Raw genomic sequence first — 57,671 nt, forward strand, 5'->3', positions numbered from 1 at the left:
AGCAGCGAAAACGCACAGTATTGCCGAAAAATAGCCGACGGGGGACCCCCGCCGACCTACGTTATCCCATCCCGCTAAGCCCGTTTCCGCATCGGCATCTGATACGACAAGCCTGCGGCAAAGCGGTCGAGTCGTTCGCTGGCATCGGTGATCGCCCAAAGGGGCGCGCTGTGCAACTGCCGATCGTAATTTGTTGCGATTTCGGCGAAAAGCGCGAAACCTGCGCTGTCCAATCTCCACTCGCCGGTCTCACGGCCGATATCGAAAACCGTCGACACCGCGCCCTCTGCCGCGCCGAGTTGCTCGCCGGTCACCGAGCCGAAGCCAGACTCAGCCAGAAATCCCGCCAGGAGCATGACTTGCGTGAGTGTTTGCGCGTCGCTCGTGCTGCCGGCGCCGCGGCGCAAGGCGTCGAGTGCCAGATGTACGCGCAGAGCGAGGTCGTCGGCGATCTGCCGGGCGATCGGCAGCAGCATCGCCTTGGCATGCCGTGCACGCGCCACGCCGGCGTTACGGGAAAATGGGATAGCTTGTGCCATGAAGGTCCAATGTTTATGCCTGTGCAGATGCAATAACGGCGCGGGCGGCAAAAGGTTGAGGCCCCGTCGCGCCAATCGCACGCTAACCGGCCGTCAGGCCCGGCAGCCGGCCGTTTTGCGGGGACAAGCGGTTGCCTGGCAAGCAGCCGATCGCAGATATGACGTGATGGTGTCGCCTTCGGGCACGTCGCTGTCGAGGTGCACCGCGCTACCGTGGCACACCTCACGCGCCTAAGCTTTCATTCCGCTCGCCTGCTGACTTTCGTTTTCCCGCTATCCTGTCGCAATGTTTCGTTGACCAACCCTCGGAACCATCGATGTCCCGCGTCATTGTGATACCGGGCGTGCCAGAACTGTTGCACGGTCAGATCGGGCAGTTCGATCGGTAGCTCAAACACGTCGACATCGGCAAGCCGGGCGAACAGATCCGCGAGCTCGTCCGGTACGGCCGCGACAAAGTCTGACGTCGCCACGAGACTCGGTACCGCCAGCAGGTACGGCACATCCACGCCGATTTTCAAGCGCGCGCCGTGGCGCCTCAATTCTTTCTCGAGCAGTTGATTGGTCAGTGCTAACGTGCCGGCGACCACATGCTTTCTCTCCATGAATTGCTCGAGCGTCATGCGCACTTTCTTGCGCGTCTTGCCGCCTCGGACGATGCCGACCAGCGACCGGCGAAATAGCGGTTGCTGACGAAGATTCTCTCCGAGCTTGCCGAGATAGCCGATTGCCAGATCCACGGCGCCGTCCTGAAGCGCGCTTGCGAGTTCGAGGGACGGTACCTGAATCGGCTTCAGTGAAGCCAGCGGTGCACGTTCGCGCAGCGCTGCCAGCAGCCTCGGCAGCAGCACGATCACACCCATGTCGCTCAGGCAAACCGAGAACGTGCGGGTGGACGTGCTGGCATCGAATGATTTCGCACTCCAGATTTCCTGTTGCACGACGTTCAGCACGTGCGCAACACCTTCGATCAGACGTTCGCCAACTGGTGTCGGCGCCATCACAGAACCGGCGCGGACGAACAGATCGTCCTGAAACAGCGTGCGTAGTTTCCCGAGCGCATGACTCACCGCCGGTTGTGTGAGACCTAACCGGTCTGCGGCTCGTGACACGCTTCGCTCATCGGCCAGCGCTTGAATGACATACAGGAAGTTAAGGTCGGGTGGCGTCATCTATGCACCAGATTCATAATTAATATGAAAGTCATTGTATAGATTTATACAGCGTCGACGTTTACTGTCCCACCACGGACACAAAAGGATAGGAGACGGAAGTGGTGGACTGCGACGTAATCATCGTGGGCGGCGGCCCAGTTGGGCTGTTTTTAGCTGCTGAGCTTGGGCAGCGTGGCATTAGCGTCGAAGTATTCGACTGCAAGCCTGGCACCAGTACACATCCCGCCGCGAACGCCAATAGCGCACGGACAATGGAACATTTCCGCCGTATCGGCATTTCCTCCACCGTTCGTTCGCTGGGTTTGCCGCGCGACTACGCGCCGGATGTCGCTTACTTCACGTCGATCGTGGGTCATGAGCTGGCTCGCCTTTCGCAGCCCGCATCGCGTGATGCCGTGGAGTGGGCCAAAGCACACTCGTTTACGTGGGCGACGGCTGAGCCGCCGCACCGCTGCTCACAACTCTATGTCGAGCCTGTTCTGCTGAATGTGGCGCGTAGCAATACCACCTGCCGTGTGCATTTCAGTGCCACCGTCGTTGAGTTTTCGCAAAACGACGAGGCGGTCGAGGTGACTATCGAAATGGATGCAACCGCTGCACGTCCAGCACAAACGCGGACCGTTACCGCGCGCTATCTGATCGGCTGTGACGGCCCGCGCAGTTTCGTGCGCAAATCATTGGGCGTGCGGTACGAAGGTGTCGCCGGCGAAAAGCGGGAATTCATGGGTGGGCAGATGTCCGCCGTATACTTTTACGCTCCGGATATCTATCGCGTTAGCCCGCACGCTCCTGCCTGGCAGTACTGGACATTCAGCCAGAAGCAACGTGCGCTGATCATCGCAGTCGACGGTAAAGGTCATTTCATCATGAACGTGCAGATGCGCGACGATGAAGTGCCCGACGACGAAAGTGTTAGACGGCGTATCGCTGAAGCGATCGGTGCCGACATCCCTTTTGAGTTGAAAAGCAGTTCGACGTGGACCGCGGGTTTCACGCTGGTCGCGGAACAGTTCTCCGTTGGCCGGGTGTTCCTCGCCGGCGATGCGGCCCATCTCTTCACGCCCACAGGCGGCCTTGGTTACAACACGGGGATTGAAGACGCGGCGAATCTCGCCTGGAAACTCGAGGCAATGATCAAGGGCATCGCGGGCGAAGCGCTCGCCATTAGCTACGAAGCCGAACGCCGTCCCGCCGCACTGAGAAACACCGCGTTCGCACGCGGATTCGCCGACAGCATTGGCCATTTACAGGTGCCTGCTGAGACTCATGTGAACGGTGCAAGCGGTGAAGCAGCGCGCGCTGCAGTGGGCGATTACCTCGCGTTTCATGCCACGGCCGAATTCGTGATTCCAGGTGTTCACCTGGGCACGCGCTACGAGTCGTCACCGCTTGTCGAGGCGGAACCAGGTCCTCAATCGCCTGATACCGCGAACCTTTACGTGCCATCCGCGCGGCCCGGTCATCGTGCACCGCATGCGTGGCTCGCCGATGGCGCCTCTCTGTACGATCGTTTCGGGGCCGGTTTCACATTGCTCTGCACGGGTAGCGCCGGCGCCAGTGCCGAAGGGCAATGCGAGGGTCCCCTTCATCGCGCAAAAGTAACGCTTCCGGATCTCACTGTCGTTCATATCGATGATGTGCACATCGCGGAACTCTATAAGGCTGCTTTCGTCCTGATACGACCAGACCAGCATGTTGCATGGCGCGGTGACGTGTTGAATACCAGCTTTGAGAGCGCTGCATTGAGGGCGGTGGGACGCGCGCCGGAAGGCATTGCTTCATCGACAGATGTCGCTTATCCGTCTGCGGCATAGCGAACTCAAACCAGCGTCAAAAAACAAGCGACGCAAAGATATTCGAAATAAAAAGATATACCGCATAAATCAGAAATAGTTTCGCACCAAAGCGAACCCAATATTTGGAGACAAAAATGCATGCGCAAGCAATTACGCCTCATAACCTGGTGGACGACAGAAAGACGTCACCGCTACAAATTCTCACGCTGATCCTGTGTTTTTTCGTTGTCGCGGCCGACGGTTTCGATGTCGCCTCGGTGGGTTATGTAGCGCCCTTGCTAAAGAAAGCATGGTCACTGAGTCCAGCTCAGCTGGGCCCGATTTTCGGCGCAGGGCTATTTGGCCTGACGATCGGTAGTTTCCTGTTCGGGCCGCTTGCCGATCGCATCGGACGCAAGCGCGTCATTACGATCTCGCTGGTGCTGTTCGGCATCGGCAGCTTCGGGTGCGCTTATGCACCGTCGCCGATATGGCTGATTGTGCTGCGTTTCGCTACGGGCGCGGGTTTGGGCGGCGCTATGCCGAATGCGATCACATTGTCGTCCGAGTTCAGTCCGGCGCGCAGCCGCGCATTACTGGTCACGCTGATGTTCTGCGGCTTCACGCTTGGGCTGGCCTTCGGGGGTGCAGTCGCGGCATTACTGATTCCGAGCTTCGGCTGGCCGGGCGTATTCATTTTCGGTGGCCTGTTTCCGTTGCTGCTCACGCCAGTTGTCTGGCTCTGGATGCCTGAATCACTTCGCTTCATGGCAGGCAAGCCGCGTTATGAGCGGGAAGCGCGTCAGGTTCTCAGGCGGTTGACGGGAGACCCAGATACGCCTTTCGAGCAGGTGATACCCGAAGACGCCAAGACCGGTGCGGCCCGCGAAACGGCGATCGGGACGCTGTTCAGCCGTCGTTATCGCAGCGGCACCTTGCTGTTGTGGCTGGCGTTTTTCTGCACGCTCTGGGTCTACTACCAGGTCAGCAGCTGGCTGCCGACTGTCATCACCAGCGCAGGTATCGATGCTGCGCACGCCGCGCGTGTCGGCGCCATGTTGCCGTTGGGCGGCACCATCGGCGCGCTGATCAATGCACGCCTGATGGACCGCGTGAATCCGTTCTTCGTGCTGGCCGGCTCCTACGCCGTGGCTGCTGTTTCGATCGGGTTGATTGGCTTCTCGATCAACGAACCCACGTGGGTCTATGCGACCGTCTTCATGGCAGGGCTCGGGCTGTCTGGGGCACAGACCGGCGCCAATGTGCTCGTCGCCGGCTTCTATACGACTGCCGCACGCGCCACCGGCGTGAGCTGGGCGCTCGGGGTCGGCCGTATCGGCTCGATCATCGGCTCGATGACAGGCGGTGTTCTGCTGGCTGCATTTCATTCTGTCGAGGCTGCGTTCGTCGCGTTTGCCGCGCCCGTGGTCATTGCGGGTGTCGCGATGCTTGCTAACGGCTGGTTCTATCGTGGTACAGACACCGCACAGGCCTGACATTCCGGTAACTGCGCGTTGTGGTCCGGACTTTATCAAATGGACCTCGGACGGGCTGGGTAACTTTGCCTGCAACATGGAACCATGACGATAGCTGACGTCATGTAAAGCTCAATTCAGCCATAAAAAATCAACGATCAGGTTCGGAGACATGAAATACAAAACGATTGCCGCAGCCGCCGCGCTCGCCATCAGCGGTTCCGTTCATGCCCAGAGCAGCGTCACGCTTTACGGGATTATCGACACCGGGATCGAGCTGGTGACGCATGCCGATGCCGCTGGCGACAAGGTCATCCGCATGCCGGGCATTACCGGCTCGATGCCGTCACGCTGGGGGCTCCGTGGCAGGGAGGACCTGGGTGGTGGACTCGCCGCGATCTTCACATTGGAAGATGGCTTCAACACGAGGGCCGGCGACGTCAACCAGGGTGGTCGACTATTCGGCCGGCAGGCGTGGGTCGGATTGACCAACCAGTACGGCGCACTTACTTTTGGTCGCCAGTACACGATGACCTTCTGGGCCATCGCCGATTCCGACGCGCTTGGACCGGATATTTACGGTGGTGTCGGATCGATTGATGCGTATATCCCGAACGCGCGCAGTGATAACACGGTCGCATACAAGGGCACATTCGGTGGGCTCACGGTTGGTGCGACCTATTCGTTTGGCCGCGACTCGGCCGGTACCGGCAACTCACCCGGTCAGGGCACCTGCGCAGGATCGATTCCCGGAAATTCTCAGGCTTGCCGACAATGGTCAGCACTGCTTCGCTATGACGCGAGTTTTTTCGGCGTTGCGGCATCGTATGACGAACAGCGCGGTGGTCCGGGCGCTGCTGCGAATATCTTCAACGGTATCGCACCGATCGCGCTGACCAACAGCGGCGATAAGGATGTGCGCACGCAATTGAACGGCTACATCAAAGCGGGACAGTTGAAAGTGGGCGGCGGCTGGCTGGGACGTCGTGTTGAAACGGTCGCCCCCGCGTTGCCCGACGTGCATACGGATATCTTTTATCTGACCGCTACGTACTACGTGACGCCTGCTGTGGTGCTGGACGGTGGCGTGTACCGGACCGTCGATACAAAGCAGGACACGCGCGGTACCTTGACCGCACTGCGCGGCACCTATCTGCTGTCGAAGCGGACCAGCGTCTATCTGCAAAGCGGGTATCTGTTCAATAGCGCGAAGGCGCGCTATACGCTGAGTCAGGGTGGCCCCGGCACCACGCCGGCCGCCGGTATTGGACAACTCGGCGTCATGGCGGGGATCAAGCACTCATTCTAAAGAGCAGTTAGCGGACGCTCGTGATTCGCCAATACAACGGAGACAACACTCAATGCCTCGCACAACAACACTGCGCCGCGGCGCTGCAATATCGTTCATCGCCATCGTATTGGGCGGTTGCGGTAGCAACGATGTGACGCCCGAACAGTCGGCCGCGCCGTTAAACAACAACGTGACGATCGCCTCAGGCAGTCTCGTGGGCAATCCCGCGGACGCGTCGGGTATCGTCAGCTTCAGGGGGATTCCCTACGCGGCCGCGCCAGTGGGTAATCTACGCTGGAAGGAACCGCAAGCGGTGCAGCCATGGAGCGGCGTGCGGAATGCGACCACGTTCGGCGCGAAATGCTGGGCCGCGGCGGCCATGGGCGGTCCGATCGCGACGGCGAACGTCAGCGAGGACTGCCTTTACCTGAACGTCTGGAGCGGTGCGAAAACGCGCGGCGCCAAATTGCCGGTGATGGTGTGGATTCACGGTGGTGGTTTTCAGTTCGGCACGGCGTCGGACGACTCGCTGGACGGCACCGCACTGGCGAAGAAAGGTGTGGTGCTGGTGACGCTGAATTATCGACTCGGCGTTTTCGGTCACCTGTCGAGACCGGATCTCGACGCCGAGTCGAATGGTCACAAGTCAGGGATGTACGGTATCGAGGATCAGATCGCGGCGCTCACGTGGGTGAAGAACAACATCGCTGCGTTCGGCGGTGACCCGGCTAACGTGACCGTGTTCGGCGAATCGGCGGGCTCTCATTCGGTGGGCTTGCTGATGGCGTCGCCACTTGCTACCGGTCTGTTCCAGAAAGCTATCGGGGAGAGTGGCGCATTCTGGGAAAGTGAACACGGTGAAATGAAGTCCTACGCCAACGCTCAGACGATGGGCATCGCGTTGGGCACTCAGTTCAACGCCGACACGCTCGACAAGCTGAGAGCCGTCCCCGCGCTGGCTCTGGAGAATGCGACCAACTGGACCTTTGCGACCGATCCCGGGTTGACTAACTATTCGCCGATCGTCGACGGTTATGTGTTGCCTGAAAATCCCTACGTCCGCTTCATGAATGGACGCCAGAACGACGTACCGTTGCTCGCCGGCTGGAATGCCGACGAAGGCCTGGCGTTTTTCAATCGCGCGTTGCCGAACACCAGTGTTCAGGCTTACACCGATGCTGCGTCGGCTGAATTCGGCGTCGCGAATCTGGCGAGCTTCCTTCAACTCTATCCGGCTTCGTCGGTTGCCGAGGCGGTGCAGTCGGCTCAAGTGCTGATTGGCGATCAGGTCATCAAGTACCAGACGTGGGGTTGGGTCACGCAGCAGCAGAAGACCGGCCATTCGCCGGTGTTCGTCTACCACTTTGAACAGACCTCGGCGTACAACCCAATCGCCACGCACTCGACGGACGTGGCCTATGTATTCGGCAATTTTCCCGCTAAAGGGGCGGTCACGGCGAGCAGTCAGGATATGTCAGTATCCAACGCGATGCAGTCGTACTGGACAAACTTCGCCCGTACGGGGAATCCGAACGGAGCCGGCCTGCCGCAATGGCCGCAGTATGCGGGAGCGGGCAGCCAGACTATGCGACTAGGTGCGGTTATCCAGGCTGGACCCGAAGAGGGCACGGCGCGCTTCCAGTTTCTGGATCGTTTCCGGGTCAACGGTCTGATTTCGGTGAGTCAGCAAAATTAGTCAGCAGAGTGTGCGGTGGCTTGCGGCCGCCGCGTCTTGCTGAATCCGGCTCACTCTTCCTCCGTCTCATCAGCCGGCGCCACACTACGCGCCCTGACGCGCCGGCGAATCTCCGAATCGAGAATCAGCCGGCCGCGCAGCTTGCCCTTCATCCGCTTCACATAGCGTGGTGCTTCGGTCATGTGGACCACCATTAACTCGCGCACCTTTTCCACGTCACGTTCGCGCGCCGCTTTCGTGATCGCTTTGTGAATCTTTACGTTGGCGAGGCCGAAGCGTTCGTGTTCGACTTGCGGTGTGTCGTTACGAAACTCGATCAATTGCCGGATCATTTCGTTGATCAGTTCGCAACTGAAGCGCAGAAACGGATTCGGATTTGCCGCCGCGAGGATGTCGTGAAAATTCACGTCTTCCTGACGTTGTCGCACGATGTCTTGTCTTCCATGTGACGAAGCCGGTCGATCACAGCACGCAATGCTTGCGTCGAGTGCCTCGAAATCCTGCTCCGTCAGATGTGGCACCGCACCTGCCGCCAACTCCGGCTCCAGCAATTTACGCACGGTGTAAATGTCGTCGATCGAGACATCCTTGAAGAACAAGTAGTTCTGCAAGAGCTGTAACGTGCGGTCGAGTGGCACTTCGACCACCATGCCGCCGCCGCTTGGACCGGTGGTCACCTTGATGAGACCTTGTACCTCGAGCGACTTCAGCGCCTCGCGAATCGTGCTTTTGCTCACCGAAAAGAGCTGCTGCAGTTCCACCTCGCGCGGCAGGCGGTCACCCGGCTTCAGGTCCTTCTCCGTAATGAGCCGCTTGATCTCCTCGGCGACCAGATCGCCGCGCTTTTGCTGCTTGATCTCAATCGCGGCGCCAGCCCTGGCGCGGTCCATGGCCATTTTCGTTACTCCCTGTTTGTCCTGCATGCTCTTTCAACGGGCCCGTCGTGGCACGGGAAACCGTGCCGTCGCAGCCAGGAATTTTGCCTTATTGACACTCGAATTTATTGTACCTACGATCGAGTCCAACCTATTTATCATGATAAATAGAATAAAGTCGGCGTGATGGAAAACTTTTCGATGGCCAGCAAGCTTTCGCAGTCGTTCGCGCAGTCTTTCAGTTTCGCAGTCGGTCAGTGCGTGTCTCTTTCTTAAGGAGCGTCATTTTGAATCGCCGAAATATGTTGAAGCTGGCCGCATTGTCGGCCGTTCCGGGGGCGTTGGGCTCGTTGGTTGCGCGTAGTGCTTTTGCGCAGGCCGGGGCTCTGCAGTTCGCCTGTCCGGTGCCGATGTCGGGCCCGTTCGCCGCGAACGGCAAGTACGCCGACCTCGGCATGAAGCTCGCGATCGAACAGTACGGTAAGGTACTCGGCCAACCGCTTGCTTATACCGTGCTCGATACGGAAGGCAAGCCGGCGACAGCCGTGCGTCGCGTGCAGGAAATCGCGCAGCAGAAGAATGCGCGTTTCTTTGCCGGTGGCATTTTGTCCTCCGAAGCTTTGGCGATGGGCAAGGAAGTGCAGAAGGCCGGCGGAATCTTTATCACCACGGCAGGCGCAGATGAAATTACCGGGAAGGACTGCAACGACGCGACTTTCCGCTGGTCCGTGCCGACCTACGGTGCGATCGAACAGACCGTGCGCCCGCTGATTCAGATGATGCCGAAAGCAAAGCGCTGGTACACCATCACGCCGCAGTACGTATTCGGCGATGGTTTGCTATCGGCGGCCAAGGCGATTTTCAAGGAGAAGGGTATTGAGCATGTGGGCAATAGCTACCACTCACTCAACGAGAAGGAATTCAGCGGTTATCTGACGAATGCCGTTGCTGCGAAGCCTGACGTACTGCTGATTCTCAACTTCGGGTCGCAATCGTCCGATACGTTACGCCAGGCCGTGAGCTTCGGTATGAAGAACAATTGCACGATTATGATTGCGTGGGCTTCCGGCCTGGAGCAGTTCGAATCGCTCGGGGCAGACCTGTGCGAAGGCGTCTATTTCGGCGCACAGTATTGGCATGACATCGACTCGCCGCTCAATCACGATCTCGTCAAACGCAGCAATGCCACGTTCAAGGCCAATCCCAATTACAGCCTCGCGGGTTCTTACATCTGCACAAAGATCTTGCTCGACGGCATTGTGAAAGCGGGCACGGTCGATCCAAAGAAAGTGATCGCGACGCTCGAAGGTATGAAGTATGACGGCTTGACCGGTCCGGAGGAAGTCCGCAAGGGCGACCATCAGGTGCTGAAGAACTACTATCTGTTGAAGGGCAAGGCGAAGAACAAGATGAAAAACGCCGACGACTACGCTGATATCGTGAGTTCCGGCCAGTCGTTCCTGCCGCTCGATAAGACCGGCTGCAAGATGACCTGATGCGTCCGTGCCGCAGTGCCGCACGCACTACGCGCCCATTAGCGAAACCCCATCGCCACACCCTTTAGACGGATGCCATGAACGTTTATCTCCTGCAGATCGTCAACGGCATCGGAGTGGGGATGCTGTATTTCCTGCTCGCGGTCGGGTTGTCGATTGTGTTCGGCTTGCTGCGCTTCGTGAATTTCGCGCACGGCGCGTTCTATCTGCTCGGCGCGTATTTCTGCTATCAAGCAATGCAGTGGTCGATGAATTTCTGGACCACACTCGTCGTCGTGCCGATTGTCGTCGGTGCGCTTGCGTGGGTTGTCGAGAAACTGATCCTGCGGCACGTCTACGCACAACAGCATGAGTTTCATATTCTCGTGACGGTCGGCCTTGCTCTCGTCGTGCAGGAATGCGCGATTCTGATCTGGGGCCCGCTCGGAGACAATGTACCGGTTCCCGACATGCTGAACGGCGTGGTGATCTGGGGCAGCTTCGTGTATCCGAAGTACCGCCTGTTCGTGATCGGATTCACGGCCGTATTGGCTGCGCTGTTGTGGTGGGTGCTGGAAGGCACGCGGCTCGGTAGCGCGGTGCGCGCTGGCAGCGAATCGACGGAGATGGTGTCGCTGCTTGGCATCAACGTGACGCGCGTCTTCAGTCTGGTGTTTGCGCTGGGCGCCGCCACTGCCGCGTTGGCGGGTGTGCTCGCCGCACCGATTCGCGGCGTCGATCCGTTCATGGGTATCGAGGCGCTCAGCGTCGCGTTCGTTGTGGTGGTGGTTGGCGGGATGGGCAATTTTCTGGGGGCGCTCGTCGGCGGATTGCTGGTTGGAATCGTGCAGAGCGTGATGAGTACGCTGTGGCCGGAGGGCGCGCGGTTGATGATCTATGTCGCGATGGCCGCGGTGCTGTTATTACGCCCGAATGGTCTGCTCGGGAGAGCGGCATGATCGATACCTCGAAACCTGGTGTGCAAGCCGCCTCTTCCCGGCCGGCTCAACGTAGCTTGAAACACGCGTTGCATCGCTATCGCTTCCTGTTGTTTGCGCTGCTGGTCGTGTGCGTGCTGCCTCTCACGCTGCGCTCCGGATCGCTTGCTACGGAAGTGCTGGTGTTCGCGCTCGCCGCACTCGGTTGCAATCTGCTGCTCGGCCACACGGGCTTGCTCTCGTTCGGCCAGGGCATTTTCTTCGGGCTCGGCAGCTATTGCGCGGGCCTTGTCCTCACTAGAACGGCGATGCCGATACCCGTGGCACTCTTTGCCGCGATCGTGGCCGGCGGAGTTGCCGCTGCACTGGTCGGCTGGTTTTCGATCCGTCAGCGCGGCACGTACTTCGTGATGTTGACGCTCGCATTCGGGCAACTCTTCTACTTCCTCGCTTACACCACGCCCGATCTGACCGGTGGCGACAACGGCTTGCTCGACATCCCACGCCCGGCACGGGGGTTGTTCGGCAAAGCACTCGTGCCGTTGACCTCGCCGTGGCAGTACTACGGGTTCGTGGCCGTGCTGTTCCTCGTGGTGTTCTGGTTGCTAATGCGTGTCTCGCATTCGGTATTCGGCCGCACGCTGCTGGCGATCCGCGACAACGAGGCGCGCGCGGCCGCGGTGGGCTACGACGTCAAACGTTTCAAGCTCATGGCGTTCGTGATCTCCGGCGCGGTGACGGGCCTCGCTGGCGCGTTGCATGCACTGATGACCGGTATCGCGCCGCTGTCCAACATTGATTACCACACGAGCGAGATGATTCTCGTGATGACCGTGATCGGCGGGACCGGCAATCTGTTCGCGTCGGTGCTAGGCGCGGCGTTCTATGTGCTGTTCGCCGATTGGCTGTCCACGCTGTGGCCGCGCTGGCTGTTGCTGCTCGGCATCGTGCTGATCGCCGTTAGCCTTTTCATGCAGCGCGGGCTATGGGGTTTGGGCGAACGAATCTGGCAAGCACTGCGGCGCAAAGCATCCACCGATGCTGACAACGATACCGGTGACCGCGCAGCCAGGGAGCGCGTATGAGCGAAGCGATTCTGCAAGCGAGCGGTGTGGTGAAGCGGTATGGAAAATTCACGGCGCTCTCCGAAGTCAATCTGCGCGTCATGCCACGTACCGTGCATTCGGTGATCGGTCCAAATGGCGCGGGCAAAACGACGCTGTTTCACGTGTTGACAGGCACGTTGCCCATTACCGAAGGGAAGATCATCTTCGACGGCCATGACGTGACGCGCGAACCCGACCATAAACGCGTGCGCCGCGGTGTCGCGCGTTCGTTTCAGGTGACGAGCCTGTTCGCCAATCTAAGCGTGCGCGAGAATCTGCGGCTCGCCGCGCAAGGTGTCGACGCGGTGCGTGCGTTGAACGCGTGGACGCCGCCGCATGGCGCGCTCACCCATGCGGATACTGTCGACGGTGTGCTTGAACGCCTAGCATTGCAGCGCTTTAGCGAGGTGCCTGCGGGCGCGCTGTCGCATGGTCAGCAGCGGCGGCTTGAGGTCGGCATGGCGCTCGCTGCGCGGCCCAAGGCGATCTTTCTGGATGAACCGACTTCCGGCATGGGCATCGACGACCTCGAGGACATGAAGCAACTGATCCGTGGCCTGCGCGACGATTACACCGTCGTGCTGATCGAACACAACATGGGCATTGTGATGGACATCTCGGACACGATCACCGTCATGCAGCAAGGGCGCGTGCTGGTGGAAGGACGCCCGGACGATATTCGCGGCGACGAGCGTGTACGCAGCGCCTATCTCGGCAACATGATCACCGGAGGCCGCGCATGATTCTCGACGTGCAGCAGATTCACGGCTTCTACGGTAAGAGTCACATCCTGCAAGGTGTGTCCCTGCAAATCAACGATGGCGAGACGGTCACGTTGTTAGGCCGTAACGGCGCCGGTAAGTCGACCACGCTCAAGGCCATTGCCGGTGTGATCGCACCACTGCAAGGTACGGTGACGTTTAACGGCAATGCAATTGCCGGCATGCCGTCGCACAAGATCGCTTCGCGCGGCGTGTGCTTCGTGCCCGAACATCGCGGCGTCTTTCGTCTGCTGACTGTCGAAGAAAATCTGCGGCTCGGCGCGCGCAAGGATTCGCCCTGGCAACTCGACGATATCTACCGAATCTTCCCGCGCCTGAAAGAGCGGCGTACGAACGGTGGCGCGCAACTCTCCGGCGGCGAACAGCAGATGCTCGCGATCGGTCGCGCGTTGATGAATCATCCGCGACTGTTGATGCTCGACGAACCGGTTGAAGGTCTCGCACCGGTGATCGTCGAAGAGATCGTCGCACAACTCAAGTTGATTCGTGAAGCGGGCGTCGCGATTCTGCTGGTCGAGCAGAACCTGGAAGTCTGCACGCAACTTGCGGATCGCCACTACATCATCGAACAGGGCGTGATCGTCTACGAAGGCAGCAACGCTTCGTTCGCCGCCGACGATTCGATCAAGGACCGTTATCTCGGCGTCGGCGTCGTCTGACGCGTACGCAGTCTTCACTAAGAGGAAGCATCGATGCAAGTTCATGAATCAACAACCGCCGGGACGCTCGCTGATCTGCGTATCGACGGCGGGCGGCTCTGGGACAGTCTCATGCAACTCGCGCAAATCGGCGCGACGGATAAAGGCGGTGTGTGCCGGCTCGCGTTGACCGAACTGGACCGTAAGGCGCGCGACCTATTTAAAGCGTGGGCGAAGGAGATTGGCTGCAGCGTGCGAATTGACGCGATCGGCAATATCTTCGCGCGTCGCGCGGGTTTGCGTGACGACCTGCCGCCGGTGATGACCGGCAGCCACATCGATACGCAGCCCACGGGCGGTAAATTCGACGGCAATTACGGAGTGCTGGCCGGTCTCGAAGTATTGCGCACACTGGCCGGTGCCAATATACGGACGCTCGCACCGCTGGAAGTCGCGGTATGGACCAATGAAGAAGGCTCGCGTTTCGTGCCGGTGATGATGGGCTCAGGCGTGTTCGCGGGTGCGTTCACGTTGGAGCACGCGCTCGAACAACGCGATCGCGAGGGCATTTCGGTGCGCGACGCACTCGCGTCAATCGGTTATACGGGCGAAAACGGCAAGCCCCATGCAGTCGGCGCGTACTTTGAAGCGCATATCGAACAGGGGCCCGTGCTGGAGGCGCATGACGTGACGATTGGCGTTGTACAGGGCGCGTTAGGCCAACGCTGGTACGACGTGACGGTGCACGGCATGGAGGCGCACGCGGGCCCCACGCCGATGGAACTGCGCCGCGACGCGTTGCTCGTCGCGGCGGATCTGATTCATGCGGTGAATCGCATTGCCCTCGATCACGCGCCGCATGGACGCGGGACGGTCGGCTGGCTCGACGTGCATCCGAATTCGCGCAACGTGATTCCTGGCCGCGTCACCCTCACGGTCGATCTGCGGGCAGCCGACGATGCCTCGCTCTCTGAGATGGATGCCGCGCTACGCGCTGTTTGCGCGGCCGCGGGTAAGCAGGCAGGCATCACCGTCGACGTCGAACAAGTGGTGTATTTCCCACCCCAACCGTTCGCGGCGGATCTGGTCGCCGCAGTTCAGCGCGGTGCGGACACGCTCGGTTTTTCGTCGATGGATGTCATCAGCGGCGCCGGCCACGACGCCGTCTACCTCGCGCGCGTGGCGCCGGCCGCCATGATCTTTGTGCCGTGCAAGGACGGCATTAGCCATAACGAAATCGAAGATGCGCGTGCGGATCACCTGGAAGCCGGCTGCAACGTTCTGTTGCAGGCCATGCTGAACGCCGCACAAACGGCAGGGAGCACGCAGGTATGAAGATCCTGATTGCAAGGATGAATCACGAGACCAACACGTTCTCGCCGGTGGCCACGCCGCTGGCAGCGTTCGGCCGCAACGGCCCGAGCTACGGCGAAGACGCGTTCAACGAAAACAAGGGCATGCAGACGGCAATGGCCGCGTTCATCGACGCAGCCGAGCGCGAGCATGCCGGGATCGTGACGCCCATTTCCGCATCGGCGAATCCGAGCGGCCGGGTCGAGGCCGCCGCTTATGACGCGATCTGCGACGCGATCGTTGCGGCCGCAACAGGTTGCGATGCCGTGATGCTCGACCTGCACGGCGCGATGGTCGCCGAGAATTCGAACGACGGTGAGGGCGATCTGCTCGAACGCGTACGCGCCGCATTGCCTGATGCACCTATTGCGGTTGCACTCGATTTGCATGGCAACGTCACGCAAAAGATGATCGATAACGCCGACGTGATCGTCAGTTTCAAAACTTATCCGCATGTCGATATGTACGAGACTGGCGCACATGCAGCGCGTCTGATGTTCGACCTGGTCCACGGCAAGGCGACGCCGGTGATCGCGTGGCGCCAACCGCCGTTGCTCACCCATACGCTGCGCAGCGCGACGGCCGAAGGCGCGATGAAACGTGCCGTGGACGCCGCGCGTGCAGCAGAGGCCGATGGCATGCTCGCGGCGTCGGTGTTGTCCGGTTTCTCGCTAGCCGATATCGAGGCGCCGTGTATCAGCATCGTCGTGGTGGCGAACGGCGAGCGTGAGCAGGCGGAAGCGGTGGCGGAACGCATCGCGCGGCAGATATGGAACGAGCGCGAGGATTTCGTTTATCGCAGCGCGCCGCTGGCGGAGTCGGTGGCACAAGCCGCAGCGCTTGCGCAGGGCGCGGACAAACCAGTGCTATTGCTCGATCACGGCGACAACTGCATGTCGGGCGGCACGTGCGACACGATGGATCTGCTGGATGAAGCGCTCAGGCAGAAGCTCGAAGGGATCGTCAGTGGGCCGCTGTGCGATCCGCAAGCCGTCGCGGCACTGATGGCGGCGGGCGTCGGCAGCACGGTGACGGTGACGATCGGCAACAAGGTCTCAGGCAGCGCGGTGACCCCGCAGCCACCGGTTGCCGTGACTGGTGTGGTGCGTGCGCTGACCGATGGCGAATACATCATCAGCGGCCCGACCTACACAGGTCAGCGTGCGTTCATGGGGCGCGCTGCGGTACTCGACACCGGCACGGTCAAGCTCGTGATAACCGAGCGCACGCACGAACCATGGGACCTCGGCGTATTCGAGAGCGTCGGCATCGATCCGCGCCGTGCGCGTTTCCTGTTGCTCAAATCACGCATGTACTGCCGCCCGGTCTTTGTGCCGATCGCCGCAGCGTTGGTGGAGTGCGATAGCCGCGGCGTGACGAGTTCGGATTACGGGCTGTTCAAGTTCAAACACGTGAGGCGGCCGGTTTTTCCGCTGGATACGCAGACCGAGTGGGCGTCGACGAACTGAAGCGAGTTGCCTGAGGAACCGCACGGCGAACTGCGCGACGAAACCAATGAACCCCCGCTCGTAAACATACTTGCCGTGTGGGACTTGTGCGCCGCTCCCGGAGTCTCTATAATTCGCGCCTCTAAAGGCTCGTAGCTCAGTTGGTTAGAGCACCACCTTGACATGGTGGGGGTCGTTGGTTCGAATCCAATCGAGCCTACCAACGCATAGTGACGCAGACGAAAGCGGTTCAGCTTTCGTCTGCTGTCATGTTCTTGCTTCCTAGGCGCACATTGTCATCGTGCGACCGTCCCGCCAGTCTCTCCCCTCCGTATTGCTTGTATTTCGCCACAGCTTGACTCGTTCGCGATTTATTCGCGCGCTCGCTGCATGTCGATGCATTTTCACTAGCGCATGGCGGTCACGCATGCCGGGGCATTTGCGTAAGTACCGCCGCCGCTTCACGTCGCATTCTTCCAATGCTTGGTACAGTTGAGCCTTCAGGTTCCGCAACTGCATAAACTGCCGTGAGCTCGCGACATAGCGCCGGCAGCTTAATAGGATGCTGACACAATGAAGAAGCTCATCAACGACGTCTCCGCAGTCGTCCCCGACATGCTCGACGGACTCGCGGCGCTCAATCCCAATCTTTTGTTGTTGCAAGGCAGCACGATCGTCGTGCGCGCCGACGCCGAGGCTGTTGCCGCACGCGGAGAAGTCGCGTTGATCTCGGGGGGCGGCTCGGGCCACGAACCGGCTCATGGCGGCTACGTAGGTCATGGCATGCTGAGTGCAGCGGTAGCGGGCGAGGTGTTCACGTCGCCCTCCACGGACGCCGTGCTCGACGCGATCCACGCAGTAGCCGGCGCCGCGGGTGTTCTGCTGATCGTAAAGAACTACACGGGCGACCGCTTCAACTTCGGCCTCTCCGCCGAGATCGCACGCGCGGAGGGTATCCCCACAGAAATGGTGATGGTCGCCGACGACGTCGCCTTGACGGCGAGCGGTGACCACGTAGGTCGTCGCGGGCTCGCAGGGACTGTGCTGGTTCACAAGATTGCCGGCGCGGCCGCCGCAGCGGGACGTCCATTAGCCGAGGTTGCACAGATTGCGCGCGACGTGGCCGCCTCGCTCGGCACAATGGGCGTCGCGCTCACGCCGTGCACGGTGCCGGCCGCGGGCAAGCCGGGCTTCGAGCTGGCCGATGGCGAAATCGAATGGGGCCTCGGCATTCATGGCGAACCCGGTGTGGAGCGCGGCGCGCTGGAACCCGCCGACGCAATCGTCGAAAGACTGCTGGCGAAGATCGTCGACGACTTGTCGTTGCAACCTGGCGCGCGGGTGGCTTTGCTGGTGAACAATCTCGGTGGCACGCCTGCGAGCGAATTGAGCATCGTGGCCGGGTCCGCGCTTCGTTATCTGGGGGCACACGGCATCCATGTCGAACGTGCGTGGGCCGGTATATTCCTGAGCGCGCTCGAGATGTCGGGCGTCTCGTTGACATTGCTGCGCGTGGACGACGAGCGGCTCGGCTGGCTCGACGCCGCCGCGCACACCAGCGCATGGCCTGCGCTGAGCGGGCGCGTCGCGCAGGTTTCTGTGCGGCCCGCACCTGCTACGCCCGATCGTACAAACGGCGCGACACTCACGCGGGAGGCGACTCTGCGCCACGTGATCGAAGGCGTTTGCGCGTGCCTGCTCGAAGCCGAACCCACCTTGACCGACATGGATCAACGCGTCGGCGATGGCGACCTCGGCATCAGTCTGTCACGCGGGGCGCGCGGCATTCTCCATGAACTCGATACCTATCCTGCGGAAACAACACCGGGCGCCGTGTTGCGCAGTATGTCCGCAACAGTCCGGCGCGTGGTCGGCGGCACGTCGGGCCCGCTTTACGCAGTGATGTTGTTGCGTGCGGCGGTCGCGCTCGAACAACAGGGTGGATCGTCGGCGAGGGTGTGGTCGGCGGCGTTTAGTGATGGCGTCGCTGGATTGATGGATTTAGGCGGTGCGCATCCGGGCGATCGCACGATGGTCGACGCGCTGAAACCCGCCGCCGATGCATTGCACGCTGCGCTCGCCAAGTCAGAAGACGGGCTCGATGCGGTATTGAAAGCAGCGGTCGATGCTGCAACCGAAGGCGCGGCGCAAACAGCATTGATGCATCCGCGGCGCGGACGGTCGAGTTATGTTGGCGATCGCGCGCTCGGTTATGCGGACCCGGGTGCGCATGCCGTGGCGTTGTGGCTCGCTGCGATTCGCGCGGCGCTGGCTGATTGAGCGGCTAAATCGCTAACCGAGCACCGAGCACCGAGCACCGACAACCACGGCCGCAAAAACATGCAAAAGCCCGTACGACTAACGCCGGGCCCACGCGCATACGCCTAACTCAAAGACAGCACTCGCCATCGAAATACGCCTTGCGCCAGCGCGTGATCGTCACGCGCTCGAACAAGTCGACCAGAGAAAACGGATCGGCGGCAATAAACTTTTCAGCTTCCTCGCGCGTTTCCAGATCGACGACATACACGCCGCCGCCCGCGCCGCTACCGTCGTCGTTCAGCTTTGCGCCGCAGGCGAGCAGCAGCGCCTTGTTCTTTTCCAGAAACGCCAGGTGCGTCTCGCGCTCGCGCGTGCGGACGTCGGCGTGACCGGGCTTGTCGAAAGTTTCGATGATATAGGGCATGCGTGTTCCCTTCAGTTCGGCGCGATAGCGGACGGATGTTGCGCGAGCGGCGTAACGTTGACAACCATATACGGAAACAGCGGCAGCGAACTGAGCAGCGTATGCAGCTCGTCGTTCGACTCGACGTCGAACACGCTGTAATTCGCGTACTGTCCGGCCACGCGCCAAAGATGACGCCACGTGCCCTCATGTTGCAGCTTCTGCGAGAACGCCTTCTCTTCGGCCTTCAGGCGATCGGTGAGTGCCTTATCGGCGTCGGCAGGAATCTGAACCTGCATATGAACGAGATACAGCATTCGAACTTCTCCATCGAATGAATAGACCGCCTTGCGGCGGCCGCATGTTTGCTCAACCCCAGGCGAGAATCGCCACGGTGTACACGATGCCGATCCAGAACATCATGATGACTGTATAGCCCATGATGTCCTTCAGTTTCAGCTTCGACAGCGCGAGCGCTGGCAGAATCCAGAACGGCTGGACCAGATCGTTCCATGCATTGCCGAGCATCACGGCGGTCGCGGTATGTGCTACCGATGCACCAATCGACTTGGCCGCCTCGATCATGAACGGCCCTTGAATCACCCAGTGACCGCCGCCCGAAGGTGCGAAGAAATTGATGAAAAACGAACTGATCAAACCCCAGAATGGCAACGTCGCAGGCGTCGCGATCTTGACGAAAAAATGCGAGAACGTGTTGACCAGGCCCGAAGACGCCATGATCGCCATGATGCCCGCATAGAACGGATACTGCAGGATGATGCCGCCGATCGTGCGAATGCCTTCGTTCAGCTTTTCGACATAGCGAATCGGCGTGCCCAGCAGGATGATGCCCAGAAACAGAATGATGAAGTTGATCAGGTTCAGGTCCATGGAACCGCCGCCGTGGAAGTACAGCACCACGTAGACCACGCCGATGGCGCCGATCAGGTAGCTCAGCAGGCGGCTGTTGTTCAGGCGATTCGCAATCGTGTTGCTTTCGTCGACATCCACTGCCGGTGCCATTGCTTTGGGCGCGTCGTTCAACGCGCGGTCGATCTCCGTAACTGGCTGGCCTGGTTTGGGATGCAGCCAGGCATTCAGCAGCGGCAGTGTGATGATGACGACGAGGCTCGTGATCAGCATCGCAGGCGAGAAAATCGTTTCCGACAGCGGAATCACACCCATCTGCGCTTCCATCGGGTGACCCTTGGTGGAGATCAGCACCGGAATACTCGCCGACAAACCGAGACCGTACATCGTAAAGCCGCTATAGGCCGACGCGATGATCAGCGGGTAATGCACGCCTTTGATGCTCATCGCCAGCTTGCGCGCAACGATCCCACCGATCACCAGACCGAAGCCCCAGTTCAGGTAGCTGCCGATACCGCCAACGAGCGTCGCGACGATCACCGCCATGCGCGGATCGTGCACCCGAGCGACGAGTCGATCGAGGAAACGCTCGGTGAGCGGTGCGGTGGCGAGCACATAGCCCATTGCGAGAATCACAGCCATTTGCGTCGTAAACGCGAGCAGCGCCCAGAAGCCCTTGCCCCAACTCAGCGTGAGCGCGCTCACCGCCTGGCCTTGAACCAGCACGGCGAGAATCATCGTGAGCAGGGTGAGGCCGATGGCGAAGACGAACGGATCGGGCAGATACTTGCGCATCAGCTCCGTGAAGAAAGCGGTAATTTTCTGCATGTGACTGTCTCTAGCTTTGGTCGAATAGTATTTATCGGGTCATGCGGCGGATACTGCGAATACGGCAGATACAGTGGATGAGTCCGGCTGTGGCTTATGAATCGTTTTGAGCGGAGTCCTTGCGATAGCGGGCCAGCCTCATCAATGCGCGGTCACGCCACGCAACGCGTTGTTCCCACTGTTCGAGCGGCAACGCGCTGCGTCGCGCGGCTTCCACGCCGGCGACGAGTTCCGGCGTCCACGGATCGTTCTGGCCGCGCTCCGCGCCCATGCGCGCATACGACGGTCCCATCTTCTGCGCATGCGAAGCGATGCCGCCGCGCGTATTCAGATCGGCGGTTTCGAACGGCCCGATCACCGACCAGCGCAACCCCAGCCCTTCGCGTACGACGGTATCGACGTCGTCCACTGACGCAACGCCGTCGCGCACGAGGCAATACGCTTCGCGCAATAACGCGCCTTGCAGCCGGTTGAAGATGAAACCTTCCACTTCTTTCGCGACGCGCACCGGCTTGAGGCCGGCCTCGGTGAAGAGGCCGATTGCACGGATAACGGCGTCGTCATTGGTAAAGGGCGCGGGCACGATTTCAACGACGGGAATCAGATACGGCGGATTGCCCGGATGAGCGACGAGGCACCGGCCACGACCCGGCAGTGTTTCATCGACAAAGCGTGAAGTCGCCAGAAACGACGACGCGCTCGCCAGAATCGCTTGCGGCGGCGCAGCGCGATCGAGTTCGATGAACAACTCACGTTTAATTTCTTCACGCTCCGGTGCGCATTCCTGCACGAGATCGGCGTCAGCCGCTGCTTCTTCTAAAGTCGCGACGATTTCAACGCGTGCTGCTACATCGTGGGTGGATTCGTCGAGCAGACCGAAGCGCGTCACCTCGATAAGCCGTTGCATGACTTCGGCCGGCGCAAGTTCACGCCGCTCGGCCGCTGGATCGAATAGACGCACTTGCCAGCCGGCCCGCGCGAATACCACGGCGAAGGCAATGCCGATACTCCCACCACCGATGATTCCCACACGCCGCGTAGCCTGTGCGTCCATGCTCAGACTCCCGCGACGCCGACAGTCATGCCGCCGCACACGTACAACACCTGGCCCGTGACGAACCCGCTGCGTGCATCGAGCAGATAGGACGCGGCATGCGCGACGTCTTCTGGCGTTCCCACACGCTTGACCGGCACGCTGTCGATGATCGCGCGCGTGCGCGGTGCATCCGGCGGATTCGCGCGATCGAACAGTTCAGTGCGGATCGGGCCCGGACCGATCGCATTGGCGGTGACGCCGAACGCGCCGAGTTCGAGCGCCCACACACGCGTCATGCCGATCAATGCGGCTTTGGTTGCCGAATAGGCGGTGCGCAATTCCTTGCCGAGCGCCGCCCGCGACGACATATTCACGATGCGGCCGAAACCCTCTGCCTTCATGCCCGGCAACAACGCCTGCATGCATTGCAGCGAACAGCGCACGTTGAGCGCCCATGCGCGTTCGAGTTCTTCGAGCGATTGCTGTTCCGCATTCGCCGGCATCACGACGCCGACGTTATTCACGAGACGTGTGATCGGACCGTCTTGGAGTGCGCGTTCGAGCGCCGCCGCTGTTGCCTGCGGGTCCGACAGATCGGCGATCAGTCCATCGCCGACGCGATCGATCACGACCACGTCGTAACCGTCCGCCTTGCAACGTTCAGCGCATGCCGCGCCGATGCCGGCTGCGCCGCCGGTAATCAAAACTCGTTCTTTGGCCATGTTTCGGATTCAGGGTAATAAAAGAGGAAAGGCTCAGACGGTGGCAATCGGCGTAACTGGCGAACCCATCGCGCCCGGCAACCTGAGCGGCGGCGCCGTCAGCATGAAATGCGAGCGGCCGTTGGCGCGCAGCCACACGGCGAGATCGCGCAAGTACCAGAGTTCTCCGAGCGGCAAACCAAGCTTGAAGAGGCAATGGTGATGCAGTGGCATCAACGGATGCTCGCCAGGCCTGGCCGGTGCGCGTGCTGGATAGCGTTCCACTGCGTAGTTATCCGCAGCGAGCGCGGCGATGCCGGAATCGGTGATCCATTGCAGCAGGCGTTCGTCGCGGCCGTCGAGTGCGCAGCAGTGGCTGTTGAGCACGCTTTCGTCAGGCAGGCGATTCATCTCCAGCACCATCTCGGCGAAGCCGGTACGCAGCACCAGCATGTCGCCGCGTTCGATCTCGACTTGATCGGCTTCGATCGCAAACATCAGATCGTCATAGCCGACCGTTCGATGTTCGCGCGCATAGTGCGCCACCAGATCGACTAGTACGCCGCGACCCTGCATGCCCTTCACGGCGAGGTTCTCAATGCCGAGCACGTCGGCATGGCTGTGTTCGCTGCCGCAAGCATGTGGCGCGAAGCCTTCGTCCGCCCGGTACTCGATCGGCCCGACGATATCTGTATTGGCGCGATAGCCGTTGTAGTAGACGCTTTCCGGCACGCCGTCGCCGTCCGCATCGAAGCGTGCGCCCACGTGCGCGAGCGAATCCCATTGCGTCGAGTACTGCAGGCTCAACAGCACCTGGTCGTCGCTGACCACGTCGGTCGCGCCCGCTTCGTTGCGCGCGAACGGGAAGTTGACGTAGGGCAAGCCGTCTTTGAACGTCGGCCGTAGCACGGGGGGATGACGGCGCACGTTGAGCTTGCTGTCGCCGGGAAAGTCGAGCGGCAACGACAGGCAGAAGCTCAACCCTGCACGGATTTCACGCGCGCCTTTGAGGACCTGTTCCGTGCCGATCAGATTCGGCCTGCCGAGTTGATCGTCGGGGCCGAAGTCGCCCCAGTTCGATCCTTCGGGTTTGTTCTTCCAGCGCATTTCACGTTCCTTTGCTGATCTGGCCTGTGCGCTTCGCCGTTCGGAGCGCAAGCAATGAACGGCAGTGCGCGTTGTCACGCGAGCAGTGCGGGCGGGATCTGGCCATAAATTTCAAGCAGCGCTTCGATCGCGCGGGGTTCGTTTTTCAACAGCCGCGCCTTCGGGCCGCCAATCACGAGCGCGAACGCCTCGCCATGAATCAGGAAACCGCGTGCCAGTCCGGCCACGTCTTCGACGTTTTCGCCCGTCGAGCGATGCCAGCCGTTCTTCACGCCTTGCTCCACTTCGACCTCCAGCGTCTTCCGGTCGATCACCGAACCATCGGTCGATGCGGTCAGGGGCTCGCAACTGTCGAGCAGCTTGCGCCGCGCGTCTGTGGAAAGGGCGCCGAGCAAAGCCTTGCCCGCCGCGCTGGCATGCAGGTACATGAAGCCGCCAGGCTCGTCGCTATAACGGATTTTCTGGCGCGACTCCATCACGTCGAGATAGACGACGCGGTTGCCGGCCAGCGTGGCGAGCGCCGCGGTCTCGCCGGTGGCGTCGCGCAGGGAGGTGAGCAGCGGCTGGAACAGCAGCGTCAACGGGTCCTCGCTGCAAATGTCGCGAGCGACATGCAACAGCCGTTGCGTTGGGTAATAGCCGGCCTTCACGCCCGGTGCGTAGAGATAGCCCTTAGCCACCATCGTTTGCAGGAGCGCGTGACAACTCGATAGCGGGATCTCGGTTCGACGCGCGATCTCGCTATAGATCATGGGCTGCCGCACTTCGGCAAAGAGATTTATCACGTCGAAGACGCGCACTGCAGTTTTCACATCCATGAGAACATTATCGGTATTTCGATAACACGATGGCAATAGGGTGCGGGGTATACACCTATGCCCTGATGTCCTGCTATGGAGTGGTTTCAGGGTAATCCCTTAATTGACGCCCGTTAGGAGCGATCCCTATAGTCGCGCTTTCTGTTCGCTAAAGGAAAGTAAGTTCTTTATGCGAACAAAAGCGATGAGCGGACGCTGAGTCCGTCTCGTGCATTCGCGACACAAAATGGAGACGTACCACGATGGCGCTCACGCTCGAAACGCAACACCGAAATGCCCGCAAAGCGGGCATTGCATCATTCGTTGGGACAACGATCGAATGGTATGACTTCTATGCGTACAGCACGGCGGCGGCGCTAGTGCTCGGCAAGATCTTCTTCCCGACAACCTCGGCGCTGGCCGGCACGCTCGCGGCGTTCGCAACTTTCTGGGTCGGCTTTCTGGCGCGGCCGATCGGCGGGATCATCTTCGGTCACCTCGGCGATAAGGTCGGCCGTAAGAAGACGCTGATCATCACGCTGATGTTGATGGGTTGTTGCACGACCGGCATGGGTCTGCTGCCCACCTACAACCAGGTCGGGCTATTAGCGCCCGCGTTGCTGATTCTGCTCCGTCTGATGCAGGGTATTGCGATGGGCGGTGAGTGGGGCGGTGCCGTGGTGCTGTCGTCGGAACACGCGCCGAAGGGCAAGGAGATTCTCTATTCCGCTTTCGCGCAGCAGGGCTCGCCTGCGGGCAACCTGCTGGCGACCGTGGCTTTCCTGCTGACTTCGATGCTGCCCGATCACCAGTTTATGACGTGGGGCTGGCGCATTCCGTTTCTGTTCTCAGCGTTGCTGGTGGTGGTCGGCATGTTTATCCGCATGAGCGTTGAAGAGTCGCCGGCCATGCAGGAGTTGAAGGACAGGAACCAGGTCGCGAAACTGCCAATCGGCGAAGTCTTGCGCAACCATAAAGGCCTGGTGGCGATGGGCGTGGGCGCCTGCGTGATCGGCCTGTCGGCAACTTACTTCAAAACGACTTTTGCGTTGTCGTGGGCGGTAACGAGCATCGGTTTCGACCGCACGCAGTTTCTCACGGTGATTACCGGCGCGATCATCGTGCAACTCATTGTGCAGCCGTTCGGCGCGGTACTCGCCACGAAAATGGACCTGAAGAAAGCAGTCATTTACATGCTGGTACCTGAAATCGTTGCACTGCCGCTGATGTTCTCGCTGATCGCCACCGGCTCGACGAAACTGGCGATGCTGGGCATGGCACTCGCCTCGATTCCGCACTCGCTGTACTACGCCGCGATGGCCGGCATTCTGGCGAAGTCGTTCCCGGTTCAGGTGCGCTACACCGGTATTTCGCTTTCCTATCAGATTTGCGGAATGGTGTTCGCCGGTACTACGCCGATTCTCGGACAGTACCTGCTGGGCGCGACCGGATCGATTCTTTCAGTTGTCGCGCTGGGGATTTTGCATGTGCTGATTACGCTGTTCTGCGCGCTGGGATTGATCACACGTATGCATCAGGAGGGGGCGCGCGACGCAGCCCGTTCGGCTGCGCTGGCGCAGAGCTGATCGCTCTCTGGCCGAAAGCGTGCTGCCACTAGCCTGAAGAAGCAGTCCGCCGTCGCCGACGAGGCGCGGCGGACTTTGGCCTGGTCGCTTCGCTCAGGAAGCGCGCTGCAGCGCCGTCGTTGTCGACACGCTGCAGTTCCCGGATTCCTGCTCGAAGCTGTAGAACGAGGCAGGGGTTGTGCATAGAATCGCGTCGACCACCGCTGCGTCCAGGCTGAGTTCCAATAGCGTCGATAACGACTGGCCGTAGTTCATCACCTGTTCGTACTGGGTATGGGGCCAGTCGCTTCCCCACATCAGCCGCTCAGCGCCGAAGTGTTCGACAAGCCGACTCGTCGCCTCATGCACAAAGTCAGAACCGGCAAGCGCACATCGGTAGGCGCCCGAGACCTTGACCCACACGCGGCCAGTTCTGCCATACCCGAGCAACGTTTTGAAGCCGGGATCGTGAATTCCTTTCTCAGGGTCGGGTCGTCCAAAATGATCGACGACCACGGGTACCCCGGCCTCCAGCAGCCGGTCGAGCATCGGCGCCAGGTCCCGCGCATTCCGGTGTAGTTCGACGTGCCAACCCAGTCTTGACAATCGTTCGAGCAAGGGTGTCCATGATTTCGCTGCCAGATCCGGCAATGGCTGATCGATCAGGTTGAGCCGTATACCGGTTATCCCTTGACCATGCAGTTCGACCAACTCTTCCTCGGAAACATCAGGCGCGACGACCGCTACGCCTCTTAAGCGGCGTGTGTCTCGGGACAGTGCTCCCAACAGGTATCGATTGTCTATCCCGAGAAAGCTCGGCTGTACCAGAACCGCGTGCCCGATGTCGTGCGTGTCCAGCAGTTGCAAATAGGTGTCGAGCGTTGCGTCGTAGCCAGGTGCGTAGCGTCGGCTATCCGCGAGCGGCAAGCCTCGCTGGAAGACGTGCGCGTGAGTGTCCACGCGGCAGGAGTGAAACTGGGTGAGGGAGGAGGCGGGCGCACTCATGGTCAGCTCCGCGGCGAGTCCAGGGTCAATCGCGCATTGTCGGCGGCATCGGGCGCAGATTCAGGTACCACGCCACGCAGACGTTTGCCGCGCGTCTCGGGAAGCAGCAACACAGCGATCATTGCGAGGCCGTAAGCAATGGCTGCGTCGATGCCGATCGCCATACCGAGCGACATCGAATGACTCATGTAGCCGACGAGGACAGGAAAGCCCGCCGAGGCGATCCGTCCGAAGTTGTAGCAGAATCCGACGCCCGTGCCGCGCATGTCGGCCGGATACAGTTCATTGAAAAGCGGTCCGAGGCTTGCCGGGATGCCCGCGGCGAACAAGCCGAGTGGGAAGCCCAGCACGAGCATTTGCGTGTTGGTCAGCGGCAGCATCACATAGGCGAGAACCGTAACGATGCAGCAGAACGCGAAGAGGGCGACGTTGCGCCGGCGGCCAATGCGGTCGAGCAGATAGGCGCTTGCCATACAGCCGCACCAGAAAGCCACGATCACGACCGCCAGATAGCCACCGGTGTTCAGGACCGACAGGTGCCGTTCCTTGGCAAGGAAGGTGGGCAGCCAGGTCATGATCGCGTAGTACCCGCCATGAGCGCCGGTGCCTAGCACGGCGCCGATTATGGTGGTCCGGAGCACACGCGGCTGGAAGACCTGGGTTATCTGCCCGAGCACCGAGACCTTGGGTGCTGTGCTTGCAGGCGCAATGCGTACCGGTTCTTTCAGATTGCGGCGTACGAATAGAACAAGGCACGCCGGCACCAGGCCGACGGCGAACATCACGCGCCATGCAGTGTCCGACGGCAACCAGGAGAACGTCGCGGCATACACCAGCACGGCCGCGCCCCACCCAACCGCCCAGGCGCTTTGTACGGCACCCATCGCCTTGCCGCGGTGTTCGGTACGAACGGTTTCCGCCATCAGTACGGCACCTGCGGCCCACTCGCCGCCGAATCCGAATCCTTGCAGCGCCTTGAGAATCAGGAGTTGCGGGAAGTTTTGCGCGAACGCGCAGAGAAAGGTGAAGCCGGCGAACCAGAGGATCGTCATTTGCAACGTCCGGACTCGCCCAATGCGGTCCGACAACGCACCTGCGATCCAGCCGCCGAGTGCCGACGATATCAACGTCACGCTGCTGATCGCGCCGGCCTGCGTATGGTCGATGCCATACGCGGCAATGATCGCGGGAATGGCGAGGGTGAACATCTGCACGTCGAGCGCGTCGAGCCCCCAACCCGCAAAGCACCCCCAAAAGGTGTTGCGTTCGAGGGGCGTGCCCTGCTTGTACCACGTGAACATAGCCATCTCCGTCATGCTTATCATGTAGTCATATATATGACTGTATGAATGGTGGCCGCAAAACCATGAAAAGTCATTGAGTATTAACCCTTGCTCACGCCGCCGCCGCGGGATGTTGTACAGTAGTTACTCCTCTGAACAACTATATGATTACTATGGAAGCGGCCTCTTTCGTGACCAAGCCGGATGGTCGGTTGCCCCGTTATCAGCAATTGCGTGACGACCTGGTTGGCCGCATTGCCGCAGGTGAGTGGGCGCTGGAGGAAGCCATCGCCACAGAGGCGGAGTTGGGGCAGTTCTATAACGTCTCCACTGGAACGGTTCGTAAGGCAATTGATCTGCTCGTTGTCGACGGCGTGCTTACGCGTAGCCAGGGCAAGGGCACGTTCATTCGCCGGCCTCGTTTCGATTCGTCGCTGTTTCGCTTCTTCCGTTTCAAGTCGCGCAGCGGTGAGCCGGTGCGGCCGACAGCGCGCGTGCTCAAGCGTGAAATCGTGAAGCCTGGCGAAGAAATTCGCTCTACTTTGCGGATGAAAGGCTCCGAGAAAGCCATCCACCTGTCGCGTGTGCGACTGATCGAAGGTCAGGCGGTTCTGTCTGAAGAAATCTGGTTGCCGCGCGGGCGTTTTGAACCGTTGGCCACGTTGCCGCTCGGTGATTTCGAGGACTTGCTGTATCCGTTGTACGAGCGCCTTTGCCGGCAGATCGTGGCGTCCGCTACGGAAATTCTAAAAGTAGAGCAAGCCACGTCCGACGACGCCTCGCTTCTCGATGTGAAACTCAGCAGCCCCGTCATTCAGGTTCAGCGTGTCGCGTCGGACTTTGCGGGTACGCCGTTCGAATGGCGCAGCACGCGCGGGGCCGCCACGGCGTTTCAGTACCAGGTGGAAATTCGCTGAGCCAGCGGCCCGTTGGAATACCGCAGGGCTGATTCGGCGTGTGATCGATCGCGCTGTATCAGGCCTCGCTTCATCGGCTGCGACGGGGTCTATCTTGATCGGTCCCGCGCTTGCTGGTGCGCCTCAGCCTCAGCCTTACCCACCGTTTCTTGAACACAGCGCCGCCAGGATCGCTGGGACGGTACGCGCCTATTCGGGTATCACCTCATGGCGTCCAATGCCAATTCATATAAACATATATATGACTACATCATATCTGGCCGTTTTCTCGACGTAGCGGCTGCTGTGCCGTGAGACGAGTGTCGATGGCGGCCGGCGAAACCCGGAGCAGACATGTCGACGCAGGCAGGATTTGAGCAGCAGGTAATGAAGAAGATGGCGTGGCGGCTCATGCCGCTTCTGATCGTCATGTTTCTGATTTCGTTTATCGACCGCCAGAACGTCGGTTTCGCCAAGCTGGAGATGGTGCACGCCCTCGGCATGACGGAAGCTTCATACGGGCTGGGGGCCTCGCTGTTCTTCATCGGCTACCTTATCTTCGAGGTGCCGAGCACATTGGCGCTGCATCGTTTCGGCGCGCGGACCTGGCTCGCACGCATCATGATGACCTGGGGTGTGGTCACGGTGCTGATGGCGTTCGCGCGCTCGTTGCCCGTCTTCTATTCCTTTCGCTTCGCACTGGGCGTTGCCGAAGCCGGTTTTTATCCCGGCGTCATCTACTACCTCACGCAGTGGTTCCCACAAAGCTATCGCACCAAAGTACTGGGGTTCTTCACGCTGGGCAGTTCGCTTGCCAACATGCTGGGCTCGCTGGTCGGCGGTCTTCTGCTGACGCTGGGCGGCACGGGGGGCTTCGCGGGTTGGCAGTGGGTGTTTATCGCCACCGGCATTCCTGCCATTCTGATTGCGTTCGTCGCGCTTAAATATTTGCCGAATTCGGTGAAGGATGCGCCGTTCCTTTCGCAGCAGGAGAAAGACGTCGTCATCGCCGCGCTCAAGCGGGAAGCGTCGGATGACGCTAAAGCGACGCGGCCTTGGGGCGCGTTGCTCGATCCGAAGGTTCTCATGTTCGCGTTGACGTACATGCTGATGTCGACGTCGCTGTACGGGGTGACCTACTGGATGCCGACGCTGCTGAAAAGCGACGGCGTGTCGTCGTCGCTGAACGGTGTGTTGAACATGATTCCGTGGGCGCTCGCGACGCTGCTTCTGCTGTGGTTGCCGGGCAAGCTCAAGCGTGAGCGTGTCGTCCTGAAGGCGATGAGCGTGGTGGCCGGCATCGGCGTCGTTTGCTTCGCGTCGAGCCTCGTCCTGCCGACCGCGTCGATGCGCTTCGCCGCGCTGTGCCTTGGCGGAGCATGTATTCCCTTGCTCTATCCGTGTTTCTGGTCGCTGCCCCCGCGGTTCTTTTCGGGCGCGAGAGCCGCGGCTAGCGTGGCGGCGATCAACGCGATTGGCAATCTCGGCGGCTTTGCCGGGCAGAACCTGATGCCTTATGTCGGCAAGGTGGCACACAGCCATGTCGCGCCGATGCTGGTGCCTACGGCGTGCCTGTTCGCGTTGGGGATCGGCACGGCGCTCGCCGCGCTGATCGGCGCGCGTCGCAGGATGACGCTCGAGTCACCGACGATTCGTCCGACTTAAGCCGTCTCGTTGATCCCCTCAAGGGCGGAGCAGATCGAAGCCGGCTAGCGCGACGACCCCACTGATGACGATCAGGGCCACCGAATGCTGTCCGAAGTAGAGAAGGCCCGCGGCCGACCAGCTCGTTAGACAGAATGCTGCAATACGTTTCATCGTTTAGAAGCCCAAAGCAATAGCCAATAACCCGCTGACCACCCCGCAAGCCACCACTGCCAGCGTCACCACCGTCAGCACGCGACTGGGAAACGAACGGCCGAGCATCGCCATTGATGGCACGCTGATCAGCGGCAGCGTCATCAGCAATGCGCCAGCCGGTCCGGCGGCCATGCCGAAGGAGAGCATGGCCTGAATGATCGGCACTTCGCCAGCGGTCGGAATCACGAACAAGGTGCCGGCAATCGACAACGCAATGATCCACAGCAGGCTGTTATCGATGCTGGGTCCGATGTGCGGAAACAGCCATGCCCGCGCTGCGCCGAGAATCAGCACCAGCACGATGTATTCAGGAATCAGCCGCAGCGTCATGGTTCCGAGGATCTTCACCCAGCGCGTGAACGCGGTGCCTGGATCGTCGCGGGTGACCAGTTGCGCCATGGCTTCGCGCGACGCTTCGGCTTCTTTCGGGGTGACCATACGGTTCACCAGATAGCCGAGTCCGAACACCATCACGAGGCCCAGGGCGAGCCGCAAGCCCATCCATTGCCAGCCGAGCACGAAGCCCATGAAGATCAGCGTGGCCGGATTGAGGGCCGTGTTACCCAGCCAGAACGCGATCGCCGCGCCCGGTGCGGCTTGACGGGCGCGCAAGCCGGCCACGACCGGCGCCGCGCAGCATGTGCACATCATGCCCGGCAACGACATCAGGCCACCCTTCACCACACTGCTGAAGTCGCTCCGGCCGAGCGCACGCGCGACCCACTGTGGCGGAATCAACGCCTGCACCGCCGAGCCCAGCAGAAGGCCCAGCACCATGGCTTGCCAGATCGCCTTGCCGTAGGCCAGCGCGTAATCGATGGCCGCCTGCCACGACGCCGCCGGCGCGCTCGACGACGTGCCCATCAGGATCGACTTGCCGATGGAGTGCTGGCTCGCGGCGACGAAGGCGCGGTTGTAGTACGGGAACCACTTCACATAGAAGAGGCCGGCGACGGCGATCAGCAGAAACACGATCCAGCCAAGGGCGACTCGGGGCTGCCGAAGGGTTGATTGCATGATGGATGGTCTTAACTTTAGTTTTGGATCAGATGACGGCGAGTGCGCTGTTATCGAGTTGAGCGAGGAGTGCTTGTGCCTGCTCCACGACATCGGCGTCGTTGGGTCGAAAATTCATTTGCAACGCACGCGGCAGGTGGACGAAATGCTGATGGCTGCTGCGTGCGTATGCCGGATCATAGTGCCGTTCGATCAGCTCGCGGGCGAGTTCAGCCCGGCTATTTTCATCGACGAGGTGTTGCCAGCCCGTAACACGCTCCCGGCTATGCAGGCCGATCATCTTCTGCAGTTGCGTTTTCAACGATTCCGGATCGTCGAACAGATGCGCATAGTCGTGCAGCAGGAACGCCGCGCGGTCTTCGTGGCTCGATAACACGTCGACGCAGGCGCCCTGATGAAACGTATCGAGGAGCGCGAGCGGCAGCGAAATCGAACCAATCCGCCGGCTTTCCGCTTCGACGAATACCGGCCGTTTGGGATCGAACGTGCGCAGGGCGCTCACCAGCAGCGTGTCGAAGCGCTTCTGCGACGGTTGCGTAACGCCTGCCCACGCGCCGAGCAGCGAGCCGCGATGGGCCGCCAGCGCTTCGAGATCCAGCGTCTGCGCACCGGCCTGATTCAGCGCTTCGAGCAGGCGTGTCTTGCCGCTGCCTGTCGGGCCTACCAGCGCGATGTAGTTGAATGCCTTCGGCAATGAGTCGAGGGTGTCCAGCGTTGCGCGCCGATAGCCTTTATAGCCGCCGTCCAGCTGACGTGCCGGCCAGCCGATCATATTGAAGAGTGTTGTGACCGAACCTGAGCGCTTCCCGCCGCGCCAGCAATAGATCAGCGGCCGCCAGTTGCGTGGCCGGTCGGCAAAAGTCGTTTCCAGGTGATGCGCGATATTGCGCGCAACCAGCGCCGCGCCGATCCGCGTGCCTTCGAACGGCGAGACCTGTTTGTAAGTCGTACCGACCAGAACCCGCTCTTCGTTGCTCAGCACAGGCGCATTGAGCGCGCCGGGAATGTGGTCTTCGGCGAATTCGAGAGGCGTGCGCACATCGATGATTTCATCGAAATCACCGGCTTGATCGAGGCGGACGAGTAGGTTTTTCAAGGGCTTACGGACGAAACGAACCGGCGGGAGGAGCGAAATTATCGCATGCTCCGTGAATGCCGGCTGGCGGGCCGTTCAGCCCCGCTTCCAGACCGTGCGCCTTGCCTCGCCCACAAACCCCACTTGCTGGTCAGATCACCTCGACTCGCTTTTCTCCGCTGACCATTTCCCCGATTACGCGCGCCTCGTCGAAACCGTCGGCGCGGAATAGGGCGAGTACCTCGTCGACCGCTTCCGGCGCGCACGAAACCAGCAGACCGCCCGAGGTTTGCGGATCGGTGAGCAGGGTGCGGGCAGTCGACGGCAATGAATTCGGCAACAGGATGTCTTTGCCGTAAGCGTCCCAGTTACGCCCCGAAGCACCGGTGAAAATGCCGGCCTCCGCAAAGCTGAGCACGCCCGGCAGCCAAGGCAAATCCGCATAGCGCACGCGGGCGGTCAGATTCGAGCCGCGCGCCAATTCCAGCGTATGACCCAGCAAGCCGAAACCGGTGATGTCCGTGAGGGCGTGCACGCCGCCGAGCGCGGACAGCGCCGCGCCCGGCCGGTTGAGCTTGGTCGTGGCCGCGATCATCGCGGCATAGCCGTTTGAATCGAGCCGGTCCTTTTTCAATGCCGCCGACAGTACGCCCACGCCCAGCGGCTTGCCGAGGATCAGCACGTCGCCCGCTTGCGCACCGGCATTACGTTTGACCCGGCGCGGATCGACCACACCGATCGCAACAAGGCCGTATATGGGTTCCACCGAATCGATCGAATGGCCGCCAGCGAGCGGAATGCCGGCCTCGGCGCAGACGGACTCGCCGCCCTTCAGCACCGCTGCGATCACGTCGTGCGGCAGCACATTGATCGGCATGCCGACAATCGCCAGCGCCATGAGTGGCTTGCCGCCCATGGCATAGACATCGGACAGCGCATTGGTTGCGGCGATGCGGCCGAAATCGAACGGATCGTCGACGATCGGCATGAAGAAGTCGGTGGTGGCGACGATCGCCTGCTCATCGTTGAGCCTGTAGACAGCCGCGTCGTCGGCGGTATCGTTGCCGACCAGCAGGTCGGGAAAGAACGGCAGCGGCGCGCTGCGCTTGAGCAGATCGGCGAGCAGGCCGGGGGCGATCTTGCAGCCGCAGCCTCCGCCGTGCGACAGGCTGGTCAGGCGGGGTGAATGGCTTGCGGCAGGGAGGGTATCGGTCATTGTGGAGCGGATTTCGGGCTTCGAATGACCGCATTATGGCGGTTGTTCGCGCGTGGCGCAGGACGGCGGCCACCCACCGGCTTCGTTGAAATCGGCTGTGACGCTTCATATTTGACAATGTCATTCAGATGCACAGTCTCGCTGCAGGACTTCATATCGGCTTCTATAATCGATTTTAGTATCCCCAAAAAAGCTGAGGCCATTACATGACCCACATGTCCCGGCGACAGTTTCTGAAGGTCTCCGCCAGCACGCTCGCCGGATCAAGTTTGGCCCTCATGGGCTTCTCTCCGGCACCCGCGCTAGCCGAAGTCCGTCAGTACAAACTGTCGCGCACAACTGAAACCCGCAACACCTGCCCGTACTGTTCGGTGGGCTGCGGCATCCTGATGTATGGACTTGGCGACAACGCCAAGAACGCAAAGTCCAGCATCATCCATATTGAAGGCGATCCCGATCACCCGGTGAATCGCGGCACGTTGTGCCCGAAGGGCGCGAGCCTGATCGACTTCATTCACAGTCCGAGCCGTCTGAAGTATCCGGAGTACCGCGCGGCTGGATCGAATGAATGGACGCGGATTTCGTGGGAAGACGCGCTAGACCGTATCGCCAAGCTGATGAAGGAAGACCGCGATGCCAATTTCGTCGAGACGACGGAAGACGGCAAGAAGGTCAACCGCTGGCTGACCACCGGCATGCTCGCTGCATCGGCCGGTAGTAATGAAGTGGGATATTTGACGCACAAGACTGTTCGCAGTCTTGGCATGCTCGCATTCGATAATCAGGCACGTGTCTGACATGGCCCGACGGTGGCAGGTCTTGCCCCGACGTTTGGCCGTGGAGCGATGACGAACCATTGGGTCGACATCAAGAACGCGGACGTGATTCTGGTAATGGGTGGCAATGCAGCCGAGGCGCACCCGTGCGGGTTCAAGTGGGTTACGGAAGCGAAGGCGCATCGCAAGGCAAGGTTGATCGTGGTCGATCCGCGCTTTACGCGTACGGCATCGGTCGCGGACTACTACGCGCAGATTCGAACCGGCTCGGACATCGTGTTCCTGGGCGGGGTGATCAACTATTTGCTCACCAACGACAAGATTCAGCACGAGTACGTCAAAAATTACACGGATATGCCGTTCATCGTGCGCGAGGATTTCTCGTTCACGGATGGCCTGTATTCCGGCTACAACGCGGATAAGCGCAGCTACGACAAGAGTTCGTGGGATTACGAGCTCGGCGACGACGGCTTTGCCAAAGTCGATCCGACGCTGCAACACCCGCGCTGTGTCTATCAACTGATGAAGCAGCACTACTCGCGCTATACGCCCGAGCAGGTCGAAAAAGTCTGCGGCACGCCAAAGGAAAAATTCCTGAAGGTGTGCGAGATGCTGGCATCGACGGCCGTCCCTGGGCGCGCCGGTACGATCCTGTACGCGCTCGGCTGGACGCATCACTCGGTCGGCTCGCAAATCATCCGCACGGGCGCGATGGTGCAATTGCTGCTGGGCAACATCGGCATTGCGGGCGGCGGTATGAATGCGTTGCGCGGTCACTCGAACATCCAGGGGTTGACCGACCTCGGCCTGATGTCGAACCTGTTGCCAGGCTACATGACTTTGCCGATGGAAGCCGAGCAGGACTTCGACGCGTACATCAAGAAGCGCGCAACCCAGCCGTTGCGTCCGAACCAGCTCAGCTACTGGCGTAACTACCGCGCGTTCCACGTCAGCTTCATGAAGTCGTGGTGGGGCGATAACGCGACCGCCGGGAACAACTTCGGTTTCGACTATCTGCCGAAGCTCGACAAGTCGTACGACATGCTGCAGGTCTTCGAGCTGATGAACCAGGGCAAGATGACCGGCTACATCGCGCAGGGCTTCAACCCGCTCGCCGCGGCGCCCAACAAGGCGAAGATCGGCGCGAGTCTGGCCAAGCTGAAGTGGCTCGTCATCATGGATCCGCTCGCCACTGAAACCTCCGAGTTCTGGAAGAACTTCGGCGAGTTCAACGACGTCGATCCAGCGACGATCCAGACGGAAGTGTTCCGGCTGCCGACCACGTGTTTCGCGGAAGAGCGCGGCTCGCTGGTCAGTTCCAGCCGTGTGCTGCAGTGGCACTGGCAGGGCGCGGAAGGCCCGGGCGAATCGAAGAGCGACCTGGAAATCATGTCAGGGCTCTGGCTGCGCATTCGTAAGGCTTATAGGGAGAACGGCGGCAAGTATCCCGATCCGATTCTCAACATGAGCTGGCCGTATTCGGACCCGGAAAGCCCGACGCCTGAAGAAATCGCCATGGAGTTCAATGGCAAAGCGCTGGCTGACGTGACCGACGCTACCGACAAAACCAAGGTGCTCGCCAAACAGGGCGAGCAGTTGGCGGGCTTCGCGCAGCTTCGGGACGACGGCAGCACCGCAAGCGGCTGCTGGATCTTCTGCGGTGCATGGACTCAGGCGGGCAACCAGATGGGGCGCCGCGACAACTCCGACCCGACCGGCATCGGCAATACGCTGAACTGGGCGTGGGCGTGGCCTGCGAACCGGCGGATTCTGTACAACCGTGCTTCGTGCGATGTCGGTGGCAAGCCGTTCGATCCCACGCGCAAGCTGATCGCGTGGAACGGCAAGGCGTGGACAGGAGCGGATATTCCTGACTTCAAGGTCGACGAACCGCCTGAAAACGGCATGAATCCGTTCATCATGAACCCTGAGGGCGTCGCGCGTTTCTTCGCGCGTGACGGTTTGGTGGAGGGGCCGTTCCCCGAGCACTACGAACCGTTTGAAACACCGCTCGGCTACAACCCGCTGCATCCGGACAACAAGGCGGTCGTCAGCAATCCGGCGGCGCGCGTGTTCCCGGACGATCGGGCCGCGTTCGGCACGCATGAGAACTTCCCGCATACGGCGACCACCTATCGTCTGACCGAACATTTCCACTACTGGACCAAGCACGCGCATTTGAATGCGATTGTGCAGCCGCAACAGTTCGTGGAAATCGGCGAGGATCTGGCGAAGGAGGTGGGCGTAGTCGCGGGGGATCGCGTCAAGGTGTCCTCCAACCGCGGGCACATCATTGCCGTGGCGGTCGTAACCAAGCGGATCAAGCCGCTGATGATCGAAGGGAAAAAGGTCCAGACAGTCGGGTTGCCGCTGCATTGGGGCTTCAAGGGACTCGCGAAGCCGGGCTATCTCGTCAATACGCTGACGCCTTCCGTAGGCGACGGGAATTCGCAAACACCGGAATTCAAGTCGTTTCTTGTGAAGGTCGAAAAGGCATAAGGAAAAGAGATGGCACTGCAATCACTGGATATCAAACGCCTCTCGGCTACCACCGTGCCGGAGACCCAAATCCGCGAGCCGGTCACGGGAACGGTCGCCAAGCTCATCGATGTGTCGAAGTGCATCGGTTGCAAGGCGTGTCAGACAGCGTGTATGGAATGGAACGATCTGCGCGACGAGGTGGGCGTCAATCACGGGGTATACGACAACCCGATGGATCTCACTGAGCATTCGTGGACGGTGATGCGGTTCTCGGAATACGAGAACACCGAAGGCGATCTCGAGTGGCTGATCCGCAAGGATGGCTGCATGCACTGTGAAGATCCGGGCTGTCTGAAGGCCTGCCCGTCGCCGGGCGCGATCGTGCAGTACACGAACGGCATCGTGGATTTTCATGAGGAAAACTGCATCGGCTGCGGCTATTGCATAACCGGTTGCCCGTTCAACGTGCCGCGCATTTCGAAGAAGGACAACCGCGCGTACAAGTGCACGCTGTGTTCGGACCGCGTGGCTGTCGGTCAGGAACCGGCGTGCGTGAAAACCTGTCCGACCGGCGCGATCATGTTCGGCACCAAGGAGGACATGAAGCAGCAGGCGGCGGATCGGATCGTCGATCTGAAGGAGCGCGGTTTCCAGAACGCGGGTCTGTACGATCCTGCCGGCGTGGGCGGCACGCACGTGATGTACGTGCTCCATCACGCCGACAAAGCCAATCTGTATCACGGCTTGCCGCAGAATCCGAAGATCAGCGCGATGGTTTATCTGTGGAAGGGGCTGGCGAAACCGCTGGCGCTGGCTGGCATCGCGTTTGCCGCGTTGGCGGGGTTCTTCCACTACACGCGCGTCGGCCCGAACGAGGTGACGGAGGCGGACGAAGCCGAAGCACAGCACGAAGCCGATGAAGCACGCCGTTCGCAGGAGGCATCCGATGAAGCACGCTGAAAACCATGAGCACGTTGTGCTGAAAGACGTGAAGGGTAACAGTCTGATCCAGCGCTATACGCCGAATGAACGGACGAATCACTGGATCACCGCCATCACGTTCGTCTTGCTGGCGCTCTCCGGCCTCGCCATGTTTCATCCGGCGATGTCGTGGCTCTACGCGATCTTCGGCGGCGGGCAATGGACGCGAATTCTGCATCCGTTTGTCGGCTGCGTGATGTTCCTGTCGTTCCTGATTCTTGCGTTGCGTTTCTGGCACCACAATTATCTCGACCGCGCCGACATCCAGTGGATGAGGCAGATCGACGACGTGCTCAACAATCGCGAGGAAAAGCTCCCCGCGATCGGTAAGTACAACGCCGGTCAAAAGCTGCTATTTTTCACCATGGTGATCTGCCTGCTGCTGTTGCTGGCGAGCGGCATCGTGATCTGGCGGCGCTATTTCTCGTTCTATTTCCCGATCGAGGTCATCCGCCTCGCAGCACTGGTTCATGCGGCTGCTGCCTTCGTGCTGATCGTGGGAATCGTCGTGCATATTTATGCGGCGCTGTGGATCAAGGGATCGATCGGGGCGATGACGCGTGGTACCGTGACCTACGGCTGGGCGAGAAAGCATCATCCGAACTGGTTCAAGGAAATAATCGGCAAGTAGGATCGCTAAGAAGCGCGGCGCAACTTGCCGCGCACCGCACCTTGAGCCGCCGCGCGCGTTCGATGAACTGCGGCGGTTCTTCAGTTTTCAGCGCAGTTTTTAGAGGTTGATACTTTGGTTCAACGCATTCTTGAAGCCGGCGATATCGAGTCGCTCGATCACACCGCGATTCCCCGCATCCGTACGCCGGAACGGCTGGTGGTCTTTTCGGCGCGCGCCGCGCGGTTGCGCCAGCTCGCGGCGCGCAGCAATCCGATTGCCGGCTATTTGCGCCTGATGGCCGTGCTGGCAGATGCGCAGCAAGCCGTGATCACCGGCTTCAAGGCGAAGCCGCCCAGCGCCGAACTGATCGCGAGCGCGCAACAGCATTCCATGCCGCTGATTCCGGCGCTCTCTGGCGTACGCGATCCGGCGTGGCACGACGTTTTGCGTCAATTGCTCGACAAGGTGAAAGCCGCGGGTCCGCTCACGCCGCCGCTCGAAGCGCTCATTGAAAAGCTGCGAACACTCGATCAAGCCACCCTCGATACTCAGGCTGACGCGATCTTCGCGCAACGCTTCGGGGAAGTCGATCCTGCGAGCGCACCGTTCATCATGGCCGCGCTACAAGTGGTGTGGACTGACCTCGCCGCCGATATCGACAAGCGCGCAGTGCCGTACATCGAGACGCTCGGCCTGTGTCCCGTATGCGGATCGCATCCAGTCGCAAGCATGGTGCGCGTAGGCGGCACATATGACAATTACCGCTACCTGCAATGCGGCCTGTGCGCGACTGAGTGGCACATGGTCCGTTCGAAATGTTCGACCTGCGACTCGACCAAGGGCATTGCCTATCATGCCGTCGGCTCGCAGGACGCCGACGAAGCCACCCGGGAAGCCGATACGAGGAATGCGTTTTTGAAGGCGGAGTCGTGCGACGAATGCCATACTTACCGGAAGATCGGCATTCAGTCGAAGGACTACGATTTCGAACCGTTCGCGGACGATCTCGCCAGTCTCACGCTGGACCTGCTGATGGGAGCGGAAGGTTACCGGCGCGCGTCGCCGCATCCGTGGCTCTGGCCGGAGCGGGCCGATAGCGCGGCTGAGCCTTCCGGCGTATCTGGCTGAAGCGCGACTGAGAAAAAGGATTGCCTGGTGAGCGATGTAACCGGCTCTGAATTGCGCGCGCTGATGGCGCGTGTGCCGTCGGTGGAAAAAGTGATGGCGTCGGCCGAGTTTGCGGCGGTGCTGACGGAGTTCGGCCGCACGCAGGTGTTGGGTGCCTTGCGTCACGCGCTCGACACCTGGCGAGCCAGCGCGCAGCTAGGCGCCGCGTCGGTGAGCGCGCTCGATGTCGCGCAACTGCAGGTATCGGTCGAGGCCGCGCTGCGCCGGCGCAACGCAGCCCGCTTGCGCAGCGTCTTCAATTTGACCGGCACCGTGCTGCATACCAATCTCGGCCGCGCGTTGCTGCCGGACGAAGCGGTACAGGCCGTGATGAAAGCGCTCACGCAGCCGGCCAATCTCGAGTTCGATCTCGGCACCGGCAAGCGCGGTGATCGCGACGATCTGATCGACGAACTCATCTGCGAACTGACCGGCGCCGAAGCGGCGACCGTGGTCAACAACAATGCCGCCGCCGTATTGCTCACGCTATCCGCGTTGGCGTCGAAAAAAGAAGTGATCGTATCGCGTGGGGAACTGGTTGAAATCGGCGGCGCGTTTCGCATTCCAGACATCATGAGCCGTGCGGGCGCGAGGCTGCGCGAAGTCGGCACCACGAATCGCACGCACCTGAAGGACTACGACGAAGCCATTGGTCCGCAAACCGCCCTGCTGATGAAAGTCCACGCGAGCAACTACGCGATCAACGGATTCACCAAAGAGGTCAGTGTTGGCGCCATCGCACCGCTGGCCCACGCGCACGGCATTGCCGTTGCCGTCGACCTGGGCAGCGGCACGCTGGTCGATCTGACGCAATGGGGCTTGCCACGCGAGACGACGGTGCGCGAAACCATCGAAGCCGGTGCCGACCTTGTCACGTTCAGCGGCGACAAGCTGCTTGGCGGCCCGCAGGCCGGGTTGATCGTCGGCCGGCGTGATTTGATCGCAAAGATCAAGAAGCATCCCCTCAAGCGCGCGCTGCGGGTCGGCAAATTGACGCTCGCGGCGCTGGAACCCGTGCTTCAGATGTATCGTGCACCGGAGAAGCTCGCTGAGCGGCTGACTACGTTGCGCTTGCTCACGCGCCCGGGCGACGACATCCGGCTCGCCGCGGAGCGGGTGCAGCCTGCGCTGCAGCGTGCGGCTGGAGAGCGCTATGTCGTGGTGGCCGAGCCTATGTTCAGCCAGATCGGCAGCGGGGCGTTGCCCGTCGATGTGCTGCCGAGCTACGGCCTCGTCGTCAGAGTTGCAGACGGCAAACGTGGCGGCCGTCAATTGCTCGCGCTCGAGAAGCGGTTGCGCGAGATGGCGCGTCCGGTCATCGGCCGTATCGCGGACGACGCGTTGCGCCTCGACCTACGCTGTCTCGAAGCCGCCGACGAAGCGCAATTGATCGAGCAACTGACGAGCATGCACGCATGATCGTAGGTACGGCCGGACATATCGACCACGGCAAAACGAGTCTGGTGAGGGCGCTGTCGGGCGTCGATACGGATCGTCTCAAGGAAGAAAAAGCGCGCGGCATTTCGATCGAACTAGGCTATGCCTACGTGCCGCTCGAAAACGGCGACGTGCTCGGCCTGATCGACGTGCCGGGCCACGAAAAGCTCGTCCACACCATGACTGCGGGCGCGAGCGGAATCGATTTCGTGCTGCTCGTGATCGCTGCCGACGACGGCGTGATGCCGCAAACGCGCGAACATCTGGCGATTGTGGAACTGCTGGGCATCAAGCGTGGCGCGATAGCGTTGACCAAGATAGACCGCGTTGACGCGCAGCGGCTGCAGGAAGTGCACGACGAGATCGCGGTGTTTCTGAGCGGCAGCGTGCTGCAGGATGCACCGGTGTTCGACACCTGCGCGACGCGTGACGACGATCCAGGCGTGGCCGCGTTGAAGGCGCATCTGCACGAAGCGGCAGCAGCGTGGCGTATGACGCGCGACGACGGCCTGTTCCGTCTCGCGGTCGACCGGGTCTTCACGCTCTCGGGCCAAGGCACGATCGTGACAGGGACCGTGGTATCGGGGCGCGTGGCGATAGGCGATACGATGCTGCTCGCGCCGAAAGATCAGCCCGTGCGCGTGCGTAGCATTCATGCGCAGAATCGTCCGGCCGAGATCGGGCGGGCAGGCGAGCGCTGCGCATTGAACCTTGCGGGCATCGACAAAAGCGTGATTGATCGCGGCGACTGGATTGTCGATCCGCGTCTGTCGCAAGCCTCGGAACGTATCGACGTCATGCTGACACTGCTTGCCGATGCCCCATTGACGCTGGAGCATTGGGCGCCGCTGCATGTGCATCTGGGCACGCAGCATCAGGTGGCGCATGCCGCGTTGCTCGATGGCGAGTCGCTCGGCGCAGGTCAGCGGGCGCGTGTGCAGCTTGTGTTCGAGCGGCCGGTATGTGCGCTTCCCGGCGACCGCTTTGTCGTGCGCAATGCGCAGGCCAATCGCACGATTGGCGGAGGGCATGTGCTCGATCCGTTTGCGCCTTCACGCAAGCGTCGCTCCCCTGAGCGGCTGGCGTGGCTCGACGCGATTCAGATCATGCTCGACACCGGCACACTGGATCCGCTGCTCGCAAGGGCTCCGCATGGGTTGTCCCGATCGTTGCTGGAAAGGCTGACGGGCATGCAGGCGGCCGCGCTCGAGTTGCCGTCTAACACGCGCGTCGTGGAGCTTTCCGGTAGCGATGCGTTGTTGATCGCAGATGCGTCATGGCGGACCCAGGCTACGCGGCTGACCACGACACTCAGGCAGTACCACGAACGCTCGCCGGACGAACTGGGCCCGGACGTATCGCGCTTGCGGCGGATCGCGGCACCTCTCGTTGACGATGCTTTGTGGCGTGCGTTAGTCGACGATGCGGCGGCTCGCGGCGAGATTGTCAGGCGCGGGCCCTGGTTGCATCTGCCTGAGCACGCGGTGACACTCGACGACGCCGATCGCGCGCTCGCGCCGGTGCTGCTGACAGCGCTGAAAGACGGACGTTTCGATCCGCCATGGGTGCGCGATCTGGCCAACGCGCATGGCGCATCCGAAGATCGCGTGCGGCAGCTGCTGCGCAAGCTCGCGCGGCAAGGCGAGCTTTTTCAGGTCGTGCGTGATCTCTTTTATCACCAGGAGGTGATTCGCGAACTGGCTTCGATCGCGGCCTCGGAAGCACAAAAGAACACGGGTACGGTAGCGGCTGCACCGTTTCGCGATGTTACCGGTCTTGGCCGAAAACGCGCGATTCAGCTTTTGGAATTCTTCGACCGGGTTGGATATACTCGCTTTCACCGTGGCCTGCATCTGATGCGCACGGATAGTCGCGGGTTTGATCTGTTTTGGTTCAGCGTTTGAGTTGCGAAGTGTCGTTCAGGGTTCTGTCGTTCAGGTAGTTCAATCACCGTAGGAAGGCATTCGTGTCCGGTGGCGCGGCTGGGCTTCAAACCCAGTTGAGGGTGTTAGACGCTCTCAGGTCGGTTCGACTCCGGCTGCCTTCCGCCGCAGGTTTTACAAGGGTTTGCGGGCGGACTTGTAGCGGTTACCATAAATCTTCCGTTTGGAAGCTTTTTGGTTTAATCAATAAAATAATAATTTACATTTCGTTACATCTGTGAGCTATGTCGCCGCAATTAACGGCAATACATGCAAAGCCCGCCGGCACAAGGCCCGGGAGGGATGCGCGTCTCGACATGAGGCTCAAGTCGCTCGGTTGCCTTATTGTCAAATCTCCTCTGCTTGACCAACGCCAGTTAAGTTTATAGCGTTGGTTCAAACGCGCCTCTCAAGCAATTCCGTTCGCGATACCTAGCGTGACGTTGCTTGCCGGGCAGACATTTGTTGCGGCGATAAGCAAGCTTGTCATCATCATATGATTAGGTATGCAAATGAACGTGTTTTCTGTAGATAGATTGTATGAACTGTTTGACGAGCTTGGCGTTCCTCCAGCGGCGAGGATGAAAATTATCAATAGTTTCCGGAGACCTGCACGCGATTTACAGCCTAACCGCGCCCATGCACCGATGGACATGCCCTGCCCGAAGATGGGGATGACTATTCATGTTGCGAATGCCATTGAGAGAGCCGCTGCGAACGATTATTTGTTCGACTACGACGTTCTGGGCTATCTGGACAGCCCGTTTGAGCTAAATATCAAATATATGGGGCGAGGGGACAAGGTGGTGCGTTTTAACTGGTCACAAGGATTTCTCGTGATCACATCGTCATGCATCTACTTGGACGAGTGGTTCACGTTGGATTCCTTGAATAAAAAATGCAAACGTAACCCGACTCGCTACCAGAGAGAAGATACGGGTTTCCGATGTCCTCCCCTCGAGGAGGCCGCCAGCAAGTTAGGAATCACGTACAGGATCCGCATTGCAGAAGAGATTGACGTTACGACAGCCCGGAACAGAAATTTTTTGCGATCGTATCTGGTCGACAGGGAAAGCACGCTTTCGAGCTTCATTCGAGAAGTGGAAGCGTACTTCGATAGCGTCTCATTTACCACATTGGAAGAACTTCAAGAAGCGCTTCCAAAGTATAAGCTGGATGATTTTCATGTTGCACTAGCAGAAGGGAGAATTGCAGCGGACTTTTCAAGTGCTTTCGTGTGCGAGAAAAATCGCTTTATGGTTTTTCGGGATATTGAAAGTCGAGAAGTATATCGAGACGCATATCAGTTAGAGAGGCGGCTATCAACGCTTGAATTAGAGGGTTCGCCACCTGACTTCAGGGCTGGAACGAAGTTTGTGATGTGCTCGCATGTCTTTGAGGTCGCAGTTCGTGGAGACATCGATGCTTTGCTTAACTCGGAAGACGGGGGGCAGCCGATTGTCATTCCCACGGCGAATCTTTCTGATTTTTGGCATAACAATCAGATAACCATAATTAGTATTCCGCGGGAACATGGGAATACGTTGTGCTTGGATTCGCCATGGCGCCATGCATCTGTCTCCGCGGTTCAAAATGCGGTCCGGAAGCTTGAGTTGCTTGCTCTGTGGGAAGGTGGTGATCGTTCAACTGCAGTCACAGAAGCGTACACGGATCGATCATACAGGACCTTCCGGGCAGCCAGGGATAGTGCTTTGCGTGCAGGAGAAGATGTTCTTGCAGCTCTCCTGCCTAAGTGGCCGGAACGGGGGAATCGTCGAGCCAGGTTGAGTGAAGAAGTCGAAACGGAAATTGAGAAAGTCTTCAAAAATGAGTATGAATCTCTTCGCGGACCACGTAAGTGGTTCGTTTTCGGGGAACTCAGCAGGCGTTTGGAGAAAATTGGAGAAAAAATATCCAAGGTAACATTCCTGCGCCGCATAGCCAAAGAGACCGACGCGGAGACCGTGAGGAAGCGAGCGGGCGATAAGGCTGCTTATCAAGCCGCGCAATTCGTTTGGGTTATACGGCACGACACCCCTGTGCATGGTGACTATCCGATGCAGTATGTTCACATCGATCACACGGAGCTTGATGTAGAAGTGGTATCAAAGAAAACAGGAGAGTCTATTGGAAGGCCAATTTTGACTCTAGTCATATGTGCGTTCAGTCGAAGAATATTGGGATTTTATCTTTCGCTCCGTAAGCCACGATACTTGTCTTGTATGGCCGCATTGATGGACATGGTAAGACGATTCGGCCGTGCACCGGAATTTGTGGTGTTCGATGGAGGAACAGAATTTGGGGCAGCTGATTTCAAGTGGATGTTGCGCTTCCTTCGAATAGGAGAGAAGCCAAGAAAGACCTCTGCGTGTCGGGAGGGTGACGTGCTCGAGAGAATTTTCTGTATGTCGCAAAAGGCTTTTATTGAAAATCTATTTGGCAATACGAAGCTTAGAAAAAACCCTAGAGGATTGACGAAGAAATCCGATCCAAGCGGTCTGGCACGCCATACTTTAGAGGAACTCTATGAAGGACTTGAAAAATTCTTCTTTGACACATACGACAGGCGGCGTCACGGTACATTGTTAATGTCACCGCGACAGAAGTTCGAGAGCGGTCTAGATCGCTCTGGGAAGCGTCTCGGGCGACTTCGGCGCCTCAAAGACTGCATTCCTTGTGCGTTTCCTACAGTGCGGGGAACTACACGAGTGATCGACTGTCAGCGCGGAATACGAACTAATCATTCTCAATATAGGAATTCTCGCCTGGAGAGTCCTCAATACCACAGGATGTCTGTACAAGTTAAGAGTCATCCAATTGATCCGAACATAGTTTACGCGTTTGTGAACAAGGAGTGGTACCCCATGCTACGTGTGAAGACCGATGCCGATACCTCATCGACTGAGTTAATTTCGCTGGCGGAATCCGAGGAAAATGTCATTCTACATAGCAGAGTCCTTGAATCTCAGCACGAAGCGAATATGGCGACCTCTGCAATAGTCGAGAGCATGGATCAGAAATGGGCTGAGCGCGTCGCTGCGAATGGATGCGATCAGAACGATCAAGACACAGATGAGGAAACTGAAGGCGGGCAGCATAGCGCGGACGGTGCGGAATCGAAATCGTCCGATGGACCGGACGAAGACAAACCGCTCGCCGAACAGATGCAATTGCTCAAGTCAGGAGGTTACCATGCCAAGAGGTACAAATAGCGATTGTGAGGAAAGATGCCCAGACGACCTCGTGAATGCACCGATAAAAGTTCGTTTACAGTACTTCAAGAATGCGATTTTAGGTCACGATATTTTTGATGATGTCCTCGAAAAAATCGAAGCGGCGATTGAGTGCGGGCTGCCTGGAACAATGCTGGTTCTGGTTGGTCCTGCGGGCGTTGGGAAGTCCTCTGTTGGAGACGTATTGCACAAGAGAGTAAGTGAAGATTTCTTCGAAGCTAATCCGGATGATAAGCACACGATTCCATCGGTGTTGCTAGAGGCATGGTCTGGCGAAGAGGGTAGGTTTGACTTTAAGGAGTTCTATGAACAGATCCTCGAAGCCCTCCAGGCTCCGCTTATCTCTAATACATTGCCAGAGGTTAAAAGAGTCATATGCGGTCGAGAGTTTTTTCTGCCAGACATTACCAACCGCCGAGCGCCAACTGTTTCCGCGTATAGGGCACGTTTGCGACGATCTATAAGCGAACGTAAGCCGCGTTTCCTATTTTTCGACGAGGCGTCCGCAATCATAGCGTCGTCGAAGCCAGATCGCGTCCGGTCGAAATCGAACACGCTAAGGTCCATGGTCAACAGTTCAAACACCACAATGATCCTGTCCGGGGCCTATGATTTATATGATCTGGTTCTGCAAACTGGACAACTCGCCCGGCGCGGAGATGTAATCCATATGCCGGCCTATCTGCCGAGTCAGAAGCGAAAATTCGCAAAGGTCCTGTATGCGTTGCAGGATCTTATGCCAATGAAGGGAGGGTGCGACCTTACTCCGTTCGCCGACGATCTTTCAAACCAATCTCTATTTACGACAGGGCTTTTGAAAAAGATTCTCACTAACGCGATCGCGCTGTCAGACAAGCTCAAACGGCCGATCGATGAGGAAATCTTGAGCTTAAGTTACTACAAGCCTGCGCAGTTGGAGAAGCTTCAGCTGGAGATGTTTGATGGGTACTACAAGGTTGAAGGGGTTCAGCATCCCAACGACAAGCGTGAATTGATGCCAGTGACGACAGGGGAGGGTAGCGCGGAGGTTTCTACTACTACAACTGCAAAGAAGCGCGGTCGTGTCGGTAAAACCATTCCGACCAGAGGCGCCGTGGAGCACGGTCATGCATGAACTCGCGCCGCGCTACCGGGTGCGCCCGCGTGCGCTTTTTCAGCTAGAGCCTCGCGCGATCGGAACATGGGCGCGCCAGCGACTCACCAGCTACGTGCAAGAGCTCGCGATCACGTCGCTGATTCAGCCGCATGCACTCCGCGACCACTATGGACCATTTCCCTTTGGCGTTCGTTTTAGGGAGGGCGCGATCGATCCCGGCAAGGCGCCTAATATTAATGGAGCGGCGGACTGCGCGCGCAACTGGGTCTCCACCATAAGCGAGCTTGCGGGAAGGTCGGATATCGAAGGTCTGACACTCCTTCCCTTTGCAGACTTCGTCAGATTGGGCGGAGGGGCGCATCTGCATGCGCGCCGCATGTGGTGTAGGCGCTGTCTTCAAGATGATGTGGCTTCTGGCCAGCTACCATACGAACGACTGCTGTGGTCGATGAGGCAGGTCATGGTTTGCCCGCTACACGAGGACTTTCTTGAATGCGCCTGCCCTCATTGTGGTCGCTGCCAGACGAACGAGCTGGTTCGGGATTGCCTGCCCGGCCACTGCGGTTTTTGCCAGCATTTCTTGGGCGAAGAGGGGACCAGTGATGTAATGGAGTGCGACGGTGCCGCGTCAGAATACCAACTTTGGGTGGCACGAGATTTTGGCAATCTTTTGGATATGGATCGCGATCAGATTGAATGCGCTTCGCACGATAATGTGCGTCTCATGATGCGACTAGGGATAGCCAAAGCATGTCGTGGGAGACCGCAAGTGTTCTCAGAAAATTTGCGATTCGGTTGCGAAACTGTCAAGAACTGGGTGGGCGGATGGAGGAAGACGTCGCTCACCGTCATTAGCTCCCTGTCGTGGATATACGGTGTGCCCATGCGTGCATGGCTTCTGGGCCAAGTCGACACATGGGATTGCTGTTGTGTTAGAGAATTGCCGCTCGATATTCATCGGGATTCAGATTTCAGGACGAGATCCTATTGGTGCGATTGGGATGCCGTAGCGGCCCGGATTCTTGCAAAATTGGAAAGCAGCGAACCACCGCGTGGTGTGACTGATGCTGCGAAGATGGAGTACATGACGGTCGAAACCTTCAAAAAACGGATGCCTGACGTGTATCGACGGGTACGCGATGCGGCGATGCAGAGGCGCAACGCGTCTAGCGTAATAGCCAGCCACCGGCTCAGGCAAAGAATTCGCGAATGCATCGAGCAATTAATTCAGGAAGGTCTGCCGCCAACCCGAACGAGAGTCGCGACACGCCTTGGGAGGGGCTTGTTTCCGAAGGGAGAGAAGATCTACTGGGAGGAGATTCAGCATTTCAATGCATGATTGCTGCTTGGTCGCCAGGTTGGTGAAGCATTTAGTATGGAAACGCTGAGAATCAGATCGGAAGCAGGATAGTATCGCTGGTTGATTTTAATGTTGGAGGAATTTCCGGTGAACGGTCATCTTTCTCCTGAGAGAACTGCCTTTCATCTCAAGCCGGTCCGGTGTGCGGGCTCGGCCCGTCAGAAATTAACGGATTATGTCGTCCAGATCGCAAACAATTCGTTGCTGCCGTTCGACGTCATTGTGATGGAAATGGTGCGATGGCCAGCCTGTATTGACGGCTTGGATGCTACTCGTCGGCCTTTTGCGTCTGGCCAACATCTTGCACTTGCCAATGCACACGGCGAAACAGCAAGGTATTGGGTACAGCGCCTTACTGATCTAACCGGGCAGACGGATCTTGAGGCGCTCACACTTCTGCCGTTTGCCGGCGTGTTGCGGGATCCATTTGGACTGGTAGGCCACGCCCGGCGGTGGTGTCCAGTCTGCCTGCAGGATGATCTGCTAACTGGAGCAGAAATTTACGAACGCTTGATATGGTCGATAAGACTGGTGGAGCGATGTCCGATCCATGATGTTCCGCTAACCAGCGAATGTCCAAACTGTCAGTACAGGCACTGCAACGAGACTTGCCGCCGCTCCATCTCAGGGTACTGCGCTCGCTGCCATCATTGGCTTGGAGCGAGCCTGTCTTGCTATCGGAGATCTCTGCGCCGCCGCAGTCGCAATTCCTCGCGGCAAAAATGGCTCGCAAACGAATTTGCGTCCTTGCTAGACGTTCCAGATACGACGCTGATAAAGATGTCACAGGAAAACGCGGTTCTGATGCTTGAATCAGGAATCGATCGATTGGCTGGGGGCAGTGCAAAACGATTTGCGAGCAAATGCGGAAAATCGCCTTCAAGTCTATCGGAGTGGCGCGCAGGTCTGGTGATCCCGTCCATCCAAACGATTCTCGATATTTGTGAAAAGTTTCAGATTCGCTTGGTAGACTGGCTTTGTGCGAATTCCGATGCTTGGCCCGTTGACCCCGAGCGCCGAAAACACACCCATGGATATTCTCCGCGGCGAACTGCCTATTTGGAGCGAGACTGGTCGTCGATTGAGCGCAAACTCCGAACGATGGCCGATTCCGATAGATGCACGTTGAGCTGGAAGCAGACTGCAGAAAAGCTCGGTATTGATCCGTCACAACTACACGCCAAGTTTCCGGAACTCGCAGGAAAGATTTCTAGGAAGGCGCGCGAGCACAGAACTCGTGACAGCGTCAACCGAAGGGAGGCGCGACGTACTGTGTTATTAGGCAAATTGAAGCAGATTGTGCGGAAAATGTTGGTTGCCGGAATCGATCCAACGCGTCGCCGTGTAGAGGCCGAACTGACAAAGCACGGCATCGAATATCGATGGGCCGACTATCCGCTAATCGCTCAAGCGAGACATGAAGTAGACCGGGCGATTCCGTAAATTTCAGCACTTCCGCGATATTCGTCTTCCCAACGAAGTTCACCCAGCCACAAGGAGACGAAGGGTTGATCTGCCGATAGGTCGAGCAACCCTCCCGCCGGCATAAAGCGATTGACGAGAGGTGCTGCCTACCTGTTTGCGGTGATCGTTCCCGTCTGTTTGGCCGCCAGGAAAGCCATAGCGATCTCGTCGTCGTGAAAATCCTACATTGGCACGGATGACTCCTCGTGAGCTCTCCAGCGGCGTCTTCCATCAATTGCGTTGTGAAAGTCCATTGGGCGCCAGCTTTTCTCCAAATTACTTTCGTCGCTGCACGTCCAGGATAGTTCCGAGTTGGCTGATGGTGGGCGACGGGATCGCGCTAGCCTGAAAGGCAACCCTACCATCGCAGATGGGAATAAATTGCGGTTTGTTTGAGCAAGACTGTTCTCCGCGAGCAACCGAAATCTGCCGCGTTTGCCCGCGCGCTCTATGGTTGCATTTTAGCGATCAATGTTCGGAAAACTTCCCTCCACAAACGCACGCGTCTGCGCCAGATCGGTCTTCGCATAGGCGGCTGTCGTCTGCACCGATGCGTGACCGAGCAGCGTCTGCGCGACCGGCAGCGGCACCGCGTGCTCCACCACCAGCGCGCGCGCATAGCCATGCCGTAGCCAGTGGGTCGATGCTGCGCGCAGCATCGTGCGCGTCGCCAGATCTCCGGATGACACCTGCGCTTCGGCGGCCAGAAGCACGGCCTTGACCTCGTCGTACAGGCCGCTGTGACCCAGCGCGTCGCGCTTCTCACTGTGAATGAGGGGCACCCGTTCAAATGGTGACGGCCGCTCCGGCAGGGCCCGTGCAAGACGGTAGGCGCGCAGCGCCGGCATGCAGACGGACGGCAGCGGAATCGACCGGCGCTTGCTGCCTTTTCCCAGCACGTGGAGTGTCCACTGATCCTGCGGGTCAACCTCAAGCCTGGGCAGGCCCTCCGCTTCAGACCACGCCAGTTCTGCGAGTCGCACGCCGGCATAGCGATACAGCGACCAGATCGCGCGGCGACGCGCCCAGACCAGCGCCGACATTGTGGCCGGCGCGGTGCCACTGACCACCGCGTCGCACAGCGCCAGCACCTTGATTGGCATGATCCGGGACGGCGTCCAGCTGTCACGGGTGGCTGCGCCGCCGGACAGTTCAGCGGCGGGATTGGCGATCACGTAGCCGGTCCGCAGCCAGTAGCGGAAAAGGCTCGACACAACGGCGAGCGCCCGGGCACGGGTGGCGGCCTGCAGGCCAGCCGATTGGTTCCGTGTGGTGCCCGTCGCGGGTGTGGTGCGGCGGGTGCGCTCGAGCGACGTCCTGTACGTGAGTAGGTTGTCCCGGGTCAGGTCGGACAACGGCCCCAGTTGATGGCGATCGCACCACAGGATCAGGCGTCGCAGTTCCGCCAGATAGGCGCGCAACGTGTGGGGCGAGCGGCTTGCACGCTCGCGCAGGAAGAGGGCGACGGCCTGGGCGTCGTCCGCCACGCCCAGCGTATTGGTGACGGGCGACGCATTGGCAAAGCGGCCCGCGCGCGCCAGCCAGGCGCGGCCGGATGCGTCCGTTCCGGGCGCAAGCGCCGCCAGCCAGACGGCGGGACCGGCCGACGGGCTGGTGGATTCCGGCATTGCGACGGCGGTCATGGGCGCGTCTGCGCTCACCGCCGGCATCGCTGGTCGTGTGCCCGGCTGGTCCGGGGCGAACCTGAAGCGCCGGTGCTGCTTCAGCAGACGCAGCAGCACTGTGGCGGGCGCCGGTGCGCGATCAGGGGCGACCACCCGAAGCCGTCCGCGCTCCCAGTACTCGATGGCCGCATCGTGATCGAGCAGCAGCGCGAACACCACAGGATGGTCACGTTTTGCGTCGGCGAGCGACGGACAACCGCGCTTGAGTAACGTGAGCGTCCAGCGCGTATAGACCGGGTGGCCGGTGGCATCGGCCATGTATGCAAGTGCGGCGTCGATACCGTCAGGCAGGCGCTGCGGGGGCGCCGTGGCGGTATCGACCCAGCCGGCGAAACCGGCTGACCTGTTCATTTGGAGCGCCGCCGGTTGCTTGCGCTAGGTGCCGGCGACCCGCTGGTTGCCTTCCTGTGCCGGGATGGCCCGGTGGTGCCGGCGCGACTGTCCGGGATCCGCAGCAGCGCACGCTGTTCCGCGACAAGCGTGGTGAGTGCCGCCGCCTCTGCTGCCGCCCGCTGATGCGCGTCGCGCTCAGTGGCCAGGTCGGCCAGCAGGCGATCACGCAGCCCCTCGAGCGCTGCTGCCCGTTCCTGCGCCCGGGTGATCTGTTCCGTCAGACGTTCGCGTTCGGTCTGCAGCGCGTGGCGCTGATGTTCGGTTTCCTGCAGCAGTTGCCTGGAGAGACCTTCGTAGCGCGTATGAATTGCGGCGAATTCCTTTGCGTGCGTCTCTTTCTCTTGCACCAGGCTCGAGGCGGCCGCGTCCAGTTGCCGCTGCAGGTCTGCGGCGGCCGTCCGGTGAGCGTCGGACCGCTCGGTCAGGCTGCGACAGTCGGCCCGGAGGGTCGCCAGTTCGGTGTCGCGCGTGCCAAATTGCGAGCGCAGTTCCGCCAGTTCAACCCGCAGCATTTCCGTGCGCAGGTCGGCGTCGCGGTGAGCTGCGGCCGATGCCTCCGCCTGTTGTATGGCGCCAGCCCGGAGCCGCATCACATCGTCAAGCTGGACGGCGACGGCCGCCTGCCATAAGGCGCGCATGTGCGCCGCAATTTCGTCGGGCAGATCGGGAATTGCCACGCCAGCCAGGCCCGAGCGGACCACTTCGGCCTCGATGTCGTTCAGTACGCGCGACAGGGTGGAAGGGTCACCGGCTCCGAGCCGTGCGCGCAGTTTGCGCACCGACACGACCTTGCGGAAACGCGTGCCGGAGGGCGGGTCAGGGTCGCCGGCCTCGGCGAGCATCGCGAGCACGGCAGAACGGATGTCGTCACGGGTGACGGCGGCGGGGCGCGGCATGACGGATCTCCAGTGCGCCGCCCAGAGGTGCGGGCCCGGAGGGGCGGGCAGGGCACGTGGGCGCGACGCAGGCGGGAAATTCCACTTTAGATTACGCACACGGCTTACGCCAGAAAACCGGTTTCCAGCCGGGAATAAACAGGGAAGCCGCGATAACTGCCCTTATCGCGGCAAACCACAGTCAACCCTCACCGGCTGGCGAAGGACACTGGCGCTATTCGCCGGAAACGGGCACCGTCCGGGCCTGCCAACGAGACGAGTCCGGGCTGGAACGCCCGTAGATCAGGACCTGCAAAGCGGTCCGACCGGTCATAAGGGTGCCCGTGCCGCTGGACTCGTCCCCGCGATGTCTAGCTAGCCACCGTGGCCGGTGCGCAGGAGGGCGGCGGTCTGTTCCACTTCGGCGGGCGTTAGCCGGTCCATTGAGGCGGTAACCGGTAGCGTGGGGAAGGGGGCGCGCCCAGCACGCCTGCCGTCTGCTCAATCTTGCCAAGCGTAGGGGACTTCAGTTCACGATTCGCGATCGACTCGATGAGCTCGCGTGGGGAATCTCTTTTTCAGGGAGAACGGGTAAAGGAGCAGTAGACCCATAGTTCCCGGGCACGGTCAGGTGGCGACCTTCGCTGGCAACGGAGTTTGGACTTTCGGGCGTCGGTTGCGCCCTGGGAAGCAACCGTTGAGATAGCGGGAATGAACGTCGCTTCGTCGGCCATTACCGACACTCAGGCATCGCCGCCGGTGAGGCCGTTACATGCTCCTTTCCTGACGTTCGCACAGGGGCAGCGCGAATGTAAGTTCCCGCCGCAAACCGATGCGAAGTTTTACCCCTGAACGGACCGCGGGTCGGGTGCCATCTAATCGACAGCTTCAAGGTGTAGTCATTTGCTCCTTCGAGTCACTCCGCAGATCATCGACAAAGCGATCGCCGGAGAAGTCGAGTGCTTCTTCTCAAGCCTGGTTTATCTCCGCGGCTAGCCAAGCGATAGAACTTAACGACTGAAGTCGCTCAGATAAGCTTGATCGCTTGATCCCGCGCGCAACAAGGACTCAATTGGGAAGCAACCGTCGCACGAGTTCCGGAAACCGGGATGTGTTGATATCCTCGACGAAACTCGCCCGCAGCGCATCCGCTGCCGGACTGAGCGATCTTCCCGCAAGTTCGACAAATCCCACGGTGCGCTCGATGCGCGGCGCGTCGAGCGGGATGAAGCGCAGCGTGTCACGATAACGTTGCTTCGCAAGGTAAGGCAGCACGGTGAGCCCGACGCCGCTTTCCACTGCGGCCAGCAGCGTGGTTGTATTGGCGATGAAGATGTCGTCCTGTTGGGCCGCTGCTTTACGCACTGCGGAAGGCAAAGCGCGCATTGTGCCGTTGCCGATCAGCAGATACCCCGACAGATCGCTCCATTCGACCCGGCGTTGCCTGAAAAGTGCGTGTCCGGAATTCACGACCACGCACATCACGTCTGCGATCAGCGGCGTAAAGCTCAACGCCGATTCGGACTCGGAGGCACTCGCGATGCCGAAATCGATCGCGCCGGAGCGCACGCGGTCGTGGATGTAAGCGGCCGTGCCGTCTTCGACATGAAGCTGGATGCCCGGATAGCGTGCGGTGAACCGGCTGATCGCGCGCGGCAGCATTTCGTGAGCGACCGACGGCACGGCGGCGACCCGCACACTGCCGCCACGCACGCGCGCGACGTCGATGGCTGCGGCGATCGTGCGTTCGTAGTGCTCGACGAGTTTCCTCGCTTCGCCATAGAGCATGGAGCCGAACGGCGTTGGCGTCGCATGGCTGCCCTTTTCAAAGAGCGGTGCGCCGAGCGCGGTTTCCAGTTCCTTCACGGATAGCGACAGCGCCGGCTGGCTGCGGAACACGGCCTTCGCCGCAGCCTTGAAGCCGCCATGCTCGACAACGGAAACGAAGTGCCGCAACTGCGCGATCTTTACATCCGGGAATCGGTCCATGGCTTAAATAAGTTTTGCAAATAAATTTATCAAAACAATTGGTTTTGATTATTTTACAGCCGTTTCTAGAATCGGTCTCATGTCAAACGCATAGAGATCGAAGATGAATCCTCAGACTTTTTTGAACTGGATCGACGGCCATTGGGTGGCCGGCGAAATGGTTGTCGAGAACCGCAATCCGTCCGACACGAATGACCTGATCGGCTGCTACACGCAGGCAACCAGCGGCCAGGTGCACACAGCCATTGCAGCCGCGGCCATCGCGCAACCTGTCTGGGCTGCAACTGGACTTGAAAAGCGGCACGACGTGCTGCGGGCTATCGGCGACGAACTGATCGCGCGAAGTCAGGAACTGGGGCGGCTGCTGGCGCGCGAAGAGGGCAAGACGCTCGCGGAAGGCGTCGGCGAAGTCTACCGGTCAGGACAGTTCTTCCATTACTTCGCCGCCGAGGTGCTCCGTCAGTTAGGCGGCAAGGCCGATTCGGTCCGCGCGGGCATCGAGATCGATATCCAGCGCGAGGCGCTCGGTGTCGTCGGCGTGATCACGCCCTGGAATTTCCCCATGGCGACCGCGAGCTGGAAAATCGCACCCGCGCTCGCGTTCGGTAACGCGGTGCTGTTCAAGCCAGCCAATCTGACGCCCGCCAGTGCCTGGGTGCTCACGGAAATCATCAGCCGCCAGGCATTGCCTACCGGCACCTTCAACCTGCTGATGGGCGCGGGCGCATCGGTTGGCAACGAGCTTGCCGCTTCCCAATCGGTCAACGGCATTTCCTTTACCGGCTCGGTGGACACCGGCCGGCGCATCGCGGGCGTCGCCGCGCCGAATCTCATCAAGCTGCAGATGGAGATGGGCAGCAAGAACGCGCTCGTGGTGCTCGACGATGCGGACCTCGACCTCGCCGTCGAATGCGCGTTTCAGGGTGCCTATTCGGGCACGGGGCAAAAATGCACGGCCTCGTCGCGGCTGGTGGTGACGCACGCGGTGTACCGGCCGTTCGTCGAACGGCTCACTGCAAAACTGCGCAGCGTAAAGGTGGGGCGCGCGCTCGATGACGGCGTGCAGATGGGCCCGGTCGTCGATGCGCGCCAACTCGAACAGAATCTTCGGTATATCGAGATCGGCAAGCGCGAAGGCGCACGGCTCGTGCATGGCGGCGAACATCTCGCACAGCCCGAGCGCGCGTACTGCATGTCGCCGGCCTTGTTCGACGAAGGCCGCAACGACATGCAACTCAATCGCGACGAAGTGTTCGGCCCGATTGCCTGTGTGATACCGGTGCGCGACTACGACGAGGCGTTGGCGGTTTCGAACGATACGCCGTTCGGTCTGACGGCGGGCATCGTTACGCAATCGCTCAAGCACGCCACGCATTTCCGGCGCCACGCTCAGGCTGGCTGTGTGATGGTGAATCTGCCGACCGCGGGAACCGACTATCACGTGCCATTCGGCGGCCGCAAATCATCGAGTTACGGCCCGCGCGAGCAGGGTCCTAATGCAGCCGAGTTCTATACGACGCTGAAGACTTCCTACACGCGCGCCTGAACGGACGGGAGTACGCCATGAGCATTCATAACACCTTGCTTGTCGTCGACGGCACGCAGTACTCGAACTGGAACCGGCAGATTTTTGAAGAGATGCGTGCCGGCGGAGTGGCCGCGGTCAATGCGACGATCGTCTACTGGGAGAATGCGCGCGAAACACTGTCGCG

General features: G+C 60.1%; 45 protein-coding genes and 2 tRNA genes (1 of these 47 running past the window's edge). 29 read left to right on the top strand and 18 right to left on the bottom strand.

Translation table 11 applies throughout. The features are described 5' to 3' along the window. Positions 1-74: 74 nt before the first annotated feature. Entirely contained in the window at positions 75-539 is a 465-nt protein-coding gene (locus PQR40_RS33600) for a hypothetical protein (protein WP_408240176.1), read from the bottom strand. A 239-nt stretch (positions 540-778) separates the two neighbouring features. Next, positions 779-1,711 (bottom strand): LysR family transcriptional regulator, encoded by a 933-nt coding sequence (locus PQR40_RS33605; RefSeq protein WP_408510738.1) that lies wholly within the window; start codon positions 1,709-1,711, stop codon positions 779-781. A gap of 104 nt (positions 1,712-1,815) precedes the next feature. On the opposite strand from PQR40_RS33605, the gene PQR40_RS33610 reads away from it, so the two are divergent. From PQR40_RS33610 to PQR40_RS33625, 4 genes are all read left to right on the top strand, one after another. Next, positions 1,816-3,528, top strand: a complete 1,713-nt coding sequence (locus tag PQR40_RS33610) for an FAD-dependent monooxygenase (RefSeq protein ID WP_408510739.1) — start codon at positions 1,816-1,818, stop codon at positions 3,526-3,528. A gap of 116 nt (positions 3,529-3,644) precedes the next feature. Further along, a complete protein-coding gene (locus tag PQR40_RS33615; protein ID WP_408510740.1) occupies positions 3,645-4,985 on the top strand; it encodes an MFS transporter in 1,341 nt (446 codons plus the stop codon). A 151-nt stretch (positions 4,986-5,136) separates the two neighbouring features. Then, the gene (locus PQR40_RS33620) at positions 5,137-6,273 is read left to right on the top strand and encodes a porin (protein WP_408336064.1); all 1,137 of its coding nucleotides are present in this window, start codon (positions 5,137-5,139) and stop codon (positions 6,271-6,273) included. A gap of 52 nt (positions 6,274-6,325) precedes the next feature. Further along, the gene (locus tag PQR40_RS33625; RefSeq protein WP_408240190.1) at positions 6,326-7,951 is read left to right on the top strand and encodes a carboxylesterase/lipase family protein; all 1,626 of its coding nucleotides are present in this window, start codon (positions 6,326-6,328) and stop codon (positions 7,949-7,951) included. Between the two features lie 50 nt (positions 7,952-8,001). Here the strand turns inward: PQR40_RS33625 and PQR40_RS33630 are convergent, their stop codons facing one another. Continuing rightward, positions 8,002-8,847 (bottom strand): FadR/GntR family transcriptional regulator, encoded by an 846-nt coding sequence (locus tag PQR40_RS33630; RefSeq protein WP_408240193.1) that lies wholly within the window; start codon positions 8,845-8,847, stop codon positions 8,002-8,004. Positions 8,848-9,113: 266 nt separating this feature from the next. Here PQR40_RS33630 and PQR40_RS33635 point away from each other — a divergent pair, with 266 nt between their 5' ends. The 9 genes from PQR40_RS33635 (at position 9,114) to dhaL (ending at position 18,846) form a co-directional block, all read left to right on the top strand. Then, on the top strand, positions 9,114-10,322 hold the full coding sequence (locus PQR40_RS33635; RefSeq protein WP_408240196.1) for an ABC transporter substrate-binding protein: 1,209 nt from the start codon (positions 9,114-9,116) through the stop codon (positions 10,320-10,322). A gap of 77 nt (positions 10,323-10,399) precedes the next feature. Next, positions 10,400-11,260: a branched-chain amino acid ABC transporter permease gene (locus PQR40_RS33640; protein WP_408393585.1), complete on the top strand. Its 861-nt coding sequence runs from the start codon at positions 10,400-10,402 to the stop codon at positions 11,258-11,260. Then, the gene (locus PQR40_RS33645; protein ID WP_408510741.1) at positions 11,257-12,324 is read left to right on the top strand and encodes a branched-chain amino acid ABC transporter permease; all 1,068 of its coding nucleotides are present in this window, start codon (positions 11,257-11,259) and stop codon (positions 12,322-12,324) included. The genes PQR40_RS33640 and PQR40_RS33645 overlap by 4 nt, the downstream gene beginning before the upstream one ends. Further along, complete coding sequence (locus PQR40_RS33650; RefSeq protein WP_408240203.1) at positions 12,321-13,088, top strand: ABC transporter ATP-binding protein; 768 nt, start codon at positions 12,321-12,323, stop codon at positions 13,086-13,088. The genes PQR40_RS33645 and PQR40_RS33650 overlap by 4 nt, the downstream gene beginning before the upstream one ends. Continuing rightward, positions 13,085-13,786, top strand: coding sequence for an ABC transporter ATP-binding protein (locus tag PQR40_RS33655; RefSeq protein WP_408240206.1), 702 nt, complete (start codon positions 13,085-13,087; stop codon positions 13,784-13,786). The genes PQR40_RS33650 and PQR40_RS33655 overlap by 4 nt, the downstream gene beginning before the upstream one ends. 33 nt (positions 13,787-13,819) lie before the next feature. Next, positions 13,820-15,100: a Zn-dependent hydrolase gene (locus PQR40_RS33660; protein ID WP_408240209.1), complete on the top strand. Its 1,281-nt coding sequence runs from the start codon at positions 13,820-13,822 to the stop codon at positions 15,098-15,100. Continuing rightward, positions 15,097-16,587, top strand: a complete 1,491-nt coding sequence (locus PQR40_RS33665) for a M81 family metallopeptidase (RefSeq protein WP_408240212.1) — start codon at positions 15,097-15,099, stop codon at positions 16,585-16,587. The genes PQR40_RS33660 and PQR40_RS33665 overlap by 4 nt, the downstream gene beginning before the upstream one ends. 125 nt (positions 16,588-16,712) lie before the next feature. Next, positions 16,713-16,789: transfer RNA gene (locus PQR40_RS33670), tRNA-Val, on the top strand. A gap of 350 nt (positions 16,790-17,139) precedes the next feature. Further along, positions 17,140-18,846, top strand: a complete 1,707-nt coding sequence (gene dhaL, locus PQR40_RS33675) for a dihydroxyacetone kinase subunit DhaL (protein ID WP_408393582.1) — start codon at positions 17,140-17,142, stop codon at positions 18,844-18,846. A gap of 109 nt (positions 18,847-18,955) precedes the next feature. Here dhaL and PQR40_RS33680 read toward each other — a convergent pair whose 3' ends face one another. The 7 genes from PQR40_RS33680 to PQR40_RS33710 all read right to left on the bottom strand — a co-directional run bounded on the left by PQR40_RS33680 (position 18,956) and on the right by PQR40_RS33710 (position 24,591). Next, on the bottom strand, positions 18,956-19,252 hold the full coding sequence (locus tag PQR40_RS33680) for a YciI family protein (RefSeq protein ID WP_325046042.1): 297 nt from the start codon (positions 19,250-19,252) through the stop codon (positions 18,956-18,958). An 11-nt stretch (positions 19,253-19,263) separates the two neighbouring features. Further along, positions 19,264-19,548, bottom strand: coding sequence for a muconolactone Delta-isomerase (catC, locus tag PQR40_RS33685; RefSeq protein WP_408240218.1), 285 nt, complete (start codon positions 19,546-19,548; stop codon positions 19,264-19,266). 52 nt (positions 19,549-19,600) lie between these two features. Continuing rightward, entirely contained in the window at positions 19,601-20,929 is a 1,329-nt protein-coding gene (locus tag PQR40_RS33690; RefSeq protein ID WP_408240221.1) for a short-chain fatty acid transporter, read from the bottom strand. Between the two features lie 94 nt (positions 20,930-21,023). Continuing rightward, complete coding sequence (locus PQR40_RS33695) at positions 21,024-21,983, bottom strand: 3-hydroxyacyl-CoA dehydrogenase (RefSeq protein WP_408240224.1); 960 nt, start codon at positions 21,981-21,983, stop codon at positions 21,024-21,026. 2 nt (positions 21,984-21,985) lie between these two features. After that, on the bottom strand, positions 21,986-22,687 hold the full coding sequence (locus tag PQR40_RS33700) for an SDR family oxidoreductase (RefSeq protein ID WP_408510742.1): 702 nt from the start codon (positions 22,685-22,687) through the stop codon (positions 21,986-21,988). 33 nt (positions 22,688-22,720) lie between these two features. Further along, entirely contained in the window at positions 22,721-23,773 is a 1,053-nt protein-coding gene (locus tag PQR40_RS33705) for a cyclase family protein (RefSeq protein ID WP_408240230.1), read from the bottom strand. A 74-nt stretch (positions 23,774-23,847) separates the two neighbouring features. Beyond that, entirely contained in the window at positions 23,848-24,591 is a 744-nt protein-coding gene (locus tag PQR40_RS33710; protein ID WP_408219793.1) for an IclR family transcriptional regulator, read from the bottom strand. 242 nt (positions 24,592-24,833) lie between these two features. On the opposite strand from PQR40_RS33710, the gene PQR40_RS33715 reads away from it, so the two are divergent. Continuing rightward, a complete protein-coding gene (locus PQR40_RS33715) occupies positions 24,834-26,156 on the top strand; it encodes an MFS transporter (protein WP_408336082.1) in 1,323 nt (440 codons plus the stop codon). A gap of 93 nt (positions 26,157-26,249) precedes the next feature. On the opposite strand, the gene PQR40_RS33720 is transcribed toward PQR40_RS33715, so the two are convergent. Together PQR40_RS33720 and PQR40_RS33725 are read right to left on the bottom strand one after the other, a co-directional pair. After that, a complete protein-coding gene (locus tag PQR40_RS33720; RefSeq protein ID WP_408336085.1) occupies positions 26,250-27,140 on the bottom strand; it encodes an amidohydrolase family protein in 891 nt (296 codons plus the stop codon). Positions 27,141-27,142: 2 nt separating this feature from the next. Then, a complete protein-coding gene (locus PQR40_RS33725; protein WP_408510773.1) occupies positions 27,143-28,441 on the bottom strand; it encodes an MFS transporter in 1,299 nt (432 codons plus the stop codon). Positions 28,442-28,596: 155 nt separating this feature from the next. Between PQR40_RS33725 and PQR40_RS33730 the strand changes: the two genes are divergently transcribed. Both PQR40_RS33730 and PQR40_RS33735 read left to right on the top strand, forming a co-directional pair. Further along, entirely contained in the window at positions 28,597-29,340 is a 744-nt protein-coding gene (locus tag PQR40_RS33730; RefSeq protein WP_408336364.1) for a GntR family transcriptional regulator, read from the top strand. 333 nt (positions 29,341-29,673) lie between these two features. Further along, entirely contained in the window at positions 29,674-30,984 is a 1,311-nt protein-coding gene (locus PQR40_RS33735; RefSeq protein ID WP_408336088.1) for an MFS transporter, read from the top strand. 156 nt (positions 30,985-31,140) lie between these two features. Here PQR40_RS33735 and PQR40_RS33740 read toward each other — a convergent pair whose 3' ends face one another. From PQR40_RS33740 to selD, 3 genes are all read right to left on the bottom strand, one after another. Then, positions 31,141-32,196 (bottom strand): permease, encoded by a 1,056-nt coding sequence (locus PQR40_RS33740; RefSeq protein WP_408393570.1) that lies wholly within the window; start codon positions 32,194-32,196, stop codon positions 31,141-31,143. Positions 32,197-32,224: 28 nt separating this feature from the next. Further along, positions 32,225-33,292, bottom strand: coding sequence for a tRNA 2-selenouridine(34) synthase MnmH (gene mnmH / locus PQR40_RS33745; RefSeq protein WP_408393567.1), 1,068 nt, complete (start codon positions 33,290-33,292; stop codon positions 32,225-32,227). Between the two features lie 130 nt (positions 33,293-33,422). Next, the gene (gene selD / locus PQR40_RS33750; protein ID WP_408336094.1) at positions 33,423-34,487 is read right to left on the bottom strand and encodes a selenide, water dikinase SelD; all 1,065 of its coding nucleotides are present in this window, start codon (positions 34,485-34,487) and stop codon (positions 33,423-33,425) included. 206 nt (positions 34,488-34,693) lie between these two features. Here selD and fdnG point away from each other — a divergent pair, with 206 nt between their 5' ends. From fdnG to PQR40_RS33805, 11 genes are all read left to right on the top strand, one after another. Further along, a complete protein-coding gene (fdnG, locus tag PQR40_RS33755; RefSeq protein ID WP_408393565.1) occupies positions 34,694-37,762 on the top strand; it encodes a formate dehydrogenase-N subunit alpha in 3,069 nt (1,022 codons plus the stop codon). Between the two features lie 9 nt (positions 37,763-37,771). After that, complete coding sequence (gene fdxH, locus PQR40_RS33760; protein ID WP_408393563.1) at positions 37,772-38,704, top strand: formate dehydrogenase subunit beta; 933 nt, start codon at positions 37,772-37,774, stop codon at positions 38,702-38,704. Beyond that, positions 38,691-39,356, top strand: coding sequence for a formate dehydrogenase subunit gamma (locus PQR40_RS33765; protein WP_408240263.1), 666 nt, complete (start codon positions 38,691-38,693; stop codon positions 39,354-39,356). Before fdxH ends, PQR40_RS33765 begins: the two co-directional genes overlap by 14 nt. Before the next feature lie 114 nt (positions 39,357-39,470). Further along, entirely contained in the window at positions 39,471-40,466 is a 996-nt protein-coding gene (fdhE, locus tag PQR40_RS33770) for a formate dehydrogenase accessory protein FdhE (RefSeq protein ID WP_408240266.1), read from the top strand. Between the two features lie 27 nt (positions 40,467-40,493). Continuing rightward, positions 40,494-41,924, top strand: coding sequence for an L-seryl-tRNA(Sec) selenium transferase (gene selA, locus PQR40_RS33775; protein ID WP_408336106.1), 1,431 nt, complete (start codon positions 40,494-40,496; stop codon positions 41,922-41,924). Then, positions 41,921-43,846, top strand: coding sequence for a selenocysteine-specific translation elongation factor (selB, locus tag PQR40_RS33780; RefSeq protein WP_408510743.1), 1,926 nt, complete (start codon positions 41,921-41,923; stop codon positions 43,844-43,846). Before selA ends, selB begins: the two co-directional genes overlap by 4 nt. Positions 43,847-43,897: 51 nt before the next feature. Beyond that, positions 43,898-43,990, top strand: a tRNA-Sec gene (locus PQR40_RS33785). A gap of 380 nt (positions 43,991-44,370) precedes the next feature. Further along, a complete protein-coding gene (locus PQR40_RS33790; RefSeq protein ID WP_408510744.1) occupies positions 44,371-47,076 on the top strand; it encodes a TnsB C-terminal domain-containing protein in 2,706 nt (901 codons plus the stop codon). A gap of 31 nt (positions 47,077-47,107) precedes the next feature. Continuing rightward, positions 47,108-48,211, top strand: a complete 1,104-nt coding sequence (locus PQR40_RS33795; RefSeq protein ID WP_408510745.1) for an AAA family ATPase — start codon at positions 47,108-47,110, stop codon at positions 48,209-48,211. Further along, the gene (locus PQR40_RS33800; RefSeq protein WP_408510746.1) at positions 48,204-49,532 is read left to right on the top strand and encodes a TniQ family protein; all 1,329 of its coding nucleotides are present in this window, start codon (positions 48,204-48,206) and stop codon (positions 49,530-49,532) included. The genes PQR40_RS33795 and PQR40_RS33800 overlap by 8 nt, the downstream gene beginning before the upstream one ends. Positions 49,533-49,640: 108 nt before the next feature. Continuing rightward, the gene (locus PQR40_RS33805) at positions 49,641-50,996 is read left to right on the top strand and encodes a helix-turn-helix domain-containing protein (RefSeq protein WP_408510747.1); all 1,356 of its coding nucleotides are present in this window, start codon (positions 49,641-49,643) and stop codon (positions 50,994-50,996) included. Between the two features lie 482 nt (positions 50,997-51,478). On the opposite strand, the gene PQR40_RS33810 is transcribed toward PQR40_RS33805, so the two are convergent. The 3 genes from PQR40_RS33810 to PQR40_RS33820 form a co-directional block, all read right to left on the bottom strand. Beyond that, on the bottom strand, positions 51,479-53,053 hold the full coding sequence (locus tag PQR40_RS33810; protein WP_408510748.1) for a tyrosine-type recombinase/integrase: 1,575 nt from the start codon (positions 53,051-53,053) through the stop codon (positions 51,479-51,481). Further along, on the bottom strand, positions 53,050-53,991 hold the full coding sequence (locus PQR40_RS33815; RefSeq protein ID WP_408220533.1) for a DNA-binding protein: 942 nt from the start codon (positions 53,989-53,991) through the stop codon (positions 53,050-53,052). The genes PQR40_RS33810 and PQR40_RS33815 overlap by 4 nt, the downstream gene beginning before the upstream one ends. Positions 53,992-55,038: 1,047 nt before the next feature. Next, positions 55,039-55,959 (bottom strand): LysR family transcriptional regulator, encoded by a 921-nt coding sequence (locus PQR40_RS33820; RefSeq protein ID WP_408510749.1) that lies wholly within the window; start codon positions 55,957-55,959, stop codon positions 55,039-55,041. A gap of 103 nt (positions 55,960-56,062) precedes the next feature. On the opposite strand from PQR40_RS33820, the gene PQR40_RS33825 reads away from it, so the two are divergent. Together PQR40_RS33825 and PQR40_RS33830 are read left to right on the top strand one after the other, a co-directional pair. Then, positions 56,063-57,505 carry an aldehyde dehydrogenase family protein gene (locus PQR40_RS33825; RefSeq protein WP_408510750.1) on the top strand — a complete coding sequence of 481 codons (1,443 nt, stop codon included), beginning with the start codon at positions 56,063-56,065 and terminating at the stop codon, positions 57,503-57,505. A 17-nt stretch (positions 57,506-57,522) separates the two neighbouring features. Beyond that, a protein-coding gene (locus tag PQR40_RS33830) for a dipeptidase (protein WP_408510751.1) crosses the window boundary here: on the top strand, positions 57,523-57,671 show its 5' portion. It continues 898 nt past the right edge of the window; the window shows 149 of its 1,047 coding nt (coding positions 1-149); it begins with the start codon at positions 57,523-57,525; its stop codon lies beyond the right edge, outside the window.

This window comes from Paraburkholderia sediminicola, assembly GCF_046026855.1.
GTDB lineage: Bacteria > Pseudomonadota > Gammaproteobacteria > Burkholderiales > Burkholderiaceae > Paraburkholderia > Paraburkholderia sediminicola_A.

What these genes read in the sequence shown, in the direction of transcription:
- PQR40_RS33825 (WP_408510750.1), top strand. Translation starts at nt 56,063, where the DNA reads ATGAATCCTCAGACTTTTTTGAACTGGATCGACGGCCATTGGGTGGCC.
- PQR40_RS33715 (WP_408336082.1), top strand. Translation starts at nt 24,834, where the DNA reads ATGGCGCTCACGCTCGAAACGCAACACCGAAATGCCCGCAAAGCGGGC.
- PQR40_RS33695 (WP_408240224.1), bottom strand. Translation starts at nt 21,983, where the DNA reads ATGGACGCACAGGCTACGCGGCGTGTGGGAATCATCGGTGGTGGGAGT.
- PQR40_RS33690 (WP_408240221.1), bottom strand. Translation starts at nt 20,929, where the DNA reads ATGCAGAAAATTACCGCTTTCTTCACGGAGCTGATGCGCAAGTATCTG.
- PQR40_RS33645 (WP_408510741.1), top strand. Translation starts at nt 11,257, where the DNA reads ATGATCGATACCTCGAAACCTGGTGTGCAAGCCGCCTCTTCCCGGCCG.
- PQR40_RS33725 (WP_408510773.1), bottom strand. Translation starts at nt 28,441, where the DNA reads ATGTTCACGTGGTACAAGCAGGGCACGCCCCTCGAACGCAACACCTTT.
- PQR40_RS33800 (WP_408510746.1), top strand. Translation starts at nt 48,204, where the DNA reads ATGCATGAACTCGCGCCGCGCTACCGGGTGCGCCCGCGTGCGCTTTTT.
- PQR40_RS33730 (WP_408336364.1), top strand. Translation starts at nt 28,597, where the DNA reads ATGGAAGCGGCCTCTTTCGTGACCAAGCCGGATGGTCGGTTGCCCCGT.
- PQR40_RS33700 (WP_408510742.1), bottom strand. Translation starts at nt 22,687, where the DNA reads ATGGCCAAAGAACGAGTTTTGATTACCGGCGGCGCAGCCGGCATCGGC.
- PQR40_RS33620 (WP_408336064.1), top strand. Translation starts at nt 5,137, where the DNA reads ATGAAATACAAAACGATTGCCGCAGCCGCCGCGCTCGCCATCAGCGGT.
- PQR40_RS33605 (WP_408510738.1), bottom strand. Translation starts at nt 1,711, where the DNA reads ATGACGCCACCCGACCTTAACTTCCTGTATGTCATTCAAGCGCTGGCC.
- fdxH (WP_408393563.1), top strand. Translation starts at nt 37,772, where the DNA reads ATGGCACTGCAATCACTGGATATCAAACGCCTCTCGGCTACCACCGTG.
- dhaL (WP_408393582.1), top strand. Translation starts at nt 17,140, where the DNA reads ATGAAGAAGCTCATCAACGACGTCTCCGCAGTCGTCCCCGACATGCTC.
- selB (WP_408510743.1), top strand. Translation starts at nt 41,921, where the DNA reads ATGATCGTAGGTACGGCCGGACATATCGACCACGGCAAAACGAGTCTG.
- PQR40_RS33660 (WP_408240209.1), top strand. Translation starts at nt 13,820, where the DNA reads ATGCAAGTTCATGAATCAACAACCGCCGGGACGCTCGCTGATCTGCGT.
- PQR40_RS33665 (WP_408240212.1), top strand. Translation starts at nt 15,097, where the DNA reads ATGAAGATCCTGATTGCAAGGATGAATCACGAGACCAACACGTTCTCG.
- PQR40_RS33705 (WP_408240230.1), bottom strand. Translation starts at nt 23,773, where the DNA reads ATGCGCTGGAAGAACAAACCCGAAGGATCGAACTGGGGCGACTTCGGC.
- PQR40_RS33630 (WP_408240193.1), bottom strand. Translation starts at nt 8,847, where the DNA reads ATGGCCATGGACCGCGCCAGGGCTGGCGCCGCGATTGAGATCAAGCAG.
- PQR40_RS33615 (WP_408510740.1), top strand. Translation starts at nt 3,645, where the DNA reads ATGCATGCGCAAGCAATTACGCCTCATAACCTGGTGGACGACAGAAAG.
- PQR40_RS33720 (WP_408336085.1), bottom strand. Translation starts at nt 27,140, where the DNA reads ATGAGTGCGCCCGCCTCCTCCCTCACCCAGTTTCACTCCTGCCGCGTG.
- PQR40_RS33655 (WP_408240206.1), top strand. Translation starts at nt 13,085, where the DNA reads ATGATTCTCGACGTGCAGCAGATTCACGGCTTCTACGGTAAGAGTCAC.
- PQR40_RS33650 (WP_408240203.1), top strand. Translation starts at nt 12,321, where the DNA reads ATGAGCGAAGCGATTCTGCAAGCGAGCGGTGTGGTGAAGCGGTATGGA.
- PQR40_RS33810 (WP_408510748.1), bottom strand. Translation starts at nt 53,053, where the DNA reads ATGAACAGGTCAGCCGGTTTCGCCGGCTGGGTCGATACCGCCACGGCG.
- catC (WP_408240218.1), bottom strand. Translation starts at nt 19,548, where the DNA reads ATGCTGTATCTCGTTCATATGCAGGTTCAGATTCCTGCCGACGCCGAT.
- PQR40_RS33820 (WP_408510749.1), bottom strand. Translation starts at nt 55,959, where the DNA reads ATGGACCGATTCCCGGATGTAAAGATCGCGCAGTTGCGGCACTTCGTT.
- PQR40_RS33765 (WP_408240263.1), top strand. Translation starts at nt 38,691, where the DNA reads ATGAAGCACGCTGAAAACCATGAGCACGTTGTGCTGAAAGACGTGAAG.
- PQR40_RS33710 (WP_408219793.1), bottom strand. Translation starts at nt 24,591, where the DNA reads ATGGATGTGAAAACTGCAGTGCGCGTCTTCGACGTGATAAATCTCTTT.
- PQR40_RS33600 (WP_408240176.1), bottom strand. Translation starts at nt 539, where the DNA reads ATGGCACAAGCTATCCCATTTTCCCGTAACGCCGGCGTGGCGCGTGCA.
- PQR40_RS33790 (WP_408510744.1), top strand. Translation starts at nt 44,371, where the DNA reads ATGCAAATGAACGTGTTTTCTGTAGATAGATTGTATGAACTGTTTGAC.
- PQR40_RS33815 (WP_408220533.1), bottom strand. Translation starts at nt 53,991, where the DNA reads ATGCCGCGCCCCGCCGCCGTCACCCGTGACGACATCCGTTCTGCCGTG.
- PQR40_RS33640 (WP_408393585.1), top strand. Translation starts at nt 10,400, where the DNA reads ATGAACGTTTATCTCCTGCAGATCGTCAACGGCATCGGAGTGGGGATG.
- PQR40_RS33735 (WP_408336088.1), top strand. Translation starts at nt 29,674, where the DNA reads ATGTCGACGCAGGCAGGATTTGAGCAGCAGGTAATGAAGAAGATGGCG.
- selD (WP_408336094.1), bottom strand. Translation starts at nt 34,487, where the DNA reads ATGACCGATACCCTCCCTGCCGCAAGCCATTCACCCCGCCTGACCAGC.
- PQR40_RS33625 (WP_408240190.1), top strand. Translation starts at nt 6,326, where the DNA reads ATGCCTCGCACAACAACACTGCGCCGCGGCGCTGCAATATCGTTCATC.
- PQR40_RS33680 (WP_325046042.1), bottom strand. Translation starts at nt 19,252, where the DNA reads ATGCCCTATATCATCGAAACTTTCGACAAGCCCGGTCACGCCGACGTC.
- PQR40_RS33740 (WP_408393570.1), bottom strand. Translation starts at nt 32,196, where the DNA reads ATGCAATCAACCCTTCGGCAGCCCCGAGTCGCCCTTGGCTGGATCGTG.